The sequence below is a fragment of the uncultured Gemmiger sp. genome (genome assembly GCF_934561205.1).
Lineage (GTDB): Bacteria > Bacillota > Clostridia > Oscillospirales > Ruminococcaceae > Gemmiger.
The window spans coordinates 1-40923 of the sequence record NZ_CAKTFU010000020.1; the positions used below are offsets into that span (position 1 = coordinate 1).

Genomic DNA, 40923 nt, shown 5'->3' on the forward strand with positions numbered 1-40923 from the left:
GGATGTCTTTATTCTAGCAAAAACTGTTACCTATGTCTCTTCTCTACCTGTTACCTATGTTACTACTCTATACAATAAATGCCGCCCGTGCAGCCGTCCCGATAACACAGCCTAACGGGCAAACGCCGCGGGACGCATGTATGCGTCCCCTACAAACCTGCCGGAAACGGGTGCTTTGCCTATAACCGCTTACCATTCGGTTATTTGTAGGGAGGGGTCTTGACCCCTCCTTGCTGCCTTGCCAAAAGCACGACACAGCGGGAAACCCGCGCGCCATTCGGCGCGATTTTATGCGCTGCGCGCGACCAGATGTGCGGATGGGTCAAGACCCATCCCTACAAATCTTCCGGTAACAGGCTTTTTCTACAAGCTGCACCTTCCCCCACGGGGGAAGGCTTTCCCTACCCACATCGCCTTACAAATAAAAATGTGCCGCCCCGTTGGGGCGGCACACCGAATTTATGCTTTCTATCCAATTATTTCGCGCTCGTTTCCCACTTTTCCACCAGCGGCGCGGCCACGGCGGAAAGCTCCTCGCGCGCGGCGTTGATGTTGTGCGCATCTTCGGGGGTCAGGCGGTCGGCCTTTTTGCGGCGCAGGGTGCGTTCCAGGCGGCGCACACTTTCCTTTATATGCAGGCGCGTGTCGCGGTCCAACTCCTTGCCCGCGCGGCTGCTCAGGGCGGTGTTGACGCGGTACAGCGCTGCCTCGGCGGCGTTCATCGCCTCCAGCGCCTCGCGGCGCTCCTTGTCGCGCCCCGCAAAGGCGGCGGCATCGCGCATGGCGCGGCGAATCTCCTCCTCGGTCAGGTGGGAGGTGCCTGTGATCGTGATGCCCTGCTGCTTGCCGGTGTCCAGGTCTTTGGCGCTGACCTTGACAATGCCGTTGGCGTCAATGTCAAAGGTCACCTCGATTTTGGGTACGCCCGCCCACGCGCGCTTGATGCCCTGCAGGGTAAAGGTGCCCAGCAGCTTGTTGTCGCGGGCAAACTCGCGTTCGCCCTGCAAGACCTTGATCTCCACCGTGCTCTGGAACGGCGCGGCGGTGGTAAACACCTTGCTGAACCGCGTCGGAATGGTGGCGTTGCGCTCGATCAGATGCGTTGCCACGCCGCCCACCGTCTCAATGGACAGCGTCAGCGGGGTGACGTCCATCAGCAGCAGGTCGTGTCCCGCGCCCGCCAGTGCCTCGCCGCCCAGCCGCCCAGCCTGCACGGCAGCGCCCAGCGCCACGCACTCGTCGGGGTTCAGGCTTTTGCCGGGCTCCAGCCCGACCATGCGCATGACCTTGGCCTGCACCGCCGGGATGCGGGTCGAACCGCCGACCAGCAGTACCTGATCCAGATCGCTGGCGCTCAGGTGGGCGTCGCTCAGCGCGTTGCGCACGGGCAGGGCCGTGCGCTCGATCAAATCGGCGCAAAGTTCCTCAAATTTTGCGCGTGTCAGCGTTCTTTGCAGGTGATGCACCCCGTCCGGCCCGCTTAGGATGAACGGCAGGTGGATCTCGGTCTGGGTGGCTGCCGAAAGCTCTTTTTTGGCCTTTTCGGCTTCCTCGCGCAGGCGCTGCATCGCCACGCGGTCGGCGGTCAGGTCCAGCCCCGTGTCGTTGCGGAACCCCTCTGCCAGCCATGTGACGATGCGCTCGTCAAAGTCATCGCCGCCCAAAAAGTTGTCGCCGCAGGTGGACAGCACCTGCACGATGCCGTCCCCGATGCGGATCAGCGACACATCAAACGTGCCGCCGCCCAGATCGTACACCATGACATTCTGGGTCTTGCCGTTGTCCAGCCCGTAGGCCAGCGCGGCGGCGGTGGGTTCGTTGATGATGCGGCGCACCTCCAGCCCGGCAATGCGCCCGGCGTCCTTGGTGGCCTGGCGCTGCGCATCGTTAAAATACGCCGGCACCGTGATGACCGCCTGCGTCACCGCCTCGCCCAGATACGCCTCGGCGTCCGCCTTGAGCTTGGACAAAATCAGTGCGCTGATCTCCTGCGGGGTGTAGGTTTTGCCGTCGATGGGCACGCGCTTTTCGCTGCCCATCAGCCGCTTGACGCTGCTGACCGTGCGGGGGGCGTTGGTGACGGCCTGCCGCTTGGCGGCCTCACCCACCAGGCGCTCCCCTGCCTTGGTCACCGCCACCACCGAGGGCGTTGTGCGCTGCCCTTCGGCGTTGGGGATGACCACCGGCTTGCCGCCTTCGATCACCGCCACGCAGCTGTTGGTGGTACCCAAATCTATCCCGATTATCTTTGCCATAGAGTTGGTTTTCCTCTCAAAAACAGGGCCGCAGCCCCATGTTCAGAATCTTACCTTTATTGTAGCGCAGCGGGCAAAAAAAAGTGTTGCGATTTCGTAAATAAATTGCGCATTTTTTGCATTGACGCCGCCCCCGCGCGCGTGGTATAGTAAAGGCATAGCAACGCTTTAACGCGGTAAAGACAACAGGAGGCAGCCTATGGAACGCACAGCCACCGTGACCCGCAACACGCGGGAAACCCAAATTACCCTGACCCTGAATCTGGACGGCAGCGGCAAGACCGAGCTGGATACCGGCATCGGCTTTTTTGACCACATGCTGGACGGCTTTGCCCGCCACGGCTTGTTTGATTTGACGGTACACTGCCGCGGCGATTTGAACGTGGACTGCCACCACACCATTGAGGATATCGGCATTGCGCTGGGCACGGCCATTCGGCAGGCGCTGGGCGACAAGGCCGGGCTGGTGCGCTACGGCAGCTGTATGCTACCCATGGACGAAACGCTGGCATTGTGCGCCGTGGACTTGGGCGGGCGGCCGTATTTTGTCTACGATGCGGCGTTTGCCGGGCAAAGCTGCGGCGGCATGGACACCCAGATGGCGCGGGAGTTCTTTTATGCCATTTCCTACGCTGCCATGATGAATTTGCACCTGAAAATCATGTACGGCGAGAACGACCACCACAAGCTGGAGGCCATGTTCAAGGCGTTTGCCAAGGCATTGGACGCCGCCACCCGCACCGACGCGCGCATCTGCGGGGTGCTGTCCACCAAGGGAACGCTGTGATTTTATACGGTTTGTAATAATTTTATAGTAATTCTACATCCCGGAAAAAGCACAATTTGCCGCACAGTATGTAAATTTGTGCCCGTGCCGCGGGCACACCGCATGGGAACATTAAACCAAAAGGCGCCCCTCGCGGGGCGCCTTTTTACTCACATTCGGTTATTTCACCCTCGACGCAGCCGGGGTGATCCGGGCTGGGGCGCACGGCTACCATGGCCTTGCGGTAGCTGCGTGTCACGGCGTTGCGCAGCCGCACCGTGACCGAGCAGGGTCGGCCCGCACACACCGTGTCCATCAGGCGCAGCATTTCGCTGCGGTCCTGCGCATGGGCAAAATATTGGGCAACGGTCATCTGCCAACGCTCACCGGTCAGCTTTTCCATGTCCGACAGATCCTTGGCAATGCCGGCGGCATCCTCACCGAAAAACAACTCACAGCCGGCGGCCTCCAACAGGCGGCCCGTGTGGAAATCTATCCGGAATTGGCAGGTAGGCTTGGTTTCTTTCACGTTGTTTCGACCTTTCACACGTTTTGTTACATGATATATTATATACTTTTTTCGGTTCGTGTCAACTTTTTCCAGTGAACTTTCCGTGAAAATCTCCCCAATTTCTTCAAAAGTATGATTTTCTCTTGCACATTTACAAAATTCGGGATATACTGTAAGTAAGCCGTAATAGGCAAATACATCAATTTACAGTGAGGTGCAGCAGAATGGAACCTATGGTTATCACGATGGCGCGTGAATACGCCTCCGGCGGCAGTGAGATTGCCCAGGCCGTCGCAGACAAGCTCGGCATTCCCCTTTATAACAAGGAACTCATCACCATGGCCGCCAAACGCAGCGGCCTGACGGAAGAAGCCATCGCCGCCAGCGAGACCCAGCGCAGCGGCAGCCTGATCTACAGCCTGTATATGATGGGCAACACCATGCCCTTGGCGGATCAGGTCTACATTCTGCAAAGCAACGTCATTAAAGAGGTCGCCGCCCAAGGGTCGTGCGTCATTCTGGGGCGCTGCGGCGACTATGTTTTGCGGGATCGCCCCAACGTGCTGCGCACCTTTGTGTACGCCCCGCTGGAGGAACGCATCCAACGCGCCAAGGCACGCCCCGATGTCAAGGACATGTCTGACCGCAGCTGGGAAAGCCAGCTGGCCAAGCACGACCGCGCCCGCGCCAGCTACTACAACTACTACACCGAAAACCGCTGGGGCGAGGCCAAGAACTACGACCTTTGCCTGAACGCCGCCCTGGGTCTGGATGCCTGCGCAGACCTGATCGTCGCCGCCGCCAAAGCTATGCAGGCCAAGGGGTAATTTGTATGCTGCGTCACATGAAAAACGGGATGCTCGCTTTAAGCATTGCCTTTATCATTCTGGGGCTGATGCTGCTCATCATGCCCGAAACCAGCCTTTTGTGGATCTGCTATGCCTTCGGCATTGTGGTGCTGATGACCGGCGCAGTCTGCCTGTTTCAGTACGCCAAGCTGCGGGGCACCGGCTTTACCGCGCCCTTTATGCTGGTGGGCGGCGTCATCACCGTGGGGCTGGGCATCTTTACGCTGCTCAAGCCGGAGGTCGTGGCCAGCTTTCTGCCCATTGTGTTCGGCCTGTTCATTTTGGTGGACGGCTGCAGCCGCATCGGCTCTGCCATTGACCTTGCCAAGCGCAAGGGGCAAAAATGGTGGGTGCTGCTGCTGTTGAGCCTGCTTTCCATCGCACTGGGCGTGCTGCTGCTGGTCAACCCGTTTGACGCCATGGTCAGCGTGGTCATGCTGTGCGGCATTTTGCTGATTGTGGAGGGTGCCATCAACCTGGGCTGCACCCTGTACGCCGCCATGGAACTGCGCACGCTGGAGCGCATGGCGAACGCCGCCGCCAACGCGGCACTTTCGGCCCTGGCCGATGCCGCCGATGAGGACGACACAAACCCTGACAACAACGGTGTGGTATATGATGCCGAAAGCACCGATGTGACCGATACCGAACAATAATTTTTAAGGAGAGAACCCCCACCTATGTACGACCTGATCATCGTTGGCGCCGGCCCTGCCGGTATCTTTACCGCGCTGGAGCTGCTGCGCAAGAGCCGGAACCCCCACAAAATTTTGCTGGTGGAAAAGGGCAAGCCCGTGGAACGCCGCCACTGCCCCAAGGACAAGACCGGCGTCTGCGTAAACTGCAAGCCCACCTGCGCCATTACCACCGGATTTTCCGGCGCAGGCGCATTTTCTGACGGTAAGCTGTCGCTTTCTTACCAGGTCGGCGGCGAGCTGCCCGATTTGATCGGTGAGGATTTTGCCCAGGAGCTGATCGACTACACCGACAAAATTTATCTGGAATTCGGTGCTGACCCCCACATTGAGGGCGTCTACGAAGGCCCCGACATCAAGGATATCCGCAAGCGCGCCATTCAGGCAGGCTTGCAGCTGGTCGACTGCCCCATCCGCCACCTGGGCACCGAAAAGGCCCAGCAGCTGTATTTGAACATTCAGAACTATCTGGCCGATGCCGGCGTGGAGATGCTGTTTGAGACCGAGTGCGAGAACATCATCCTGGACGGCTCGACCTGCAAGGGCGTACTGCTGCGCGAAAAAACCGGCACCCACGAGGTGCTGGGCAAACAGGTGGTCATTGCCACCGGCCGCCGCGGCGCCGACTGGCTGGAAAAAATCTGCGCCGAGCACAGCATTGCCCACAAGCCCGGCACCGTGGACATCGGTGTGCGCGTGGAGTGCCGCAACGAGATCATGGAAAAGATCAACCAGGTCCTGTACGAGGGCAAGCTGATCGGCTACCCCGCCCCGTGGCACAACAAGGTGCGCACCTTCTGCCAGAACCCCGGCGGCTTTGTGGCGCAGGAAAACTACGACAACGACCTGGCCGTGGTCAACGGACACAGCTTCAAAGAGAAAAAGAGCAACAACACCAACCTGGCCATTCTGGTCAGCCACAATTTTACCGAGCCGTTCAACCAGCCCATTGCCTACGCGCAAAAGGTGGGCGAGCTGACGAACATGCTGGGCGCGGGCCACATTCTGGTGCAGCGCTACGGCGATATTCTGGACGGCAAGCGCACCTGGAACAAGGAGCTGAGCCACACCAACGTCAAGCCCACGCTGAAGGACGCCGTGGCCGGTGACATCACCGCCGCCATGCCCTACCGCGCGATGGTCAACATCATTGAGTTTATCAAGATGATGGACGAGGTCGTGCCCGGCTTTGCCAGCCCCGAAACGCTGCTGTACAGCCCCGAACTGAAGTTCTATTCCAACAAGGTCAAGATGGACACCGATCTGGAGACGAACATCGCCGGTCTGCACTGCCTGGGCGATTCCTCCGGCTGGACGCGCGGCCTGATGATGGCATCCGTCATGGGCGTGCTGATGGGCCGCAAGCTGCTGGAAAAGCACGGTTTTTGATGGGATTTGTAAAAGATATATAATGTCCCGCCTGCGGGATACAACAAAATTGCGGGTAGTTTGTAGGGGCGGTCATTGACCGCCCGTTGCAGCCAACCCGAAAATGCAACCTAACGGGCAAACCGCACAGGCGAGCAATGCTCGCCCCTACGACCTAACGGGCAAATTTGCGCCAACCGCACAATTCCCTGGCGGGGTGGGGTCACCCCGCCCTACATCGCAATAAAATATCTTCACCACAAAAAACGCAACCCCGCTTTGGCGGGGTTGCGTTTTTCTATATCACGTTACTGTGTCATTTTTCCAAGGGTGACATCCAGGCTGAGGACTTTGCCCTCGCGCTCGACCTGCAGGGTCACGGTGTCACCGACTTCCTTGTCTTGCAGGTAGCTCTTGACATCGTTGGAGCTGCTCACGGCCACATCACCGATGGCAATGATGCGGTCGCCCGGCTTGACGCCGCCGCTCTCGGCACCGCTGCCCGCGGTGACCTTGACCACATACACGCCGTAGTTGGCGACGCCGAGCTGCTGCGCGGTCTGCGCATCGGTCACATCGTAGATGCTGACACCCAGCGCCGGGCGGGCCACATAGCCGTTCTCGATCAGATCCTTGGCGATCTGCATCGCGCTGTTGATGGGGATGGCAAAGCCGATACCCTCGGCATCCTCGGAGGAGCTCTTGGCGTTGACAACGCCAATCAGCTCACCGTTGCCGTTGAACAGGCCGCCGCCGGAGTTGCCCGGGCTGATGGAGGCATCGGTCTGAATCAACGTCATGTTGTTGTTTTCCACAGTGACCTGACGGTTCAGCGCACTGACATAACCGGCGGTAACGGTGTTGGACAGGGTGCCCAGGGGGTTGCCCACGGCCACGGCGGTCTCGCCTACAGCCAGCTTGTCGCTGTCGCCCACGACGGCGGAGGTCAGGTCTGTGGCATCAATTTTCAGCACAGCTACGTCAGAAGTAGAGTCGCTGCCCACGATGGTGGCGTCATAGCTGTCGCCGTTGCTCAGCTGTACCTTGACGCTGGATGCACCGTTTACAACATGCGCGCAGGTCAGGATATAGCCGTCCTGGCTGATGACGACGCCGGAACCGGCGCCGCTTTGCACATAGTAACCGCCGAACCAGGTCTGGCTGCTGGTCATGGCCTCGGTGGTGATAGCCACCACACTGGGCGATACCAGGCTGGCGATCTGCTGCACACTCATCGTTGTGGCTTCGTTGCCGGTGGAGTTGGTGGTGGTGCTGCTGTCGGCGTCCGCCTCATGGACGACCTGCTGTACAACCACCTGGCTGCCGGTCAGGCCCGTGCGGCTTGCCACCAGGGCACCCGCAAAGCCGCCGCCGAATCCCAGCACCACCGCGCCGACGCCCGCCAACACGCGCAGGGCGATTTTTTTGCCGTTGCGATGCTTTTTGGGGGGCTGCTGCGGGGCGCTGCTGTAACTGTAGCCATTGTAGCCGCCGTTGCCGCCGTTGCCGCCAAAGCTGCTGGTGTAGCCGTTATCCTGTTCGGGTGCGGGGTTGGGCGCAGGGTTCGGGGTGGAGTAATCGGTCTGCGCCGTGTTGGCGGTGTTCATGCCGCTGCTGCCCACGTTGGGGTAGCTGTTGTCCTGCTGCGGCTGTTGGGGCTGCTGCGGCTGTTGGGGCTGCTGCGGCTGTTGGGGCTGCTGCGGCTGCTGCGGCTGCTGCGGCTGCTGGGGCTGCTGGGGCTGCTGGGGCTGCTGGGGCTGTTGGGGATTTTGGGGATTTTGCGGGGGTGTATTTCCGTCTGTATGGTTATAAAGACCGGAGTAATCGTATTCGTTACTCATACAGATCCTTCCTTTCGATTGATTTTATGCTTACAGTATACCGGCAAATTGTGAAATAGACTTCTCATTGCGGTGAAAGAATTGTGAAATCCTGCCCTTAGGCAATACCGCATAATTCTAAGTGCCGATACGGCGAGCGAGGTGCGGCAGCTGCTAAGCCAAAAGCGCAGGCAATACTTTGTGTATTGGCGAGCATTTTGGCAACGCAGATGCTGTGCCGCAGCCGCCGGAGCGGTGCTTAAGCCGTTAGGCGGGAATTATGCGGTGTTGCCTTTATTTTAGCACTTTCCGCCGGGGGTTGACAAGTCCCCCGCCGCCCTGTATGCTGGGTAGGTAAAGGGGGCATCGGCCATGAAACTGGTTTGCGAAAACGGAAACTATACCTTATATAAGGAGCGCGAGGTCATCGGCACGGCTGCCGTGCGGGGCAGCGTTTTTGCGGCGCTGGAAATTGCCCCCGCATGGCGCGGGCGGGGCTACGGCAGCTATCTGGTAAAGGAAATTCTGCGCAGCGGCGGTGGGTTTGACACCAAGACCGCCAGCCTGTTCACCGCCCCGCTGCCCGAAAGCGAGGCAGGCAGGGCGCTGGCGCACAAGTTCGGCTTTGTGCCCGTGGGGGACAAGCTGGTGCGGCGGCGGGTGCCGGACCTTTCGGCGGTGCAGCTTTGCCACGATTTTTTGCGGACGAGGCTGGCGCCGGGCGGGCTGTACATCGATGCCACCTGCGGAAACGGCCATGATACGTTGTTTTTATGCCAACTGGCCGGGGAGCACGGGCAGGTTTTGGGGCTGGACATTCAGCCGCAGGCCGTGGCCAACACCAACACGCGGCTGCAAAACGCCGGATTCGGCGCGGTGGGCCGTGCGGTTTTGCACGACCACGCGGACCTGGCTGCGCTGGTGCAGCCCGGCACGGCGGACTGCGTGCTGTTTAATTTTGGGTGGCTGCCGGGTGCGGAACACGCGGTACATTCCACCGCCGAGGGCAGCCTGCCTGCGCTGCGCAGTGCGCTGGCGGCGTTAAAGCCTGGCGGCGTGTTGGCGGCCGTGCTGTACAGCGGCAAGATCATCGGTGACGGCGAAAAGCAGGCGGCACTGGCGTTTTTCCGCAGCCTGCCGCTGACGCAGTACACCGTGCTGGTGTGCGAGTTTGCCAATTGGGCAGACACCGCCCCGCTGCCGTGTTTTGTGATTAAAAAATAGAAAATGCAACGTAGGGCGGGGTGACCCCACCCCGCCGGGAAATTGTGCGGTTGTCGTGAATTTGCCCGTTAGGTTGTAGGGGCGAGCATTGCTCGCCTGTGCGGTTTACCCGATAGGCTGCATTGTCGGGACGGCTGCAACGGGCGGCATATATGCCGCCCCTACGAATGACCCGTTATGTTGTTGCAACCGTAAAACCGCGGGCGGGGCATGCCCCGCCCCTACCGCGCAACATTTTTTTACTGCGCTGTTTTTTGCGGTTCACCGTCAAATCAGCACGTCTTTGATCAGCAAACTCAGGCCGCCGGTGGCGGAATGGATAAACTCCACAGCCTCGTCGGAGCTGCACAGCTCGGCGGGGATTTTTATTTCAATGCCGGATTCCGTCTTGAAGCTGCGGCTTTCCAGCTTTTTGATGCGCGCGGGGCTGACGGTCAGGCGGTCGGTCTCCTCGACGCCGGTCTCCGCCAGGGCTGCCTCAAACTTGGGCGCGGCCAGCGGGTAGTTTTCGCGGATGCGGGTGCAGACATCCTCGACGGCAATTTGGTTATCCACCGCCTGGTTGCGCACCATCAGCTCGACCGCCGTTTCGGTGCCGCCGTCAAAGGGCGGCACATCGTCCAATTCCTCGGGTTCGGGGTAGGCTTCCTTGACCGCCGCCACGGCGCTTTCGCAGACAGCCTTCAGCTTGGCCTTTTCGGTCACCGCCTCGGTGCAGCCGAAAACCCGCGTAGACAGGTAGAAATCCTTCTTGTCGTCCAGCGTATACTTTTTTTCGATCAGGCGCACCGTGCCGTTGGCGCGGTCAAACAGCGCGGCTTCGTCGGCCTTGGGCGTGCCGGGCAGCAGCGTGCGCTGGGGCACCATGCTGCTGAACTGCCCGTTGCCCAGCCGCTGGGTGGCGTGGGTGTAGCCGGGGCGGTAGTTGAGCTTGAGCACACCGTAATAGGGCACACCGTCGGCGGCAAAATCCACCACCGCCAAATCGCCCGCCGGGATGGCAGGGTACTGCAAAAGCTGCTCAAAAATCACACCGCCGATGCGGCGGGACAGGTCTACGAAATCCCCGTTTTGCGTCATCTCCTGCGCAAAGGCGGAATCGGGCAGAAAACGGCAGTTTTTGCCGTCGTCGCTGGCAAAGGCGCGCTCGATCACGGCGGAAAAGTATTCGTGCAGATCGGCGTCCATATCCATAGCGCGGTCGGACAAAACCGGCTCGGACGCGCCGGAATCCAGCAGGTGCAGCACGATTTGGTTGAGTTTGATCTCCATAGTAAAGCTCCTTCGGAAGATTTATGCGGTATCGCCTTAGTATACCATATTTTTCCGCGTTTTGACAGCCCCCTGCCTGCACAACCTTTTGGCAGGAGGTGTTTTTCTATGACCCGACAGGACATGGAACGGCTGCTGCGGCGCACCGCTACCGACCGTCAGAAACAGGCACAGGAATTTTTGCGCGGGCGCAGCCCCGCCGTGATGCAGCGCTATGCGCCCGACGCGCACCCCGACCCCGACGAGGGCTGGGTGGAAACCGACGAAACCGTGGAACGTCTGCGCCAATGGCGGGAGGAAGCCGAGTATTAGAGTTAGGAGTTAGGAGTTTAGATAAGGTGCGCCGCCCGCAGCGGCGCATTTTTTACGGGCTTTGCATTTTGACGTCAAACTGCGTTTTTCCTCTTGCCTTTTTTGTCGAAACGCGGTATACTTAGCGGTGAAGGCAAAGGAGGCTGTTGTAACAAAAAACGCAGTCCCCTCTTTTTTTGCGGTTTTCTAAGGAGGATATTATGGCGGAAAACAAAGTCGATTTTTCCAACGGCATCTATGATGCCCGCCAGCTTGGCACGCCCAAGCTGCTGATCCTGGGTGCGCAGCACATGTTTGCCATGTTCGGCGCAACCGTTCTCGTTCCCCTGCTGACCGGTCTGAGCGTCAGCACCACCCTGCTGTGCGCCGGTCTGGGCACGCTGCTGTTCCACTTTTTGTGCAAGGGCAAGGTTCCCGCGTTCCTGGGCTCCAGCTTTGCCTACCTGGGCGGCTTTGCCATCGTTTCCAACAACGGTGCCAACCCCGAAAATCTGCCCTACGCCTGCGCCGCCGTGGCGCTGTCCGGTCTTGTGTATGTGCTGTTCAGCGCGCTGATCTCCGCGTTCGGCATCCGCAAGATGATGAAGTTCTTCCCCCCTGTCGTCACCGGTCCCATCATCATTGCCATCGGTCTGATCCTCGCCCCCAGCGCCATCAGCAACTGCCAGAGCAACTGGCTGCTGGCCATTGTGGCGCTGGCCACCGTTATCATCTGCAACATCTGGGGTAAGGGCATGGTCAAGATCCTGCCCATCCTGATCGGCGTTCTGGTTTCCTACGCTGTAGCGCTGGTTACCGGTGCGGTTGACTTTGAGACCATCGGCGCCGCCGCCTGGATCGGTCTGCCCCTGCACAAGGACGCCATGGGTCTGTTTGCCATCGACGGCAGCGAAACGTTCATCAGCGCCGTGTTCACCATCGTGCCCATCGCGCTGGCTACCATGATGGAGCATATCGGCGATATCGCCGCCATCAGCGCCACCACCGGCAAAAACTACATCCGTGACCCCGGCCTGAACAAAACCCTGCTGGGCGACGGTCTGGCCACCGCCATGGCGGGTCTGCTGGGCGGCCCTGCCAACACCACCTACGGCGAAAACACCGGCGTTCTGGCCCTGACCAAGATCTACGACCCGCTGGTTATCCGCATTGCGGCCGTGTTTGCCGTTGTGCTGAGCTTCAGCCCCAAGTTTGAGGCGGTCATCAACACCATTCCCACCGGCATCGTGGGCGGCATCAGCTTTGTTCTGTACGGCATGATCTCCGCCATCGGCGTCCGCAATGTGGTCGAAAACAAGGTGGACTTCACCAACTCCCGCAACCTGATCATCGCCGCGGTCATTCTGGTCAGTGCCCTGGGCTTCAACTCTGTGGGCGGCATCAGCTTTGCCGTGGGCACCGTTACCATCAACCTGTCCGGTCTGGCCATCGCCGCCATCGCCGGCATCCTGCTGAACGCCATCCTGCCCGGCAACGACTACGAGTTCGATGAAGGCTCCAACGAGGGCGAGGGTGCCAGCCTGCGCGTCTGATTTTGAGGAAAAGCTATGACTGCTGCTGATTTTACCAACCTGCATCTGCAATACAAATCCACCCAAGCTGAGGGCGAGGTTCCTGCCGTGATCGAGCACGATTTTGCCGACGGCCGCATGGTGGACCACTATTATGTGACACCCTCCCCCGCCTTTTGGCAGGACGAGGGCGTGGCACAGCTGGATGCGGTGGCAGGCATCTCGTTTTTGCAGCAAGCCCCCGGCGAGCCGTGGAAAATCGCGGTACATGAGCCGGCCATGATCCGCGAGGTCGTGTTTGACTTTGCGGAGGAGGAATTTCAAAAAATGCTTGCCGATTCCGGCGTGACCCTGCCGGGGTGATAGTTTTTCGGTTTGATTAAAAAGCGTCTGTGTTCCGAGGAACACAGACGCTTTTTTGTTGCTATGGCTTCCCCCTTTGGGGGAAGCTGTCACCGCAGGTGACTGATGAGGGGATGCTTGCCGGACATTTTCCCCCTCATCCGGCGCGTTCCGCGCCACCTTCCCCCACAGGGGGAAGGCTTTTTTCGTAAAAACGTGCCCGCACGGCGGGCACACCAAATCTGCACTCTAAACTCTGCACTCTTAACTCTGAATTGAATATTTCAAACTTTTCCCTTGACATTTCGCCTTCTTTGGCGTATCATATGAACAGATAAACATATGAAAGGATGTTGCCCATGGCAGAACCAGAAACGACCCTTGACGTCTCCTTCGATGAGGCTGACGGCCGGCAAAACGAATTGCCCGACGACGAGGTCCTGTACGAGCTGGCGGATCTGTTCCGCGTGTTCGGTGACTCGACCCGCATTAAAATTCTGTACGCCCTGTTCGAGAGCGAAAAATGCGTCAATGACATTTCCAACGCGGTGGGCATCTCGCAAAGCGCGGTCAGCCACCAGCTGCGCGTACTCCGCACCAGCAAGCTGGTCAAGTTCCGGCGCGAGGGCAAGGCGATGCTCTACTCGCTGGACGACGACCATGTGCGCAGCATGATCGAGCTGGGCATGGAGCATGTGGAAGAATAGTTTATAAAACCAACGATATAAGGAGAAATTATTATGCAAAAGAAATTCAAGATCGAAGTCGACTGCGCCAACTGCGCCGCCAAAATCGAAACCGCCGTCAAGGCGCTGCCCGGTGTCAAGAACGCCAGCGTCAGCTTTATGGCCCAGAAAATGCTGCTGGAGGCCGACGACGACGCCTTTGACGAGGTGCTGAAAGCCGCCGTCAAGGCCGCCAAAAAGGTCGAGCCGGATTTCGAGATCGAGCTGTAACCCCCCACGCCCTGCCCCGCGCAGGGCAATTTTTACCCCATTACGGAGGAATCGCTATGACCAAAAAGCAAAAAAAGACGTTAAAGCGCATTGTTATCGCCGCTGTGCTTTCCGCCCTGGTGGCAGTTGTGCTGCATTTTGCGCCGCTGCCCTGGTTCGCGCAGTTGGTTTTGTGGCTGGTGCCCTACTGCATCATCGGGCATGACGTGCTGCGCAAGGCGTTTATGGGTATCAAGGGCGGCGAGGTTTTTGACGAAAACTTCCTGATGGCCGTGGCCACCGTGGGCGCGATGGCCTGCGGCGAGTACGGCGAGGGCGTGGCCGTCATGCTGTTTTACCAGATCGGCGAGCTGTTCCAGTCCTACGCCGTGGGCAAGAGCCGCAGCAGCATCAGCGCGCTGATGGACATCCGCCCCGACAGCGCCAACCTGGAGGACGCCGACGGCAGCATCCGCACGGTCGACCCCGACGATGTGGCCATCGGCTCGGTCATTGTGGTCAAGCCGGGCGAAAAAATTCCGCTGGACGGCACCGTGCTTTCGGGCGAAAGCACCCTGAACACCGCCGCCCTGACCGGCGAAAGCCGCCCGCGCAGCGTGCGCCCCGGTGATGAGGTCATCAGCGGCTGCGTCAACAGCGACGGCGTGCTGCGCATCACCACCAGCAAGCTGTACGGCGAGTCCACTGTGGCAAAAATCCTCGATCTGGTGGAAAATTCCAGCCTGAAAAAAGCCCCTGTCGAGAACTTTATCACCAAATTTGCCCGCTACTACACCCCCGCCGTCTGCGTGGCGGCGCTGGTTCTGGCCTTTGTACCCCCGATTTTTGCCGGACACTGGGCCGACTGGATCATGCGCGCGCTGACCTTCCTGGTCATCAGCTGCCCCTGCGCGCTGGTCATTTCCATCCCGCTGACCTTCTTCGGCGGCATCGGCGGCGCGTCCCGCATGGGTATTCTGGTCAAGGGCGGCAACTATCTGGAGGCACTGTCCAAGACTGCCACCGCCGTGTTTGACAAGACGGGCACGCTGACCCGTGGCGTGTTCAAGGTCACGGCGGTCCACCCCGCCGACGGCGTGACCGAGACCGACCTGCTGGAAACCGCCGCCCTGGCGGAGAGCTTTTCGAGCCACCCCATCAGCAAGAGTCTGCGCGAGGCCGCGCCGGATCTTGACGCCCGCCGCGCCGCCGATGCGCAGGAGGTGGCAGGCCACGGCGTAAAGACGCTGGTGGACGGCAAGACCGTGCTGGCCGGCAACGCCCGCCTGATGGACGCCGAGGGCATCGCCTACACCGCCGCAGACGGCGCGGGCACCATCGTGTATGTGGCACGCCAGGGGCAGTTCATCGGCTCGATTTTGATTTCTGACGAGGAAAAGCCCACCGCCAAGGCGGCCATGCAGGGCTTGCAGGCGCAGGGCGTGCGCACGGTCATGCTGACGGGCGACAGCCCCGCCGTGGCGCAGGCCGTGGCGGCAGACCTTGGCATCGACGAGGTACATGCCGGGCTGCTGCCCGCCGACAAGGTGCAGTGGGTCGAAACGCTGCTGCAGCAAAAGCCCGAAAAGAAAGAGCTGGCCTTTGTGGGCGACGGCATCAACGACGCGCCCGTTTTGATGCGTGCGGACATCGGCATTGCCATGGGCGCCCTGGGCAGCGATGCCGCCATTGAGGCCGCCGACGTGGTGCTGATGGACGACGACCCGGCAAAAATCAGCCTTGCGATGCGGATCTCCCGCCGCTGTATGCACATTGTGTACCAGAACATCGTGTTTGCGCTGGCCGTCAAGGCGCTGTGCCTGGTGCTGACCGCGCTGGGCATCACGAATATGTGGTGGGGCGTGTTTGCCGACGTGGGCGTTATGGTGCTGGCCGTATTGAATGCCACCCGCATGTTGAACGTGAAGGTGTATCGGTAAGGTAGGGGGAACCCGCTATGGCTTCCCCCGTTGGGGGAAGCTGTCACCGCAGGTGACTGATGAGGGGGAAATTTGCGGTTGCTGCAAAATTCCCCGGCGGGGTGAGGTCACCCCGCCCTACAGGGCAACGCCCCAACCATTGCCCCATAATAAAAATGTGTCCGCAAAGCGGACACACCAAATCTGAACTCTCAACTCTAAACTCTTAACTCTGCGCACAAGCGCAAAAACCCCTGCTCCCCGATCACTCGGGGAGCAGGGGTTTTGCGTTATTTATTCGTCGTCAGCAAAGTTGCCCAGCGCCTTTGCCTGCTCAATGACCTTGCTTTCCAGCATCTGGGGCAGGGTCTCGTAGCGGGTGAAGGTGAAGGTGAACCAGCCGCGTCCCTGTGTCAGCTGGCGCAGGAAGGTCGTGAAGTCCTGCATTTCGGCCATGGGGACTTCGGCCTCGACCACCTGCATACCGTCGTCGTCGGGGTTCATACCCAACACACGGCCGCGGCGCTTGGTGACCTCGCCCATGATGTCGCCGGTGTTGTCCGCGGGGACATGCGCCTGCAGGGAACCGATGGGCTCCAGCAGAACAGGGCCGGCTTCGGGGATGGCGGCCTTATACGCCAGCTTGGCGGCCATAACGAACGCCATTTCGCTGGAGTCCACGGGGTGGTAGCTGCCGTCCAGCAGGGTGGCCTTCAGGCCGACCATCGGGTAGCCCGCCAGCACGCCGTGCTCGGCCGCCTGCCGCACGCCCTTTTCTACGGCGGGGAAGAAGTTCTTCGGCACGCTGCCGCCGAAAACATTCTCGGCAAATTCCACGCCCTCGCCGGGTACCGGCTCGAACTGAATCCACACGTCACCGAACTGGCCGTGGCCGCCGGTCTGCTTTTTGTGGCGGCCCTGCGCCTTGCAGCTCTTGCGGATGGATTCGCGGTAGGGTACGCGCGGTGCCTCCAGCGTGATCTCCACGCCGAACTTATTCTTCAGCTTGGCCAGCGCCACTTCCAGGTGCTGGGTGCCCAGGCCGCCGATGACCTGCTGCTTGGTTTCGGGGTCGACCTCAAAGGTGATGGCGGGGTCCTCCTCCATCAGGCGGGTCAGCGCGCCGGAGACCTTGCCCTCGTCGCCCTTCTTGGCGACCTTGACAGCCATGCGGTAGCCGGCGATCGGGTAGACGGCGGCGGGCAGGCTGACCACGCGGGCGGGGTCGCACAGGGTGTCGCCGGTTTTGGCGGTGGTCAGCTTGGCCACGGTGCCGATGTCACCTGTCAGGATAGCAGCGGTGTCGGTCTGCTTTTTGCCGCAGACGGTCAGCGTCTTGCCCAGGCGTTCGGGCTGGCCGGTACGGCTGTTGATGGCGTTGCCGGTGGCGGTCAGTTTGCCGGACAGCACCTTGATAAAGCTCAGCTTGCCCACAAACGGGTCGGCCACCGTCTTAAAGACGTAGGCGCACAGCGGGGCATCGGGGTCGGCGGTGATCTCCACGGGGTTGCCGTCCTTATCCTCAGCCACAGCGGCGGCGGTGTCGGCGCCGGGCAGCAGAACGTTCATGTTGTACAACAGCATATCCAGCGCCTGCGCGTTGACGGCACTGCCGCAGAACACGGGGGTGATCTGGCCGCTGCGCACGCCGGCGGCCATGCCCTGCACGATTTCCTCGGTCGTGAAGGCCTCGCCCTCGAAGAATTTTTCCATCAGGGCTTCGTCGGTCTCTGCGATAGCCTCGCTCATGGCCTGGATCAGACCCTCGAAGCGGTGGCCGATGTCGGGCAGCTCGATCTGCACCTGCTTGCCGCCCTCATACTTGAAGGCCTTCTGGCTGAACAGGTTGATGTACGCCACGGTGCCGTCGTCCAGGCGGACAGGCACGACACAGGGGCAGACGCTGGGGCCGAATTTGATTTTCATCTGCTCCAGAATTTTGAAGTAGTCGGCGTTTTCCAGGTCGGTCTTGGTGACAAAGATCATCCGCGCCTTGTTGTTTTTCAGCGCCAGGTGGTAGGCCTTTTCGGCACCGACGGTGACGCCGGAACGGCCGGAAACACAGATCAGAACGCTCTCTGCGGCGGTGATGCCCTCAACCGCGCCGGTCTCAAAGTCGAACAGACCGGGGGCGTCGATCAGGTTGTACTTGACCCCCTGATACTCCACGGGGATGACGCTGGCGTTCAGCGATGCCTTGCGGCGGATCTCTTCGGGGTCAAAGTCGCTGGCGGTGGTGCCGTCCTCAACACGGCCCATGCGCTCGGTTGCGCCGCTCATATTCAGCAGTGCTTCGGTCAGCGTCGTTTTGCCGCAGCCGGCGTGACCGGCCACCAAAATGTTGCGGATGTCTTTGCTTGCGTAGTCCATTGCGTGTCAAACCTCTTTTCGCGCCGGGCGGGGTTGCCGCGGCGTAGTAATTTAATGGGTGGGGGCTCGCTGTTCGTTTTTTGAACACTTCCCACCTGTTTGATACTACTTTACCACACTTTGAGGAAATATTAAACAGTTTTTTTGTATTTTCTGAAAAAATTTTATACAAAGATTGTCAGCGCGGTTTTATACAGTATGATGTAGGGCGGGGTGGTAAATTTTGGCTGTTGCAATATACCGCGATAGTGCGCTATTTTCGGCAGGTTTGTAGGGGACGCATAGTTGCGTCCCGTGCCGTTTGCCCGTTATATCGCATTATCGGTGTGGCTGCAACGGGCGGCATATATGCCGCCCCTACGAACTGACCCGTGATTTTCGCGTTGTCGTCAGATCGCGGGCGGGGCATGCCCCGCCCCTACCGCGCGATGATTTTTGTTGCCCCGTAGGGCGGGGTGACCCACCCCGCCGCTAAAGCCCGCCCACAAAAAAAGCGCCCCCTGCGGGGCGCTTCGGTCAATGATTTTCGCGGGCAAAGGGGGTGGACGAGACAGCTTCGGGGTCGTACATCGTGTAGCTCAGCAGGAAACGCTCGTGGTTGGGCAGGCGGTAGAACTCCGTCTTGATGCGCTCCAACGGGCCGACACCGGCCTCCATCGTGCTGCCGTTCAGCATCAGCACATACTGCGTGTCAAAGCGGCGGGCGGCCACATCGCTGCGGCGCAGGGCGGTGTGCACCACCTCGCCCAGCTGCTTCATCATATCCTCGGTACGCTTGGCGCTGGTGCCCCGCACGGGGGTCAGGCGAAGCAGCGCCAGAAACAGCGGCTCACCCAAGCGGGCCTGCATACCGCGGGCCACACGGTAGGCCGTGCAAAACTCCTCAAAGCTGCACATGACCGCGCCGTTGTCGATATCGGAGGGCAGGTCCTGCATCAGGGTGCGCAGGTCCTCCTCCATGGCGATATCCGCCTGACGAAGCTGCCGATACGCCGAGTCCGCGCGCTCCGGCTCGACCTTGCGGTGCAGGCAGCCCATGGCTGTGCCGCGCTCGGACACAAGGCGCGCCTCGTCCTCACGGCCGAGGTTTTGCAGCGCCAGAATCCATTCCAGATACAGGCGTTCCTCGTAGGGGTCCAGCAGCAGGGCACGGTCGCACAGGGCGGCAATGCGCTCGTTCTCGCCCCATTTTTTGCAAAGCTCCAACAGGTTCAGCAGGGCGGTGCGGTACTGCGCATGCAGCTGCACGCTGACGGTCTGCACCCACGGCTCGGTGGCGTTGCGGGGCAAAAGCCGCCCCGTATACAGTGTCAGCACCTGCTCGTACAATTTGCTGCGCACAAATTCGTCCTGCTCGGTCTGGGCCTGCTGCATCAGGTCGCCCACGGTAAAGGCGTCCACGCGGCAAAGACATTCGGGTTTCCACTGGTAGTAGCCGCGGCCGGTCTCGATGCAGTTGCGCAGGGGCAGAAGCTGCTCGTCCTCCACCATGTTGCGCACACGGTGCAAAATGGCGCGCAGTGCCATGTCGGGGTTGGAGGCATGCTGCCCGCCCCAGATGGCATCGATCAGCATTTTGTGGCTGACGCGCTCGTCGCGGTGCAAAATCAGGTATTCCATCACGGCGGTCGCCTTGCGGGAGGTCTGCAGCTGTTTCAGTGCCGGCTCGCCGTTCAGGCGGATCTCAAACCCGCCCAGCAGTTTGACTTCAATCAGGTTTTGGGTATCCATACATCTGTCCCCCTTATTCGGTTGCATCCTTCAGCAGGGGGCCTGCGGAATACACAGGCTTGCCCGGCAACGGGATAATGGCCTTTTGGGTGCAAAGCACCGTTTGGTCTTTTTCCGATACAATGGTTATGACCACCGTCAGCGAGGTCAGTCGTGTGACTGTTTGGTCTTCGTTTTGTTCCCAGCCGCGGGCGTAAAAGGCGATGTTGCCTATCTTCATGTTCATATACGCGCCCTTGGCGTAGATATCTGTATAGGCGTAGGCAAAGCCATTTTTTGCCTCGGTCACGGTCTGGCTGTCCCGAAAATAGCGCATGTGCAGGTAGCCCTGCTTTTTGGCGGCGTCCGCCTCGCTTAAGACAGTCTTGGTTTCGGTGTCGCTGACTTTTTGCGTCAGCTCCCGCACGGCCCCCGCGTCCAGCATGACCACATGGTTCGGGAACACGCTGTACTCCAGCGCGGTGCCCTGCGCGGGGCGCGCGTTATCGGGCTTGACAAGGGTTTCGTACACCATGTTGCTGTCGGTTTCGCTTGCCTCGGCAAAGCGCATTTCGCCCACGGCGCTTTCCAGCTCCAGACGCAGGTTTTCGACCAGGGCGTCGGCCAGGGTCTGGGCGCGGCTTTGCTGCTGCACCGTGATATACGCGCGGGCGCAGGGCGCAAGCAGGCTGATGGCCGCCAGCGACAAAATCGTCAGCAGCGTTATGCTGACCATCAGCTCCACCAATGTGGTGCCCTTGCTGTTTTGTAGCGGTCGCATAGCGGTTTGCACTCCCCCTTTTTATTTGGTGTAACGGTGAAAATCAAAATCTGCGGCACCGTCCGCTGCCGTATTGGTTTGCAGTTTCACGCCCTGCACGGTAAATCCGCTTCCCGTTGCCTTTGCGGTAAAGGTCAGGTTCGCGGTTTCGGTGTTCTGTGTCCAGTTCACGGTTTGATTATCGACAGGGTACAGCTGGCTGACGCGGACATAGGCCTGCTCGCGCAGGGTCTCGGCCTTGACGGTCATGGCGCGGGCAAACCGCAGCGAGGCCGCAAACACCGCCATAAAAGTCAGCAGCAGCAGAAACGCCGCCATGACCTCGACGATGGTTTCGCCGCGTTGGTTCAGACGTTTGTGTATCATGGGGTGCCTCCTTGTGCTGCGCGCACACCGCGCACATAGCTGACTGCGGTGGGTGCCGCCGAGGTGTCGAAGTGTACGGTCAGGGTGTGATTCTTTCCATCGCTAAAGTCAACCCATTCATCCACTCTATCTTTTTTGAACTTTGTCGTTTCCTTTACCCAGTCGTACCGCGCCGTTTGGCTGTCGATGGTAAAATATACCCCGCTATAGTGGGCGCTGCGGTCGTAGGTTACGGTGTAGGCGTAGGCGGCACCGCTTTTTTCTGCCGTGACGGTTATATCCAGCTGCAGATCCTCGATTTTATAGTCCGCCGCGTGCAGGGTAGTCAACTGGTTTTTCAGATCCTCCATGTTGTTGTTGTACGGCACGTCCATGGCCAGATCCTCGGCCTTTTCGCCCGGTCGGCGCTGCAGGGTGACGGTCAACGTATCGGCACCGTCCTGCAGTTGGTTGGCGTTGTTCGTTGTAAGGACCGTCTTGCCCGATTCCTGCGTGTAGATGTTGATGCCGTATGCCTCGGAAAACATATAGGTCCCGTTGATAAACTTTGCAAAATCGCTGTCTTTGTCTTGCAGTTCCTTTTCCAGCACTTCCGAAAAGCTGACCGCCAGCTGGTAGGCTTCCTGTTCGCGCAGCTGGCTGTTGGCGTTGGCGGTCAGCACCGAGGCTGCATACCCCAGTGCCGCCGCCAGGGCCAGCAGCAGCGCGCCCAGGCAGAGCACAATAAGTATCGCTATACCGTCCTGTTTTTGCAGGATACGGCGCAGCTTGTTCTGCATAGGGCATTTTCCTTTCCGGCGGATCAAGTTCCGGCCTCATCACGGGTAAGTACTTTAGGATCGGAATCCTGCACGGGGGCAAAGCCGTTCACGCCTTGTGCGGTGACCTGCACCGTTTTGGTAAACTGCTGCAATGCGGAGTCATTGCCGTAGACAAGCTCGGCCAGATCGGGCAGAACCAGGCGGTAGATGCGGTTCTCTGCGTCGTATTGCAGCAGGGGCACAGCGTCCATCTGATAGTACCGCAGGCTGTTGTCGGCCATCAGCAGCTGGCCCGTCAGCGTGACGGGGTGGGGTTCCAACGTGACGCTGCCGTCGGCGTTGGTTTTTTTGGTAACGCTTACGTCCCAGCTGCCGTTTTCAGACGGTATCTCAAAGTATGTGGCGCCGCTGTCCACGGATTTTTCCACCTTGGTCACAGCCCCGCGGGCGGTTTCCACAACAGGGTTGCCGTCTGCGTCCGTTACGGTGTTGCCGGTTCCGTCCGTTTCGTACTTGTCGGCTGCCTGTACGGTAACGCGCAGGGTATAGGGTGTTCCGCCGTCCTTGGGGGTAACGGAAACGGTATAGGTGTTGGCCAGCAGGGTGTTGGTCTTGCCGTCGGCGGTGGTATACAGGTTGTCGGCATGCCATTCGACGGCAATGCGCTTGACGCTCATCTCGGACTCGGCAGAGGTTGTAAAGTCCGTCGTGTCCGAAATACGAGCCGTGCCCGTAAAGGCATAGCTTACACGGGTGGCGTCCGGCGTGTCCAGCTTGATGCAGGGCACCCGCACCGCATTTGCTGTGTAGTATGTCCAAAGCGAGCTTGCGTTGGTTTCGCCGTCGGCCATGGTGCGCACGGCGGGCAGCAGGTACCAATCGCCGTACTGCGGCTGCATGGCAAACAGATCCGGCGTAAGGGTAAAGCTGACCGTGCTGCCCGTACCGTCTGCATCGGCGGTTGTTTCGGCGGGCAGACCTGTGGTGCGCACGGATTCCTGTGTCACAAGGCAGACGGCCGTGTCTTTGTCGTTCAGCGCGTTTTGCAATGCCGTTTGCAGCTCGGTCAGGGCGGCCGCCTTGGCGGTGGGGTCGGTCTCGTTTTGCCATGCGTCGGCTTTTGCTTTTACCGCCGTGTAGTCCGTCTCATTTTGGAACAGGTAGCCCGTCACATAGTGGGAGGGTGCCGTGTCCCCTACCGTAAACCGTATCTCCATGCCGGAGAGGAAGGTCTGCTGTGTCGGTTGGGCATCGGCAAATCGTACGGCAGTGGCGGCGGGGCTTGCCACGCGGGTTGCCACGATAAATTCGCTGCTGAACGCACTGTACGGGCTTTGCAGCACCGTGCCGCCCGTCGCCGCCATGGCGACCACGCGCAGGCGCAGCGTTTTGCCCAGGTATTTTTCCAGGTCGGCGGTCAGCTGGGCGTTGGTGTCCTGCGTTTCCAGCGTCTCCCCGAAATTCCAGGTTGCGCCGTCCTTGTATTCAAGGGTCAGCGCGTAATGGTGCAGGGCACTGTCCGCGATGCCTGCCCAGGTAATTTGATAGCGCAAAGCCTCGGCATCGTCGCGGTCGGTCAGCAGGATGCTGTCCGGTGCGCCGGGCTGGGTCAGGCGGGTGCGGATGTCCGTGTAGGTTGCGGACGCCGTGGCACCCACAGCCCCTGCGTCGGCGGGTATACCCGTGACGTACAGGCGCACGGTAGTATAGTGCCAGTCGCTCGCGCCGTTTTTGAGCTTATCCACCTTGACCGTCAGCTTTTGGCCGGTCGTGCCGTCCGCGGTCAGGTCAACCGCATCGGCGGGCAGTTCAATTTGCTGCTCTGCGCCGGTGGCTGTCACGCCGTACAGCTTGTAGGTATAGCCGGACGCACCGGCCACGTTGTTCCAGGTAAAGGTATACAGCAGGTTGTTGTCGTCCAGCGTATCGTTGGCCGCGCCCAAAACGGGGGCGGGCAGAACTTTGAGGTTCAGGCGCTGTTCTTTGCAGCAAACGTAGGATGTTTTCATGGAATGGAAGGCGTACTGCGTGTAAACCACCTGGCCGTTGCCGTCCACCTCCCGCACATACTCAATGGGGTCGGAATTGCTGTCCCCCACTGTGCGGAATCTCCAGCGGCAGATAGAATCGCCCTTGCCGCTGTTGACAGGGGCTGCCACAATGCGCCAATCGTAATATTCGGTCAAGGCATAGTCGGGCAGGTCTGTAAAGGTGACATGGGTAGCCGAGCCGGACAAAACCGTTTCGACCGCCTGCAAGGTGACATATTTGCCGTTCAAGTTTTGTCCGCTTACCGACGTAGCGCTGCTGTCCTTGCATCTACCTTGCAGCATAATGCGATACTTGGGGTTATACTTTTGGCCTGTAATGCTCAGGTCTGCGTCGATTGCAAGGTTCTGCGTGCTTGTGCCTGTAACGGCAAAGTTGTCTATGGACAGCTTGCCCAGGTCTGTATAATTTTGTTTGGGAATGTAGCTTTCCTCATTGTATCGGGCAGACTGCATCCAGTCTTCCGACGTATTTTTTGTTTTTACCGAGGCGCGGAAGGTAAGCGTCTTGCCCCCAGAGTTTGAATACTGTTGTATCCAGCCCTTGCCTCTTGATGGATCTATATAGGTGAAGTAATTTTTATCTTTGGTGATCGTTTGCGTAATACCGCCGCTTACGGACACCTCGATTTCCCAATCCTCCTTCACAGCGTTGTAGTCGTCCAGATTTTCCAGATAAAAACCAAACCAATCTGTTTTCGTGTACAGTTTTATCTGCGGCGTGGGCAGGGTCTTGGCAAAGGTAAACTCGTCTACGCTTTCGGTGACTTTGCCTTGTGTGGTGTTGCAGGGCTGCACTTCCACCTTATACTTTTGGCCCTGGTATTCTTCCAGACCGTCAAAGGTGTAGCGGTTGGTGTACACGGCTGCGGCGGGCAGGTCGTCCACGGGCAGGTATTTCTTCGTCGTCTCGTCCCACACCTTGACCGTTACCTTATAGTAGCTTGCGCCGGGTACAGCTTTCCAGGTCACAACATAGCGGCCGTAAACCGTCGTTGCACCGGTGGTTTCATCACTGCGGCTTACCTGAATGTCGGTAACGTCCTTATCCGCAATGCTGTTGTCCTTATCCATTTGGGTATAGAAAGCCCGCACATCGGCATCTGTGATATCCTTCAGCGTGGGGTTTGCATTGTCGTCTTTATTGGTAAAGGTAAACAGCAGCTTGCCCTGTGCCTTGCCCGTGTTCTCATTTTTGATAAGGTTGGTCTTCGTATCAATGTAGCTGCTTTGGGGGGTAATATCTTTCAGGTAGGTGGTCCGGTCATTGATTTTTTCGGGAGCTGTGGCCGGAACCTGCGCGGCAAAGAACTTTTGGGTTGTCTTGTTTACACCGGCAAATACGCGGTAGCCGTAAATTTCGCCATTTTGATCCGTGTTTGCGGGGTCATTTCCGTTCGCGTATACCCAGCCGGAACCATTTTTATCCTCATTCAGATTTTCAAGGCCATTCAGCCGCGTACTTCCGGCCGTTGTTGCATTAAAGCTGGACGTGTCCATATAGAAGTTTGGCGTAAGGCTCGTATCTGTTTCGTAGGTTTTTATCTTTTCATCTTTCAGATTGTAGGCAATGGCGTATTGGGAGCTGTCGTAGCCGTACAGCACAAAGCAGCCCGTGATTGTGGTGGGCGCGGTTGTTGCGCCGCCTTCGCCGCGGTTGCCCGCAATGCCGATTTTGTTGCCGGAACCTGTTATCCCGCCAACCGGACTCCGGTCGGTTTCCATTGTTGTACAGTAATTGCGGCAGCGGTCAATGTTTACATGGGCGTTTTGGATTGTTCCATATTCCCACGGGCCTATCCAGGCAATCATACCGGCAATCTGCGAGTTGGCCGCCATGGAAATATCACCGACCACACATTCCGAGATATTGACGATCAGGTAGTCGTCGGCCTTTTTCATGTTGATGCTGCCCAGAATACCGCCGACGTCGTTGGCCGTCTTTTGGTTCTCCCACCAGATATCGCCCTGGCTTTGGCAGCGGACAATGTTGGTGGTGCCGCCCGCCACGGGCTTGTCAAACTTGGCCACAATGCCGCCCGCCGTGCCGGAGCTGGAACCTGCGTTGGCGTTGGCATACAATGTGCCGAAGTTAAAGCACTTTTCCAGCGTACCGCCGTTATCCAGCCACAGGCAGATAACGCCCGCCATACGGTTGGAACGGCTGTTGTACACGGTGCCGTAGTTGACCACGTTGGTCAGGCTCCAGCGGTCGCCCGTGCGGTTTTGCTGTACGCCGATCACACCGCCGACAGAGGTTTCCTGCGTGGGGCCAAGGCGCTGCCGATTGCCCTTATTGTCGTCGTCGTTTGTATTGTCAAAGCGGTAAAAACGGCGCACGGCGGCGCAGTTCAGCAGGTTCGACATATTCCGGTCAGACTCGTTCTGGCCGATCATGCCGCCCACGGCGGCATTGTCCACATCGCCGTTGTCGCAATAGACAAACCATTTGCCCGTGGCGGTTTTGCTCAGGCTGCCGGTATCGGTGTTAAAGCCCGTGATGCCGCCCAGGTAGCCCGCCGACCGTTTGCTCGCCGTGGTTTCGCCGCGCAGGGCAACCAGCAGCTGGTTTTTGTCAAGACCCGTGTCAGCGTATACGTCCGTATAGCTGCCGTCCTTGACGGTATCCACACCGCGCAGGGCGTTGAAGCTGCTGCCGGCAGATTTCGGCGTATCGTGGGTGTATTTGAGCTGCGCGATCATGGTGTCGATGGTGGTGTCGCCGCCGTCGATCCAAGTTTTGATCTGCGTAACCGCCGTGGCCGTGCCGTGGCCGCCGCAGCCCTCGATCGTGCCCGCGTTGGAGCCGGCCACGCCGCCCACAAAACCGAACTTGGCAATGACCGCGCTGCCGTTGGCGGCTGTGCTGCCGTCGGTGCCGATGAAGCTGGTTTTGATCATGCCCGTTTCGGTGTTGCGGCCCACAAGGCCGCCCACATGGCTGGAGCTGTTCAGCTTGGTTTCGACGTCCTGGCTGGCCTCGACGTTGCTTTCGCCCAGAACGTTCAGGGTGATGGACTGGACATAGCAGCCCTCCACCTTGCCGTTGTTGACGCCGGCCATGCCGCCGAAGGCATCGCCCACCTTGGCCGCGCCTGTGGTGGCGGGGGCGTCTGCCTGGACAGCCTCGCCCAGCTGCCCCGCCGTAAAGACGCACTTTTCCAGGGTGCCGTTGTTTACGCCCGCAACGCCGCCCAAGGTGCGATATTTTTCGAGATTTCGGGTCACGTTCAGCGCGACCTGTACATTATTTATAATAGCGTCCTTATCGTTCTGACCTGCCGCGCCGCCCAAGGTGATATCCGCCGCGGTCAGGCTAAGGGTCAGCGCGTCGCCCGCCATCGCGCAGCGGTCGGCGGTGTTGTCCCCGCCGATGGTGCCCAGGTTCACGCCCGCAACACCGCCCACCACAGAGGCGCCGCCCTGCAGCGTAATGTTGGATTTGAGCGCAATGCCCTTGATGACGCCGCCCTTGCTGTTGACGGCTGCCACGGCGCCCAGGTTGGCCGTGCCGCCCTTGACGGTGCAACCCTGCACCGTGCCGCCGGAGATCGTTTGGTTGTTGACAGCCGCGACGCCGCCCGCCTGGCCGTTTTCGCAGGTGACCCTGGCGCTTGCGGCGGCATTTTGAATGGTGCCGTTGTTTTCACCCGCGACGCCGCCCGCAAAGTCCGCTGCGGCGTAGACGGTGCCCTGATAGCTGCCGCCCGTTACCGTGCCTTCGTTTTGGCCTGCCGCGCCGCCCGCATATCGACCCGATGCGCGCACGGACAGGGTGCCGTCGGTATTGGCGTCGGTAATTTCGGCATTTTGGGCGTTATGACCCGCCAGGCCGCCCGCGTAGTTGGCCGCCTGTACACTGCCGCTGACGGCAGCGGTTTGCAGCGTGCCGATGTTTTTGCCCGCAAGGCCGCCCGCATAGTCGCCTGTGGCGGTGACTGTGGCGTTCAAGGTGGTGTCCGCACCAACCGTGCCGTAGTTTGCGCCCACGGCACCGCCGACCTCGGTCATGCCGCGCACGGCGGCGCTGCCGTTCAGCCCGCTGACCGTACCCGTGTTGATGCCCGCCACACCGCCGACATATTGTCCGCCGTTGACGGCTGCATTTTGGGGCAGGCTGTTTTGGATGGCGCCCGCGTTGACGCCCGCAATGCCGCCGATGCCTTTATATTGGCCCTGCACGGTGCCCAGATTGCTGTGCAGCGCGCTGTTTTGTATCGTGCCTAAGTTAAAACCGGCAATACCGCCCACCAGGCTTGTGTGGAAAACACCCGCGTAGTTACGGCAGTTTTGCAGTGTGGTGCTTGTGCCCGCATAGCCGATGATGCCGCCCGCCATGTTGCCGTTTACCGTGACACTGCCTTTAGTATAGGTAGCCTGCAGGCTGCCGCCGCTGCGCAAAATGCCCTTGTCCACGCTGTTGGTCGCGCCGTTTTGGGCATTATCCACCGTAAGCTTGGTGTCGTTATCATTGTAGCCAACCACGCCGCCCACATAGGCATCGGCGGTGACGTTGACGGTGTTGTTGCTGCCGCTCAGCGTCACAGCGGCGGTTCCCTTTTCTGCGCCCGTGCCCGGCGTTACCGTTGCGATATCGTTCTCCACCGTGACCGTGGGCAGCAGGGACAGTGCGCGGGCACAGACGTTTTGCTCATCGGGCTTGGCCGCAATGACGCGGTTATAGCCGATGATGCCCCCCGCCAGCGCCTTGGCTTGCAGGCTGTTGCCGCCGCCGTCGGTGCAAAGACCCGACACCGTCATCGCGGCGGCGGGCAGATTGGCACCCACAACGCCGCCCACGCAGTATTGGCCGGAGATCAGCTCCGCCTTGACGGTCACGGCAGGCAGGCTTGCGGCGCAGTTCATGCCCGCCAGGCCGCCTGCGGCATCGCCCGCCGCGACAATGCGGCCGCCCACGGTAAGGGCTACGCCGTTTTGCAGCGCAAGCTCGGCGTCGTTGTCGTTAAAGCCGACCACGCCGCCCACAAGGCTGCCGCCGTCCAGCAGTACGCTGACTGTGGTAGACTTTGTCCATGTGATTGTGCCCATGTTATAGCCCGCAACGCCGCCCACCAGGTTGGCATAGTGGCCGTTGGCCATGGCGGACAGCAAAGCCACGCGGCTTGCGTTGGTGGCCGTGTTGGTGGAAACCGCCGCCGTGCAGTCGGTCAGTGTACCGGCGTTCAGGCCGACAATGCCGCCCACATAGGCCGCGCCATCGCCAAAGGCGGCGGTCATGCCGGTGTTGGTCATGTTGCTGATTTGGCTGCCTTGGCTGTTGACCGATGCCACGCCGCCCACATAGCGGTGGCCGAACACATGGCTGTTGTTGGTGCTGCTGTCGCTCCACACGGTCTCGCGCGAAAGCCCGCCCACCAGGCCGCCCACAAAGGTGTTGCCCAGCACATAGCCGCTGCGGGTTTGGCAGCCGGTAATTGTTACATGGCCGCCAAAGCCCACCAGACCGCCGACAAAGTCGCCCTGCAGGGGGGAGTTTGCGTTCAGGCTGCGGTCCGGGTTATAGCCTTGCAGGATCAGCGCCCTGATGTCGGATTCGCTCAGGCCGCTGCGCGCGCCGGAGGAGCTGCCTTGCAGCGTGGCGTTTTGCATCATGCCGGCCACGCCCCCGAAGAACTGCCCCAGCACAAGGCTTTGGCCCTTGGTATAGCCCTGATAGCCCGCCAGCGCATTGACGCTGCCGGTATTGTTGAGGTTGTTCAGGGTGGTGACATCGGCGCTTTGGCCGCAGATGTTGCCCGCAATGCCGCCCGTGCAGACGTTGCCGTACACATCGGCCGCATTGTTCAGGGTGCTTACCGTGCAGTTTTGCTGCAAAGAAAGTACACCGAACACACCGCCCACGCCGATGGCGCGGTCGATGCCTGTTTTGCCTGCCGTGGGCAGCACCTGCATATGGCGGGTGTGCTCGGCCTGTTCGGGGTCGGTGTCTGCGGCAGCCTTGGTGCCGTTGTCCACCCACAGACCCGCCACGGTGACGCTGCTGTCTGCCGTAAGATTTTTCAGCTTTTTGCCTGCGGCGGGGACGGCACTGCCGATCAGCCCGCCGACACCGAGGGGTTCTTTTTCGATGTTGCCGTCCGCGTCTTTTTCGCGGGTGTAGGTGGTGGTAGTATCGTCAAAGGCCAGCGATGCCGCCACGCGCGCGGTCGCCGTGCGGTTTTTGCTGCGCTTGACGGTGCAGTTTTCCACAGTGCCCGTGGACACACCGCACAAAGCGCCCACCGCGCGGACATTGTCGCGGTAGTCGGAGTCGCGGTCGTTTTTGTCCAGCAGGGCAAGGTTCAGCCCGCCCGCCGCGACGGTGTTTGCATTGGCCGTGCGTTCGGCTGTCACGTTGACCAGCACATCGGGGTCGGCCAGCGTCAGGTTTTGGATGGTGCCGCTGTTTTCACCCACCAGGCCGATGTAGCGGCAGCCCTTCTCGGCCACCGACGCCCCGCGCAGCTGCAGGCCTGTGATGGTGTGGCGGTTGCCGTCCAGCGTGACGTTCTCTTTCAGTTCCAACAGGCTGGGCCACGCCACGGGGCTGTCGGCCGAAGGGGTCTTGGCGGCGGCCTTGGGGCCGTCCACGCAGTACACCACCGGCGCACCGCTGAGCCAGTCAAGGTCCTTGGTCAGCTCGGCGGTCAATACCGTCTCGCCCTTGTACCAGCGCAGGTTGTACAGATGGCGGAAATATTGCAGCGTTGCCGTATTGCCGTTGAGCTTGCCGAAGTGGGAGTTCTCGGTGTTGCTCTGCTCGGTCTCGCTGTCAGAGTACGGGGTCACGCTGTCGGCGCGGGGGGAGGCCGTCACCTTGGCGCAGATGTCCGTGGCGTTCGGGATAAAGCGGGTGATGCTGAACAGCTCGCTCTTGGCGACCTCCTTGTTGTTCGTGGTAGCCTGCAGGATGGCGGCGTCGTTCATGGCGTCCAGCGTCAGGATAAAGTTGCTGTTGGAGTAGCTGATTGGGAAGGCATAGTCGACGGTTTCTTTTTCTGTGCCGTCCGCGTTATAAAACGTCACCGGCAGGGTGGCCTGGGTGCCCGTGGGCTTGGTGACAACCACCGAGAACAGCTTTTTGTCGGTGTCTTTCTCGCAAATTTCAACGGTGTAGCGTGTATCAGTCTCGTAGCTTTTGGAGTTGCCGCCCCAGCTCAGGGTCAGCGTTTCGCTGTTGGTCAGGTGCAGGTTGCGCACGCGCAGCTTGGTCTGCTGCAAATTGACCACATTGACCGTATCCTCGGCGCAGTAGTAGCCCACCAGCGTTTTGCTGCGGCGGTGGGTGTAGCTGCGGTCGTCCAGCGTGGTGCAGGCGGTGTTGCCCGCGTTGTCGGCAAAGCGCAGTGCCTCGGCTCTGGAATCATAAAAGGCAGAGAACACCTGCCCCGTGCTGCCGTCGATCTCAATGCAGAAGGAGGCATCGGTAAAGGATTCGTCGCTGACGTAGTCTTTTATGTAGTTCAGCAGGGTCGCCTCGGCGCTGCCCTCGGCAGGTGTGGTGCCCTTGTCAAAATAAAGCGCGTAGATGCGTGTGTTCAGGGCGGCGGTCTGTTCGGCGGTCATATCCCCGTTCAAGGCTTGCGTGATATGCCCGTTGCGCCCCGTTGCGCCGACCTGCTCGGCAAACCGTTCTTTTTCCCCCGCCATTTCCAGCTGTGTCACGGCCAGCTGGGCGGTCTGGAACATGGCGCGGGCGTTGGATTCATTTTTCTGGAACCGTGCCAGGCGGACATAAGCAATCAGGCCGCCCCCCACAAGGGCAGCCAGAACAGCCGATACAGCCAGCACCACCATAAGCTCCACCAGCGTAAAGCCGCGGCGGTTCCGTGTGTTCTTGTAACAGTATTTCAAAACGCGTTCTCCCCGGATTCTCCAGTTTTCGGCAATTTTCGTTATATACAGCGTTATTATAATATAAGTACCGATAGAGTTCAAGTGCGGTTGTGTTCAATTTGTGAACTTTCTGTGAATTTTTGCAGGATTCGCCATTTTTTGTTATTTTTTTACCGCTATCCCTTGAAAAACCCTGTCGGTGTGAGTATACTTTGTATTGTGTTATTATATAGAAACGAAAAAAGGGGGAATCTTGAGCCATGCTGCGCGAACAACTCGGTGCCGCCGTGCGCGGTACCAAACGCAGGGCGACCCATATTTCCCTTGCCGATTGGCTGATCGCCGTCCTGCTGACCCTGATGCTTCTGGGCTGCCTTGTCAGCGGCACCAAGGAGCTGCGTTTGCAGGCCCAATGCCGCGAGGCTTTGGCCCAGGTAAAATCCGCCCGCCTGGCGGCGCGCATTGTGTCGGCCCGCTGCTATGCGGCGGGGCAGCCCTTTGCCGATTTCACCGCCGGGGACGGCCTTTGCGACGGCCTGCAGGAGGAGATCTGCGAATTGGGCAGCCTGCAGGGCACCGTTCGGCTGACCCGCACCGACGCGAACGGCTACGACATCGGCCGCCTTGTCTACCAAAAGGGCGACGTGCTGGCCATCTACGACGCCGAGGACGGCTTTACCGTTTACCGCGCCGCACAGCGGCTGTACTACCCCCTGCAGGAGGACGCCCATGCTGCTGTTTCTTGAAGCCCTGCTGTGGGGCATACGCTTTATGCTGGGCGCGGCGCTGTTCAGCTTTATGAACGTCGTGGCGTGGCGGCTGCCGCAGGGCAAGAACCCGCTGTCCGGGCGCAGCTTTTGCCCCGCCTGCGGCGCGGAGCTGCAGGCGCAGGACCTTGTGCCGGTGTTCAGCTGGCTGGCTTTGCGCGGGCGCTGCCGCCGATGCGGTGCCAAAATTGCCGTGCGCTACCTGCTGGCCGAGCTTTTGGGCGGCGCGCTGGCCGTGGGCTGTACGCTGCGTTTCGGTGCGGGGCTTACCCTGCGCGAGGGGCTTTTCGGCATGAGCTGGCTGGCCTTGACGGCGCTGCTTGCCTGCGGGCTGCTGTTTGCGCTGGCGCTGATCGACGCCAAAACGCAGCTTTTGCCCGACTCCTTAAACCTTTTGCTGGCTCTGTGCGGGCTGGCGGGGCTGCTGCTGCGCCCCGCCATGTGGGCATCGTCGCTTACGGGCGCGCTGTGCGTCAGTGTGCCGATGCTGCTGCTCTGCCTGGTGATACCCGGTGCCTTCGGCGGCGGGGATATCAAGCTGATGGCTGCCGCCGGGCTGCTGCTGGGCTGGCGCCACACGCTGCTGGCCGCCTTTTTGGCGGTGCTGGGCGGCGGGGGCTACGGCGCGTATCTGCTGGCCAAAAAGCTGGCGGACCGCAAGGACCACTTTGCCTTCGGCCCGTTTTTGTGCACGGGCATTGTCATAGCGCTGCTGGTGGGCGACCCCATTTTGCAGTGGTATTTCCGATTTTTTTTGACAGACCTGTTACCTGACCTGTAAAGAGGTGTTTCGATGCCACGTTACCGCTATACCGCCACCAACGCCGCCGGGCGTACCGTGCGCGGCACAGCCGAGGCCCCCACGATGGAGGCCCTGTACATTCAGCTGCGTGATACCAAGGACGAATATATGACCGCCGCCAAGGAGGACACCGCCGGGGCGGTTGCCTTCCGCGCGATGAAAACCGCCCAGCTGGCGGATTTTTGCCGCAACCTGGGCACCCTGCTGGCCGCCGGTGTGCCGCTGGTGCGGGCGTTCCGCATCATGGCGGACGAACGCGGCCTGGATATCCGCAGCAAGGCCCTGTACGAGGCCGTGCTGAACGACCTCAGGCGCGGTGTGCCGCTGTCCGACGCGATGAGCCACTGCGCCCCCGCCTTCCCCGAGCTGCTGCTGGCCATGACCCGCAGTGCCGAGACGACCGGCAGCATTGACGAGAGCTTTTTACGCATGGGCAGCTACTACGACCGCGAGCACCGCATGAACCAGCAGGTGGGCAACAGCATGATGTACCCGCTGATCCTGGCCGTGCTGACCGTGGGCGTGCTGGTGGTGCTGATGACCTTTGTGGTGCCGCAGTTCAAGGATATGTTCGACCAGATGGAGTCGCTTCCCTTTTTGACCGAGCTGCTGTTTTCCGTCAGCGACCTTGTCGCCACCCACTGGCTGAGCCTGGCACTGGGCATTTTTGTGCTGGTGATGGGGCTGCGCCTGCTGATGGCGCTGCCCGCCGTGCGCCTGCAGTGGGACCGGCTGATCCTGCATGCGCCCGTTGTGGGCAAGCTGAACCGCAAGATCTGCACCGCCCGCTTTGCGCGCACACTGTCCAACCTGTATTCCGGCGGTGTGCCCATTGTGGCCACCTTGATCTCCGCCCGCGACGCCGTGGACAACACCTGGATCGCAAGCCAGTTTGACACCGTTCTGCGCAACGTCCGCGCCGGCCACAGCCTTTCGGACACGCTGGGCGCCGTGGACGGCTTTGAAAAAAAGATGTCCGCCTCCATCGCCGTGGGTGAGGAGACCGGCAAGCTGGACAGCCTGCTGGCCACCATCAGCGAGACGCTGGACTATGAGGCCGAAAGCGCCACCAAGCGCCTTGTCACGCTGCTGGAGCCGCTGATGATCGTCATCATGGCGGTCATCGTGGGCTGTGTGGTGGTGGCCGTTATCATGCCCATCTACCTGTCCTACGGCACCATCGGCGGGTCCGCCAACGCGATTTGATAGAACTGATTTCGGAGGGTATTATGCCGACACTGACTTCTTTGTACCTATGCAACCGTACAGTGTATGCGGCCGTGGGCAGCCCCACTGCCAACGGGGCCAAGATCACGGCGGTCTGCCGCGACGAGCTGCCCGAAGGGTGCCTGATCAACGGCGTTATCACCAACGAAAGCGACCTGGCCGCCGCCCTGCGGGACTTTTTTGCCAAGAACCGCCTGCCCGCCAAGCGGGTGGCGCTGTGCGTCGGCGGCAGCCAGTTTCAGCACAAGCTGCTGACCCTGCCCACCATGAGCGAGAAAAAGCTCTGCGCCGTTCTGGCGCGGGAGCTTTCCACCGCCGGTGTCGAGGCCGACGCCCCGCTGGACGACTACCTGCTGCTGCACCGCGACGCCAAAGCCAAGACCGACACGATGCTGGCCTGCCGGGTCGAGAGTGCCCTGGTGGAAAGCTACGCCGCCCTGGCCAAGGACGCCGGGCTTACCCTGAGCAGCCTGGACTACACCCTTTCCGGCCAGCTGAAGCTGACCGCCGCCACCCCCGCGCTGGCCGGGTCTACCTTTGTGGTGCTGCATTTTGACGGCGACACCCTGCTGGCCACCCTGTACGAGCAGGGCGAGTTCACCTACGCCTCCCGCAGCCGCCTGTTCTATGCGCGCGGCACGGCGGAATCCGGCAGCGAGATCACCCAGAAGCTGTCCGGTCTGGTACAGTTCCACATTGCCAACAAGGGCGCAGAGCCGATCGCCACCGCCTACTTCGGCGGCTGCACACAGGACGACCTGGACGTCTGCCGCCCCGGCTGCCTGAGCCTGGGCCTCGCAGCCGAGGTTTTCCCCGACTCACCCAACCTGCGCCTGCCCGATGGGGTGCATCTGGCCGACACCATGTTTGCCGCAGGAAATCTGATCGCACGTTAAAGGGATGATACGATGAAACGCAAACAGATCAACTTTTACCGGCGCTGGCAGCAGACCGCCAAGGCGCAGCGCACCGCCGGGCAGAAAAAGACACTGCTTACGCTGATGCCCGCCGTGGCATTGGTGGCTGTCAGCATGACGGCGTGGGGGGGCATTACCGTGCGCACCTCCCTGCTGCGCAGCCGCTGCGATGATATTACCGACTGGTGCATGGAAAACGGCGCCGCCTACACGGCCGCCCTGACCGACGCCGGCCTGGCCGACATCTATAACGGCCTGACCGCCTACGCGCAGGATCTGGACGCCGTGCTGGCCGGCTACCCCGATGTGACCAACGCCCTGCTGACCCGCATCGAAAACGCCGGCAACAGCAGCATCACCATCAATTTCAACGCCTACAATGCCTCCGACGGCACCCTGCTGTTTGATGCCAAATCCAGCGAGGTCATCGACATCCCCACCTACATACGCTCGCTGCAAAACTGCGGCGTGTTTTCCACCGTTACCTACACGGGCTATTCCTACCAGAACGGCCTGTACACCATCAACCTGCGCTGCGTGCTGGCAGCGCCCGACTAAGGGGGGCCGCATATGGAATTTGCCGTAAGCGCCAAGGATAAAAAACTGCTGTACGTTGTTTTTGTCTTTTCCTTTGCCATATTGTACCTGCGTTTTCTCTTTATGCCGGGCATGTCCGCGCTGGAAAGTGCCAAGGCGGACCTGGCCGATGCCGAGAACGCCCGCGCCGAAATGCAGCAGACCCTGCTGCTGGCGCCCGGTTACGCCGCCAATAAAGAGGCTGCCCTGTCCGGCCTGCAGCAGGCCAGCACCGCGTACTATCCCCTGCTTTCCTCCGGCGAGCTGGACACGCTGGTCACGGGGCTGGAGCTTTCGCATGATCTGGAACCGCTGACCCTCTCCATCGGCACCCCCGCCGTGCAGGCTCTGCCCGGCTACACGGCCGGCAGCCTGGCCGGGCACAGTGCCGCCTTCAACCCCGTCAGCACCGTGCTGCCCGTTGACAACCTGCTGCTGTCCGGCTTTGCCGCCGACACCGCCGCCGTCACTGAGGCCGCCGCCGGGTACTTCCGCACCGTATCGGTGCAGCTGACCTGCAGCGGCAGCGGCGCGGACTTCCTCTCCCTGCTGGACGATCTGGCCGCCGACTATCCGACCATACACATCGACAGCTTTTCCATCTCCGGCCGCCCCTACGCCAATGCGGACGGCGAGGCCGTGGAAAGCTCCTCCTTCAGCGTTTCGCTGAGCATCTTTCTGTGTGACAAGGGGGGTATACAGCCGTGAAGCCTTTACGTTTAGGTGATATCCTGCAGGAGCTTGGCTACATCAATGCCGAGCAGATCACCGCCGCTCTCGCCTACCAGAAGGAGCACCGCGAGCTGCGCCTGGGTCAGGCCCTGCAAAAGCTGGGCTTTGTCAACGAGCGGCAGGTGCTGGAAGCGCTGGGCCGCCGCCTGAACCTGCAGATCGTTGACTTTTCACAGCTGACAGTGGACGTTTCCGCTGCGGAAAAAGTCCCCCGCGAGGTTGCGCAAAAGTACGACATGCTGCCCATTGCGCAAAGCGGCCGCACGCTGACCGTGGCGGCCAACGACCCGCTGAACTATTACGCCATTGAGGATATCCGCCAGCTGACCGGCATGGAGCCGGAGATCGTGCTGGCCGAGTTGGAGCCGCTGCGCCGCGCCATCCGCTATTATTACGCCGAGGTCAGCGCCCGCAAGGCTGCCAGCCGCGCCAACTCCAGCGACATGGCCGCCGCCCGCACCGAGGATCTGGCCATCGACATCAGCGCCACCGGCGGCGACACCGAGGCGCCCATCATCCGCCTGCTGAACAGCCTTGTGCAGCGCGCCGTGACCACCGCCGCGTCGGATATCCACATCGAGCCGTTTGAAAAAGAGACCAAGGTGCGTATGCGCATCGACGGCGTCATCATCGACTACGTCACCCTGCAGCCCGCGCTGCACCAGCCGCTGATCGCCCGCATCAAGATCATGTCCAACCTCGACATTGCCGAGCACCGCGTCCCGCAGGACGGGCATTTCCGTGCGCGGCTGGACACCGGCGTGGATATCAACGTCCGTGTGTCGATTTTGCCCACCGTCTTTGGCGAAAAGGCCGTGCTGCGTATTCTGTCCGGCAGCACCCGCATTGAGCATGCCGACCATTTCGGCATGGACGAGGATACCTACAACCGCTTTGTGCCCCTGCTGAACCGCCCCAACGGCATCGTCTACCTGACCGGCCCCACCGGCAGCGGCAAGACCACGACGCTGTACATGGTGCTGCAGACGATGGCCGACCGCCAGGTGAATATCTCCACCGTAGAGGACCCCGTGGAACGCAACCTGCCCCGCATCAACCAGACCCAGGTCAACCCGACGGCGGGTCTTACCTTTGAGGCGGGTCTGCGCGCGCTGCTGCGCCAGGACCCCGACATCATCATGGTGGGCGAGACCCGCGACGCCGAGACGGCGTCCATCTCGGTGCGCGCCGCCATCACCGGCCACATGGTTTTCTCGACCCTGCACACCAACGATGCGCTTTCCAGCGTAGTCCGCCTGGAGGACATGGGCGTGGAGCGGTATATGATCGCCAACTCGGTAGCCGGGCTTGTGGCGCAGCGCCTGATGCGCCGTGTCTGCCCGCAGTGCGCCAAGACCGTGCCCGTCACCGAGATGGAGCGCGACCTGCTGGACGCCGACATCACCACCGTGCGCCGCGGCGTCGGCTGCCCCAACTGCAACGGCACCGGCTACAAGGGCCGCATTGCCATCCATGAGCTGGTCGTCATCAACAAGGAGATGCGCCGCCTGATCGCCGCCGGGGCCACGCAGGAGGAGCTGACCGCCACCGCCCGCCGCACACAGGGTATGCGCAGCCTGCGCGAGAGTGCCATGGAGCTGGTGCGCCAAGGCGAAACCACCCCCGAAGAACTGCTGAAAATCACCTACTACGAGGATTGACGCCTATGCAGATTCATGAGTTGACGGCGCTGGCCCGCCAAATGGGCGCCAGCGATATCCATATTTCCCAGGGGCTGCCGATGCAGTTCCGCATCCACGGCGTTTTGCAGCCCGCACCCATCCAGCCCAATGACGACGACACCCGCACGCTGATTTTGAGCATGATGGACGAAAGCCACCGCGAGGCGCTGCAGGATGAACGTCTGGACGCCGATTTTGCCATAACCGCGCCCGACGGCACCCGCTGCCGCGCCAACGTCTTTATGCAGCAGAACCGCCTGGCTGCCACCCTGCGCCTGCTCAACGACCAAATCCCCACGCTGGCGCAGCTGGGTCTGCCGCCCGTGCTGCAAAAGCTGGCGGACGAACCGCGCGGCCTGATTTTGGTCACAGGCCCCACCGGCAGCGGCAAATCCACAACGCTGGCCGCCATGATCGAGCACATCAACGAGAGCCGCGCCGAGCATATCCTGACGATCGAGGACCCCATCGAGTACGTCTACCAGGGCAAAAAGTCGCTGGTGCACCAGCGCGAGGTGGGCACCGACGTCAAGAGCTTTTCGGCCGCGCTGCGCAGTGCCCTGCGCGAGGACCCCGACGTGATTTTGGTCGGTGAGATGCGCGATTTTGAGACGATCTCCGCCGCGATCACCGCCGCCGAGACCGGCCACCTGGTCATGAGCACGCTGCACACCATCGGCGCGGCGCAGACCATCGACCGCATCATCGACGTCTGCCCTGCCGGCGCGCAGAACCAGATCCGCGGCCAGCTGGCATCGGTTTTGCGGGGCGTTATCACCCAGCAGCTTTTGCCGCTGGCCACAGGGCAGGGACGCTGCGCCGCCACCGAAATTCTGGTGGGCACCGACGCGGTGTCCAACCTGATCCGCGAGGATAAGTGTTTCCAGATCCCGACGCTGCTGCAGTCGGGTGCGGCCTTGGGCATGCACAGCCTGAACGCCGACCTGGCCCGCCTTGCGGCCGAGGGGCGCATCACCCGCGATGCCGCCCTGCGCTGCGCCACCGACAAGCGCGATTTGGAGCAGTATTTTTAACAAAACATCGCCCCGCCTGCAAAACAGGCGGGGCTTTTTGTCAGATAATAAATAATAAATAATAGATAATAAATCAGGTGTGCCCGCCGTGCGGGCACATCTCAGTTTGTAGAAAAAGCCCGTTTCCGGAAGATTTGTAGGGATGGGTCTTGACCCATCCGCACATCTGGCCGCGCGCAGCGCATTCAATCGCGCCGAACGGCGCGCGGTTTTCACATTGTGTCGTGCTTTTTGCAAGGCAGCACGGAACGGTCAAGACCGTTCCCTACAAACCATTCGATAGGTTGCAAATGCTGCATAAAGTCAAAGAATGCTTTTCGACAGTCTGGTGTGCCCGCCGTGCGGGCACACCAGACTTGTTCTTTCTTATTTTTCTGCTTTTTGTTTCCCTACCGCCAGGGCGTTCAGCAGCACTTCGGGCACAGGCGCGCCGAGGGCGGCGGCATTTTCGGCCACAGAGCCAAGCTCGGTAAAAATATACCACACCAGCACCACCGGCAGCAGCAGTGTGTCAAACCGCAGCCCCAAACCGGGCAGGTTGACCACCGCCATGCCCAGCACGGCATCGGTCAGTGCCGTGGCCAGCACCACCAAGATCATGCCGAACTTGTGCCAGATGCCCGCCCGTGCCGCCGCGCTGGACCAGCACCCGCCCTTGCAGGCGGCCGCCGTGCCGGACAGCCAATCCAGCGCCATACACAGGACCCACGCCGCCGTCAGCCAGCCCAGCCAGCCGAACGCCGCCGTAAACGCGCCGCACACGGCGGCCACAGCCGCCTTGACCAGCAAAAACACATTATTGTTCTGATTTTGCATACAAACTCCTTTCACCCTGCCGTGACGTGCAGGGTCTTTTCTTCGCACAGCGCGCGCAGGACGGCCTTGTCGGCGCCTGTGGCGGCGGCGATGACAAACGGGCCGTCGGTGTCCCAGACGCTTGTCTGCGCGGCGCCGTACTCGCCCACGGCGTTGGGTACGCCCGCGTAGGCCGTGGGGTCAAGCCCTGTGCCCGCGGCGGCGGCGCGCACCTCCAGATGGCAGTGCTTGTAGCCGCCCGCCGCGTTGCCGGTGTTGCCCATAATCCCTAGGGCATCGCCGCTTTGCACACGCTGCCCCGCCCGCACCAACAGGCGCTCGCAGTGACAAAAGTACAGGTAATTCACGGCGTCGGGCGTTTGGCCCGCATCCAGCTTTATGCAGACGTACCAGCCCCATTCCCACGTTGCATCGCGTTTGTTCTGCACACAGCGGGCGCGCACCACCGTGCCGTGTATCGTTTTGCCGCCGTAAAACGGCATACGGATGGTCGCATCGTCCAGGCCCACCACGTCCAGCCCGCCGTGCCAGCGCTTGCCCCCGCCGCGGGTGTAGCCGTAGCGGCCGTAGGGGTAGCGCACAGCCGTGCGGCCTGCAAAAATTCCTTGCTGCATCTTATTCCCCCTTGCGCAGTGTGTAGGTAATTTTCATCGTCTTGTCGGCGGTTTTTTCCACAGGAGAGTCCAGATCGTTGATGGTCGCCAGATAGTTGGGGCGCAT

The 40923-nt window shown here is 60.7% G+C and carries 31 protein-coding genes; 19 read left to right on the plus strand and 12 right to left on the minus strand.

The features are described from left to right. Nucleotides 1–476: 476 nt before the first annotated feature. Complete coding sequence (gene dnaK / locus Q0I19_RS10570) at nt 477–2255, minus strand: molecular chaperone DnaK (protein ID WP_294761442.1); 1779 nt, start codon at nt 2253–2255, stop codon at nt 477–479. 199 nt (nt 2256–2454) lie between these two features. On the opposite strand from dnaK, the gene hisB reads away from it, so the two are divergent. Beyond that, nucleotides 2455–3042 carry an imidazoleglycerol-phosphate dehydratase HisB gene (gene hisB, locus Q0I19_RS10575; protein WP_294761444.1) on the plus strand — a complete coding sequence of 196 codons (588 nt, stop codon included), beginning with the start codon at nt 2455–2457 and terminating at the stop codon, nt 3040–3042. Between the two features lie 145 nt (nt 3043–3187). Here the strand turns inward: hisB and Q0I19_RS10580 are convergent, their stop codons facing one another. Beyond that, nucleotides 3188–3550, minus strand: a complete 363-nt coding sequence (locus tag Q0I19_RS10580; RefSeq protein ID WP_294761445.1) for a hypothetical protein — start codon at nt 3548–3550, stop codon at nt 3188–3190. A 206-nt stretch (nt 3551–3756) separates the two neighbouring features. On the opposite strand from Q0I19_RS10580, the gene Q0I19_RS10585 reads away from it, so the two are divergent. Genes Q0I19_RS10585 through Q0I19_RS10595 form a run of 3 tightly spaced genes read left to right on the plus strand, consistent with a single transcriptional unit; the run spans nt 3757 to nt 6464 of the window. Continuing rightward, nucleotides 3757–4359, plus strand: coding sequence for a cytidylate kinase-like family protein (locus Q0I19_RS10585; protein ID WP_294761448.1), 603 nt, complete (start codon nt 3757–3759; stop codon nt 4357–4359). Between the two features lie 5 nt (nt 4360–4364). Further along, nucleotides 4365–5036, plus strand: a complete 672-nt coding sequence (locus tag Q0I19_RS10590; protein WP_294761450.1) for a DUF308 domain-containing protein — start codon at nt 4365–4367, stop codon at nt 5034–5036. A gap of 24 nt (nt 5037–5060) precedes the next feature. Beyond that, a complete protein-coding gene (locus tag Q0I19_RS10595; protein WP_294761452.1) occupies nt 5061–6464 on the plus strand; it encodes an FAD-dependent protein in 1404 nt (467 codons plus the stop codon). Nucleotides 6465–6751: 287 nt separating this feature from the next. On the opposite strand, the gene Q0I19_RS10600 is transcribed toward Q0I19_RS10595, so the two are convergent. Further along, nucleotides 6752–8284 (minus strand): trypsin-like peptidase domain-containing protein, encoded by a 1533-nt coding sequence (locus Q0I19_RS10600; protein ID WP_294761454.1) that lies wholly within the window; start codon nt 8282–8284, stop codon nt 6752–6754. Between the two features lie 351 nt (nt 8285–8635). On the opposite strand from Q0I19_RS10600, the gene Q0I19_RS10605 reads away from it, so the two are divergent. After that, nucleotides 8636–9487, plus strand: a complete 852-nt coding sequence (locus tag Q0I19_RS10605; RefSeq protein ID WP_294761456.1) for a class I SAM-dependent methyltransferase — start codon at nt 8636–8638, stop codon at nt 9485–9487. 267 nt (nt 9488–9754) lie between these two features. Here the strand turns inward: Q0I19_RS10605 and Q0I19_RS10610 are convergent, their stop codons facing one another. Beyond that, a complete protein-coding gene (locus Q0I19_RS10610) occupies nt 9755–10759 on the minus strand; it encodes a nucleoid-associated protein (protein ID WP_294761458.1) in 1005 nt (334 codons plus the stop codon). A 108-nt stretch (nt 10760–10867) separates the two neighbouring features. On the opposite strand from Q0I19_RS10610, the gene Q0I19_RS10615 reads away from it, so the two are divergent. The 6 genes from Q0I19_RS10615 to Q0I19_RS10640 all read left to right on the plus strand — a co-directional run bounded on the left by Q0I19_RS10615 (nt 10868) and on the right by Q0I19_RS10640 (nt 15799). Further along, nucleotides 10868–11071, plus strand: a complete 204-nt coding sequence (locus Q0I19_RS10615) for a hypothetical protein (protein WP_294761460.1) — start codon at nt 10868–10870, stop codon at nt 11069–11071. 200 nt (nt 11072–11271) lie between these two features. Continuing rightward, on the plus strand, nt 11272–12603 hold the full coding sequence (locus Q0I19_RS10620) for a uracil-xanthine permease family protein (RefSeq protein WP_294761463.1): 1332 nt from the start codon (nt 11272–11274) through the stop codon (nt 12601–12603). A gap of 15 nt (nt 12604–12618) precedes the next feature. Continuing rightward, on the plus strand, nt 12619–12945 hold the full coding sequence (locus Q0I19_RS10625) for a hypothetical protein (RefSeq protein WP_294761466.1): 327 nt from the start codon (nt 12619–12621) through the stop codon (nt 12943–12945). A gap of 338 nt (nt 12946–13283) precedes the next feature. Beyond that, nucleotides 13284–13631, plus strand: coding sequence for a metalloregulator ArsR/SmtB family transcription factor (locus tag Q0I19_RS10630; RefSeq protein ID WP_294761468.1), 348 nt, complete (start codon nt 13284–13286; stop codon nt 13629–13631). Nucleotides 13632–13664: 33 nt separating this feature from the next. Beyond that, nucleotides 13665–13880, plus strand: coding sequence for a cation transporter (locus tag Q0I19_RS10635; protein WP_294761471.1), 216 nt, complete (start codon nt 13665–13667; stop codon nt 13878–13880). A gap of 56 nt (nt 13881–13936) precedes the next feature. Continuing rightward, a complete protein-coding gene (locus Q0I19_RS10640) occupies nt 13937–15799 on the plus strand; it encodes a heavy metal translocating P-type ATPase (protein WP_294761475.1) in 1863 nt (620 codons plus the stop codon). A 273-nt stretch (nt 15800–16072) separates the two neighbouring features. Here the strand turns inward: Q0I19_RS10640 and Q0I19_RS10645 are convergent, their stop codons facing one another. From Q0I19_RS10645 to Q0I19_RS10670, 6 genes are all read right to left on the minus strand, one after another. Next, a complete protein-coding gene (locus Q0I19_RS10645) occupies nt 16073–18148 on the minus strand; it encodes an elongation factor G (RefSeq protein ID WP_294761477.1) in 2076 nt (691 codons plus the stop codon). A 516-nt stretch (nt 18149–18664) separates the two neighbouring features. Then, a complete protein-coding gene (locus Q0I19_RS10650; RefSeq protein WP_294761480.1) occupies nt 18665–19879 on the minus strand; it encodes a BTAD domain-containing putative transcriptional regulator in 1215 nt (404 codons plus the stop codon). 13 nt (nt 19880–19892) lie between these two features. Continuing rightward, on the minus strand, nt 19893–20639 hold the full coding sequence (locus Q0I19_RS10655; protein ID WP_294761482.1) for a prepilin-type N-terminal cleavage/methylation domain-containing protein: 747 nt from the start codon (nt 20637–20639) through the stop codon (nt 19893–19895). Between the two features lie 21 nt (nt 20640–20660). Then, on the minus strand, nt 20661–21005 hold the full coding sequence (locus Q0I19_RS10660) for a hypothetical protein (protein WP_294761484.1): 345 nt from the start codon (nt 21003–21005) through the stop codon (nt 20661–20663). Next, nucleotides 21002–21784: a hypothetical protein gene (locus tag Q0I19_RS10665; RefSeq protein ID WP_294761487.1), complete on the minus strand. Its 783-nt coding sequence runs from the start codon at nt 21782–21784 to the stop codon at nt 21002–21004. The genes Q0I19_RS10660 and Q0I19_RS10665 overlap by 4 nt, the downstream gene beginning before the upstream one ends. A gap of 23 nt (nt 21785–21807) precedes the next feature. Further along, nucleotides 21808–31668: a prepilin-type N-terminal cleavage/methylation domain-containing protein gene (locus Q0I19_RS10670; protein WP_294761491.1), complete on the minus strand. Its 9861-nt coding sequence runs from the start codon at nt 31666–31668 to the stop codon at nt 21808–21810. Between the two features lie 242 nt (nt 31669–31910). Between Q0I19_RS10670 and Q0I19_RS10675 the strand changes: the two genes are divergently transcribed. The 8 genes from Q0I19_RS10675 to Q0I19_RS10710 are packed head-to-tail and all read left to right on the plus strand — an operon-like array spanning nt 31911 to nt 39387. Beyond that, the gene (locus Q0I19_RS10675) at nt 31911–32396 is read left to right on the plus strand and encodes a hypothetical protein (protein ID WP_294761493.1); all 486 of its coding nucleotides are present in this window, start codon (nt 31911–31913) and stop codon (nt 32394–32396) included. Beyond that, nucleotides 32380–33198 (plus strand): A24 family peptidase, encoded by an 819-nt coding sequence (locus Q0I19_RS10680; protein WP_294761496.1) that lies wholly within the window; start codon nt 32380–32382, stop codon nt 33196–33198. The genes Q0I19_RS10675 and Q0I19_RS10680 overlap by 17 nt, the downstream gene beginning before the upstream one ends. A gap of 12 nt (nt 33199–33210) precedes the next feature. Further along, nucleotides 33211–34425 (plus strand): type II secretion system F family protein, encoded by a 1215-nt coding sequence (locus Q0I19_RS10685; RefSeq protein WP_294761497.1) that lies wholly within the window; start codon nt 33211–33213, stop codon nt 34423–34425. A 23-nt stretch (nt 34426–34448) separates the two neighbouring features. Continuing rightward, nucleotides 34449–35342 (plus strand): hypothetical protein, encoded by an 894-nt coding sequence (locus Q0I19_RS10690; RefSeq protein WP_294761499.1) that lies wholly within the window; start codon nt 34449–34451, stop codon nt 35340–35342. 12 nt (nt 35343–35354) lie between these two features. Further along, complete coding sequence (locus Q0I19_RS10695) at nt 35355–35921, plus strand: hypothetical protein (protein ID WP_294761500.1); 567 nt, start codon at nt 35355–35357, stop codon at nt 35919–35921. A 12-nt stretch (nt 35922–35933) separates the two neighbouring features. Continuing rightward, nucleotides 35934–36647, plus strand: coding sequence for a GspMb/PilO family protein (locus tag Q0I19_RS10700; protein ID WP_294761503.1), 714 nt, complete (start codon nt 35934–35936; stop codon nt 36645–36647). Further along, nucleotides 36644–38332 carry an ATPase, T2SS/T4P/T4SS family gene (locus Q0I19_RS10705; protein ID WP_294761504.1) on the plus strand — a complete coding sequence of 563 codons (1689 nt, stop codon included), beginning with the start codon at nt 36644–36646 and terminating at the stop codon, nt 38330–38332. The genes Q0I19_RS10700 and Q0I19_RS10705 overlap by 4 nt, the downstream gene beginning before the upstream one ends. A gap of 5 nt (nt 38333–38337) precedes the next feature. Further along, on the plus strand, nt 38338–39387 hold the full coding sequence (locus tag Q0I19_RS10710; protein ID WP_294761506.1) for a type IV pilus twitching motility protein PilT: 1050 nt from the start codon (nt 38338–38340) through the stop codon (nt 39385–39387). A 366-nt stretch (nt 39388–39753) separates the two neighbouring features. Here the strand turns inward: Q0I19_RS10710 and Q0I19_RS10715 are convergent, their stop codons facing one another. Both Q0I19_RS10715 and Q0I19_RS10720 read right to left on the minus strand, forming a co-directional pair. Continuing rightward, nucleotides 39754–40203 carry a phage holin family protein gene (locus Q0I19_RS10715; protein ID WP_294761509.1) on the minus strand — a complete coding sequence of 150 codons (450 nt, stop codon included), beginning with the start codon at nt 40201–40203 and terminating at the stop codon, nt 39754–39756. Between the two features lie 11 nt (nt 40204–40214). Beyond that, nucleotides 40215–40817 (minus strand): M23 family metallopeptidase, encoded by a 603-nt coding sequence (locus tag Q0I19_RS10720; protein WP_366012818.1) that lies wholly within the window; start codon nt 40815–40817, stop codon nt 40215–40217. Nucleotides 40818–40923: the final 106 nt, after the last annotated feature.

What these genes read in the sequence shown, in the direction of transcription:
- Q0I19_RS10685 (WP_294761497.1), top strand. Translation starts at nt 33,211, where the DNA reads ATGCCACGTTACCGCTATACCGCCACCAACGCCGCCGGGCGTACCGTG.
- hisB (WP_294761444.1), top strand. Translation starts at nt 2,455, where the DNA reads ATGGAACGCACAGCCACCGTGACCCGCAACACGCGGGAAACCCAAATT.
- Q0I19_RS10720 (WP_366012818.1), bottom strand. Translation starts at nt 40,817, where the DNA reads ATGCAGCAAGGAATTTTTGCAGGCCGCACGGCTGTGCGCTACCCCTAC.
- Q0I19_RS10620 (WP_294761463.1), top strand. Translation starts at nt 11,272, where the DNA reads ATGGCGGAAAACAAAGTCGATTTTTCCAACGGCATCTATGATGCCCGC.
- Q0I19_RS10585 (WP_294761448.1), top strand. Translation starts at nt 3,757, where the DNA reads ATGGAACCTATGGTTATCACGATGGCGCGTGAATACGCCTCCGGCGGC.
- Q0I19_RS10600 (WP_294761454.1), bottom strand. Translation starts at nt 8,284, where the DNA reads ATGAGTAACGAATACGATTACTCCGGTCTTTATAACCATACAGACGGA.
- Q0I19_RS10690 (WP_294761499.1), top strand. Translation starts at nt 34,449, where the DNA reads ATGCCGACACTGACTTCTTTGTACCTATGCAACCGTACAGTGTATGCG.
- Q0I19_RS10625 (WP_294761466.1), top strand. Translation starts at nt 12,619, where the DNA reads ATGACTGCTGCTGATTTTACCAACCTGCATCTGCAATACAAATCCACC.
- Q0I19_RS10605 (WP_294761456.1), top strand. Translation starts at nt 8,636, where the DNA reads ATGAAACTGGTTTGCGAAAACGGAAACTATACCTTATATAAGGAGCGC.
- Q0I19_RS10640 (WP_294761475.1), top strand. Translation starts at nt 13,937, where the DNA reads ATGACCAAAAAGCAAAAAAAGACGTTAAAGCGCATTGTTATCGCCGCT.
- Q0I19_RS10665 (WP_294761487.1), bottom strand. Translation starts at nt 21,784, where the DNA reads ATGCAGAACAAGCTGCGCCGTATCCTGCAAAAACAGGACGGTATAGCG.
- Q0I19_RS10650 (WP_294761480.1), bottom strand. Translation starts at nt 19,879, where the DNA reads ATGGATACCCAAAACCTGATTGAAGTCAAACTGCTGGGCGGGTTTGAG.
- Q0I19_RS10715 (WP_294761509.1), bottom strand. Translation starts at nt 40,203, where the DNA reads ATGCAAAATCAGAACAATAATGTGTTTTTGCTGGTCAAGGCGGCTGTG.
- Q0I19_RS10680 (WP_294761496.1), top strand. Translation starts at nt 32,380, where the DNA reads ATGCTGCTGTTTCTTGAAGCCCTGCTGTGGGGCATACGCTTTATGCTG.
- Q0I19_RS10630 (WP_294761468.1), top strand. Translation starts at nt 13,284, where the DNA reads ATGGCAGAACCAGAAACGACCCTTGACGTCTCCTTCGATGAGGCTGAC.
- Q0I19_RS10695 (WP_294761500.1), top strand. Translation starts at nt 35,355, where the DNA reads ATGAAACGCAAACAGATCAACTTTTACCGGCGCTGGCAGCAGACCGCC.
- Q0I19_RS10595 (WP_294761452.1), top strand. Translation starts at nt 5,061, where the DNA reads ATGTACGACCTGATCATCGTTGGCGCCGGCCCTGCCGGTATCTTTACC.
- Q0I19_RS10645 (WP_294761477.1), bottom strand. Translation starts at nt 18,148, where the DNA reads ATGGACTACGCAAGCAAAGACATCCGCAACATTTTGGTGGCCGGTCAC.
- Q0I19_RS10655 (WP_294761482.1), bottom strand. Translation starts at nt 20,639, where the DNA reads ATGCGACCGCTACAAAACAGCAAGGGCACCACATTGGTGGAGCTGATG.
- Q0I19_RS10710 (WP_294761506.1), top strand. Translation starts at nt 38,338, where the DNA reads ATGCAGATTCATGAGTTGACGGCGCTGGCCCGCCAAATGGGCGCCAGC.
- Q0I19_RS10610 (WP_294761458.1), bottom strand. Translation starts at nt 10,759, where the DNA reads ATGGAGATCAAACTCAACCAAATCGTGCTGCACCTGCTGGATTCCGGC.
- Q0I19_RS10675 (WP_294761493.1), top strand. Translation starts at nt 31,911, where the DNA reads ATGCTGCGCGAACAACTCGGTGCCGCCGTGCGCGGTACCAAACGCAGG.
- Q0I19_RS10590 (WP_294761450.1), top strand. Translation starts at nt 4,365, where the DNA reads ATGCTGCGTCACATGAAAAACGGGATGCTCGCTTTAAGCATTGCCTTT.
- dnaK (WP_294761442.1), bottom strand. Translation starts at nt 2,255, where the DNA reads ATGGCAAAGATAATCGGGATAGATTTGGGTACCACCAACAGCTGCGTG.
- Q0I19_RS10635 (WP_294761471.1), top strand. Translation starts at nt 13,665, where the DNA reads ATGCAAAAGAAATTCAAGATCGAAGTCGACTGCGCCAACTGCGCCGCC.
- Q0I19_RS10700 (WP_294761503.1), top strand. Translation starts at nt 35,934, where the DNA reads ATGGAATTTGCCGTAAGCGCCAAGGATAAAAAACTGCTGTACGTTGTT.
- Q0I19_RS10615 (WP_294761460.1), top strand. Translation starts at nt 10,868, where the DNA reads ATGACCCGACAGGACATGGAACGGCTGCTGCGGCGCACCGCTACCGAC.
- Q0I19_RS10660 (WP_294761484.1), bottom strand. Translation starts at nt 21,005, where the DNA reads ATGATACACAAACGTCTGAACCAACGCGGCGAAACCATCGTCGAGGTC.